This window comes from Pseudomonas sp. NPDC088368 (assembly GCF_044753445.1).
Lineage (GTDB): Bacteria > Pseudomonadota > Gammaproteobacteria > Pseudomonadales > Pseudomonadaceae > Aquipseudomonas > Aquipseudomonas bambusae.
In genome coordinates, this window is sequence record NZ_JBIVNG010000015.1 from 1 (window position 1) to 57,671 (window position 57,671).

Sequence of the window (57,671 nt, forward strand, 5' to 3'; positions counted from 1 at the left end):
GGGTTTCCCCATGTGAGAGTAGGTCATCGTCAAGATTAAATTCCAGAACCCCATTTGCGAAAGCAGATGGGGTTTTGTTTTTGCGCGCGGAAAAATGCTTGGCATAACTCAAGCCCAGTCCTGGCACGAACTGTGAGAGCCTCGCAGAGCTGCACATATCCCAACTGTCACAGCCATCGGCCAGCCAGGTTGCTAGATATGTCACCCGACAGCCCATTCCAGCGGTTAGAGTTCCCAATCAGTCCCAGTGATAACGCTGCAATCACCTGACCGTTGCTTAACAAAAGATAACGTCATGTTGATTGTCATACGTTTCCCAAGCTGGATAGGATGGGTTCGCCTCGGAAGGCTCGTACGCAGGCTAGAGCGCTTGCAGTACTGAAATGACCTTCCGGAGAACCTAATAAAAATAAAGGAAGGGGAAGCTCCATGCGTGAGCCAGTCATTCGGCGCACTCGGTCCGCGGTCATTCAACGTCATGACGATTCCCGGACGCTACACACGAGCAGGCCTCTGAACGCTGTAGTGTTGGTGCTCATCTCCATGGCTCTCTGCGGCACGGCACTGGCTGCTGAAAGCACGCCGACCGCTGCCCCCGTCGTCAGCGACACGGCCGTTTTCGCACTGGAGTCCGCCAAAGCCTCTCGCAGTCTGCTGTTGGACGTGACTCACGCCGGTAAGCGAATTGTGGTGGTGGGAGACCGCGGTCACATTCTTTATTCCGATGATCAAGGCAAGTCCTGGACTCAAGCCAAAGTCCCAACCCGGCAATTGCTCACAGCGGTGTACTTCGTCGACGACCAGCACGGCTGGGCTGTCGGTCATGATGCGCAGATTCTCGCCAGCGGCGATGGCGGTGCCACCTGGAACAAACAATTCGAAGACCTCAAGCGCGAAGCGCCGCTGTTAGACGTATGGTTCAAGGACCTCAGCACTGGAATCGCAGTAGGGGCCTACGGCGCGCTGCTGGAGACCACCGACGGCGGTCAGCACTGGACCGACATCGGCGAACGGCTGGATAACGAAGACCAGTACCATCTCAATGGCATCGCCTACGTGAAGGATGCAGGTCTATTCATCGTCGGCGAAATGGGCAGCATGTTTCGCTCATCGGATGACGGTCAAACCTGGGAAAAACTCGAAGGCCCGTATCAAGGTTCGTTGTTCGGCGCAGTGGGTACGTCCCAAGCGAACACGCTGCTGGCGTACGGTCTGCGCGGCAATCTGTTCCGCTCGACGGATTTCGGCAGCAACTGGGAGCCGGTCGCGCTGCAGGGGGAGCGTGGGCCGTTGGAATTCAGCATCGCCAACGCTTCATTATTGCCGGACAACTCCATCGTGCTGGTAGGAAACGGCGGGAGCGTCATGCGCAGCACCGATGACGGCGAGACGTTCACCGTTTCCAATCGCTCGGACCGTCTCTCACTGGCCGGTGTGGCCGAGGACGACAAAGGCAATCTCATTCTGGTAGGACAGGGCGGCGTTCACGTCACCTCGCCGACAGGCGTTGATGTCGCTCAACAATAAGAACTGACCAGGCGAGGACGCTTATCGATGACAAATCTTCAACAGCCACACGACAAACCGACCTTTCTCGAACAATTGATCTTCAACAATCGTCCGACCGTGATTGGCATTTGTCTGTTGGTCAGTATTTTCCTGTTCTGGCAAGCCACTCTGGTTCGGCCGTCTACCAGTTTCGAGAAGATGATCCCGCTGGGTCATCCTTTCATTCAGAAGATGATGGAGCACCGCAACGACTTGGCGAACCTGGGCAACACCGTGCGGATTTCGGTGGAAGCCAAACAGGGCGATATCTTCACCAAGGAGTACATGGAGACCCTGCGGCAGATCAACGATGAGGTGTTCTACATTTCGGGTGTTGACCGTTCCGGGCTCAAGTCGCTGTGGAGCCCAAGTGTGCGCTGGACCGAGGTGACAGAGGAGGGCTTCGCCGGTGGCGAGGTGATTCCCCAGAGCTATGACGGTTCCCAGGACAGCCTCGACAAGCTGCGCAATAACGTCCTCAAATCCGGTCAAGTCGGGCGATTGGTGGCGAACAACTTCAAGTCCAGCATCGTCGATGTCCCTCTTCAGGAGTTCTACCCGGACCCGGCGGATCAGGGCAAATTACTGCCGCTGGATTACCGGCTGTTCTCCCACCAGTTGGAGGAGAAGATCCGCGACAAATACGAAGCGCAGAACCCCAACGTCGATATTCACATCGTCGGGTTTGCCAAGAAAGTGGGCGACCTGATCGACGGCCTGATCATGGTGGTGATGTTCTTCGGCGTGGCCTTCCTGATCACCCTCGTGCTCTTGATGTGGTTCACACGCTGCACGCGCAGCACCATCGCCGTCTTGAGCACCACGTTGATCGCCGTGGTGTGGCAACTGGGGCTCATGCATGTGGTGGGCTTTGGTCTCGATCCTTACTCGATGCTCGTACCGTTTCTGATCTTTGCCATCGGCATTTCCCACGGCGTGCAGAAAATCAACGGCATTGCCCTGCAATCCAGCGACGCCGACAACGCCCTGACTGCCGCGCGTCGCACGTTTCGCCAGCTGTTCCTGCCGGGGATGATCGCGATTCTGGCGGACGCCGTGGGCTTCATCACGCTGTTGATCATCGATATTGGCGTGATTCGCGAGCTGGCCATTGGCGCGTCCATTGGTGTCGCTGTGATCGTGTTCACTAACCTGATCCTGCTCCCCGTTGCCATTTCCTACGCAGGGATCAGCAAAAAGGCCGTGGTGCGCAGTAAACAGCATGCCGTTCGTGAACACCCGTTCTGGCGTCTGCTGTCGAACTTCGCGGCACCCAACGTCGCTAAGGTGTCGGTCACATTGGCATTGCTGGCACTGGCGGGAGGCCTCTGGTACGGCCACAACCTGAAGATCGGCGACCTTGATCAGGGCGCGCCGGAATTGCGGCCCGACTCCCGCTATAACCAGGACAACAATTTCATTATCAGCAATTACTCCACCAGTTCTGACGTGTTGGTGGTGATGGTCAAGACGCCGCCTGAAGGCTGTTCGGCCTACCAGACGCTTTCGGCCATCAATGAGCTGTCGTGGAAGATGGAAAACACGCCGGGCGTGCAGTCGGCGATCTCGCTGGTCACTGTGTCCAAACAGGTGATCAAAGGCATGAACGAGGGCAACCTGAAGTGGGAGTCGCTGTCGCGCAACAAGGACGTGCTCAACAGCTCTATTTCCCGTGCTGACGGTCTGTACAACAACACCTGTTCACTGGCGCCGCTGCTGATCTTCCTCAACGATCACAAGGCCGAGACGCTCGATCGGGCCGTGCACGCGGTGCAGGACTTCGCCAAGGCCAACAACAAGGAAGGGCTGGAATTCCTGTTGGCGGCCGGCAATGCCGGGATCGAAGCGGCGACCAACGAGGTGATCAAACAGGCCGAGTTGACCATCCTGATTCTGGTGTACATCTGCGTCGCCGTGATGTGCATGATCACCTTCCGCTCGTGGGCCGCGACGCTGTGCATCGTGCTGCCGTTGGTGTTGACCTCGGTGCTGGGCAACGCGCTGATGGCGTTCATGGGCATCGGGGTGAAGGTCGCGACCTTGCCGGTGGTGGCATTGGGCGTCGGGATTGGCGTCGATTACGGCATTTACATCTACAGCCGTCTGGAAAGCTTCCTGCGCGCGGGTCTGCCACTCCAGGAGGCCTACTACGAAACGTTGAAGTCCACGGGCAAGGCTGTGCTGTTTACCGGTCTGTGCCTGGCGATTGGTGTGTGCACGTGGATTTTCTCGGCGATCAAGTTTCAGGCGGACATGGGCTTGATGCTGACGTTCATGCTGCTGTGGAACATGTTCGGCGCGTTGTGGCTGCTCCCTGCACTGGCGCGATTTCTGATCAAGCCGGAGAAGATGGCGGGCAAAGTGGGGAATTCGTTGTTCTCCCATTGATGGCCGCTTGAAACAAAAAAACCGCAGCCTGAGAAGGTTGCGGTTTTTTTATGAGCCTCGGGAATCCCGTGAGCAGTCAGCTGTAGACGAAGAACCCGCGCCCGCTCTTGCGACCCAGATACCCCGCCGCGACCATTTCCTTGAGCAGCGGCGCAGGGCGGTATTTGCTGTCGTTGAAGCCCTCATGGAAGGCCTCGACGATGGCCAGCAACGTATCGAGTCCGATCAGGTCGGCCAATGCCAACGGCCCGATCGGCTGGTTGCAACCCAGACGCATACCGTCGTCGATGTCTTGAGCTGTCGCCAAGCCCTCCTGAAACACCAGGATCGCTTCATTGATCATCGGCACCAGAATGCGGTTGACCACAAAGCCAGGCCGGTTGCCTGCGGTGATGGCGGTCTTGTTCAGGCGCTCGGCCAGCTTGATCGCAACGACGTGGGTTTCGTCGGCCGTTTGCAGACCACGAATCACTTCGATCAGGCCCATCATCGGCACCGGATTGAAGAAGTGCAGACCGATGAAACGCTCCGGACTGTCGACGCTGGCCGCCAGCTGGGTGATCGACAGCGACGACGTGTTGGAGGCAATGACGCAATCCGCCCCCACGTGCGCGGCGATCTGTTTCAACAGGCGCAGTTTGAGGTCGAGGTTTTCGGTGGCCGCTTCGATCACCACCTGCGGCTCATTCAACTGCGCGTAATCGGTGATGCAGCGAATGCGTCCCAGCGCCTCTTCAGCCAGCTCGACCGTCAACGTCTGTTTGTTGACCTGGCGCTCCAGGTTTTTGCGCACGGTGGCCAAGCCCCGTTCCAGCGCAGCGTCATTGATGTCTAGCAGGGTCACGTCGAACCCGGCAATCGCACAGACTTGCGCGATGCCGTTGCCCATGGTGCCTGCGCCGATCACGGCGATGTGATGCAGGGTCATGCAGCCTCTCCCTTACACGCGTTCGAAGATGACGGCGATGCCTTGACCGCCGCCGATGCACATGGTGACCAAGGCATAGCGGCCGCCGATGCGGTGCAGTTCATGAATGGCCTTGGTCGCGATGATCGCGCCGGTCGCACCCACTGGATGACCGAGTGAAATGCCGGAACCGTTCGGATTGACCTTCTCCGGGTCGAAACCCAGCTCGCGAGCCACGGCGCAGGCCTGGGCGGCGAACGCTTCGTTGGACTCAATAACGTCCAGATCGGCCACGGTCAGGCCCGCACGTTCCAGCACCTTGCGGCTGGCAGGAATGGGTCCTAGCCCCATCATCGACGGTTCGACACCCGCGTGGGCATAGGCCACCAGGCGCGCCAGCGGCTTCAGGCCGTGTTCGCGCACCGTGTCACCGTTGGCCATCACCAGCGCGGCGGCACCGTCGTTCAGGCCCGAAGCGTTGCCTGCCGTGACCGTGCCGTCCTTCTTGAACGCGGTCTTCATCTTTTCCAGTTGCTCGGCGGTCACGTCGCCGCGCACGTGTTCATCCTGTGCAAAGGTGACGGTGCCTTTGCGGGTGGCGATTTCGATCGGCACGATCTGCCCTTCGAAGCGGCCTTCAGCGATGGCACGTGCGGCGCGTTGTTGGCTGGTCAGCGCCAAGGCATCCTGATCGGCACGGGTGATGCCGTAGTTTTCGGCGATGTTCTCGGCGGTGATGCCCATGTGAATGTTGGCGAACGGGTCATGCAGCGCGCCGAGCATGTAGTCGTAAGCCTGCACGTTGCCCATCCGCGCGCCCCAGCGGGCTTGCGGCATGATGTAGGCGCCACGGCTCATGGATTCGGTGCCGCCGGCCAGCACGGCGTTGGCATCCCCCAGCAACACGGATTGCGCAGCGGAGACGATCGCTTGCAAGCCCGAGCCGCACAGGCGGTTGACGTTCATGGCCGGGGTTTCCTTGGTCAGACCGGCTTCCAGTGCGATGACGCGGGACAGATAGGCATCGCGCACTTCGGTCGGGATCACGTGGCCCATGACCACGTGCCCGATATGCTCAGCCGCCAGGCCGGAAGAGGCGAGGGCCGCTCGGCTGACCTGAGTGCCCAGTTCGATGGGCGAGACGTCTTTGAGGGAACCGCCGAATCCACCGATGGCGGTACGCAGTGCGCTGACGACGAAAACTTCGGTATTACTCATGTCGACTCCTGAAACCCGTTGAATGAAAGAGATGGCAACGACGGGCGGCATTTCGGCCACGTGCCCATTGCGGGCAAGTCTAGATCGGCATTTGGGGCGGGCCTATGCCGAAACTGTCCAGATCGGCTGGCGTTCTTTACCATCAGCGCCGTGGCTTATAACGACAAAAGGAAATACGGCTCATGCGGGAAAAGGATTCGGTGTCGATTTATTTCGTCCAACTGGTGGTGCATGCCTTGCGCGACCAGCCTCTGCGCCTGCAATCGGTGCTGGACGGAGCAGGAATCGACAGTGCGCTGCTGGACGATCCGACGGCCCGTGTGCCGGCCAGTGCGTTCGCCTCGCTGTGGCTGATTCAAATCAAGGAGCTGCGCGATGAATTCTTCGCCCTGGATTCCCACGGCATGCCGCTCGGCAGCTTCTCGCTGATTTGCCGGGGCTTGATCCAGGAGCCGAACCTGGAGAAAGCTTTGCGTCAATGTCTGGCCAACTTTGGGCTGTTCCTGCGGGACTTCAAGGGCAGCCTGATCGTGCGCGGTCAGCGGGCCGTGATTGCGCTGGACAACCTCGCCACCGACCCTGAAAAACGCCGGTTTGGCGAAGAGACGTTTCTGCTGCTGATGATCAGCCTGTTGTGCTGGCTGGGCGGTCGTCGTATCACCATCGACCGCGCGCAGTTTTGCCACACACGCGAACGGCTGAGCGACGATTCGCTGTTGTGGGGTTTCAACCTGAGCTTCGGCGAGGCGCGCACTGAGGTCGAGTTTTCCAGCCAATACTTGCGCCTACCGGTGGTGCAGACATTGCCGTCGCTCAAGTCATTCCTGCGCACGGCGCCGCAATGGCTGGTGATCCGCTTCCGCAATCAACGGGGCCTCGCCGCGCAGGTCTATCAGCGCTTGCGCGGTAGCCATTACGGCCACTGGCCGACGTTGCTGGAGATGGCCCTTGAACTGAAGCTGAGCCCCACCACGTTCCGCCGTCGGCTAGAACGCGAAGGCTGCGCGTTTCAGGGGATCAAGGACGACGTGCGGCGGGGTATCGCCCAACAGAAACTCCGCGAAACCGACATGAGCGTGGTCGAGATCGCAGCGCTGGTGGGTTTTCAAGAGCCCAGCGCCTTTCACCGGGCGTTCAAGAAATGGACGGGGGAAAGCCCTGGCGGCTACCGTCGAGGGCGGGCTGCTCAAGGCTGAACCCAGCCTCCCTTGGCGGTGTGCAGTCGCCTACGGCAACCACGCCTTGAGCAGCGCCTGCTGATAAGCAGCGTCCTGAACCCAAGCGCTCAGGACCGCGTTGCGCAGGTGTTCGCCCCGTGCGATGCGGGCGCCTTCATCGTGCACATGTTCTGCTATCGCCCCTGACCATACGGCCACTTGATTGCTCAGGCGCATCACCGGCAGTTCGCCACGAAAGCCGTCCACGTCGCTACAAATGATCGGCACGCCACAGGCGCCGTATTCCAGTAGCAGGCTGTGATCACGGCAATGATTGCTCAGGGTGTCGCGCAGCGGGATCAACGCCAGGTCCAGATTCAAACCGGTGAGCGCGTCGCGATTTCCCCAGAAATGAGCATTGCTGTGCACTTCTACGGCCAGGTGGTTGAGGCGCGGATGGCCACTGCCCAGCAGAATCCAATCGACGTCGACTTGGTGCATCAGCGCTTCGATCAAGGGGATGTCCGAGTGATGATCACCGCTCACGAAGCAGCCGATACGCGGTCGTGGGTTGGACCGACGCCACGGCAAGGGCATCGCCCATTCAGGGCTCAGGCGCGTGGGCAGAATCAATACGGGGCGAGCATCGCGATCGAATATCTCTGCCAGTACGGGGGTCGCCACCACAATGCGGTCAACCAAGTCCTGAGCGTTTTGAACGGCGCCCGCCATTTCCAGGTCGCTGGGCAGGCCATCGATGTCCAGGACCTTGAGGCATTTGGAATAGGACGCGAGCTGGCGCATTGACTCCAGACGTGGGGGATCAAGGCGCCGATGCAGGACAATAGTGTCCGGCTGATAACGCTCCACGTCGATCACCCCGGGCAACTGTACGCTGACCACGCCATCGACCAGGCCTTCGGCTTTGAGGGTTTCGAACGGTTGCCAGATGCGCCGTTGGGCCGATGCGGAGGCGATGGCCGGGACCGCCAGTGCGGTGGGTATGGGCAGCCCTTTGAGTGGCCGCCAGGTGAATTCAGTACGCCCATCGAACTTGAAGCCGGTGTCTTCGAGGGATAGGTTAGGGCTGTATGCAGGATCGTTAGCCATGATGGGCAGCCATTTACTCATCATGCCGTGCTGTTCGGAGCGGAAGCGCTTGATCTTCGCCGCAAAGGCAGTGGGATCGACATGGATCTGGCTAACGCTGCCTTCGTGCAGCAGTAATGCGTGAGGCGTCCAGACGATCAGATAGCCCTGTGCACTGACCTTCAGACACAGGTCTACGTCGTTGTAGGAAACTTTGAACAGTTCCTCGTCAAGCCCGCCGACTTCATCATAGATCGATCGACGAACCATCAGGCAAGCTGCCGTGACGGCGCTGTAGTTCTGGTCGACCAACACACGTTGCATGTAACCCGGTGTGGCGGCAGGCTGACCGATGAAGGGGTGCCCGGCGGGGCCATTAAGGCCGATGACCACACCTGCATGCTGAATATGACCGTCTGGGAATAGCAGCTTCGCACCGACGATCCCGACCTCCGGGCGCTGGGCGTGGTTGAGCAGCGCGTCCAGCCACCCCCCGTCGAGAACGGCCGTGTCGTTGTTGAGCAAGACCAGGTACTCGCCCTTGGCGTGGGTGACGGCGAAGTTATTGATCGCCGAATAGTTGAACGGATACGGATAGCGCAGTACACGGATCTTCTCGCCGCCGATGACCTCTAGCTCGTTCAGCCAGGCAATGGCTTCTTCGGTCTGGCTGTCGTTGTCGACGATGAGCAGCTCGTAATTGAAGTATCGGGTCTTTTCCAGCAACGTTTCCACGCAACGACGCAGGAAGGGCAGTTGGTCCTTGGTCGGGACAATGATGGAGACCAGCGGCTGAGTCGCGTGACCATAGTGGATGTGGTAATGGCGCAGCGGATACTCTCGCACCTGATGATTGGGATAACCCCGACTGTCGAGGTGACGACCCAAGGCCAAGACTTCATCCGGGTTAGCGCTCAGTTGTGGCGGTTCACAGCTCACCAGCGGTTCTGCGATGTGTTCGATGCAGCTCAAGCCCCGGTCGTCGATGATTCGCAGGATCAGATCGAACTCCAGCGCTTGGGGCAGTTGATCGTCCAGTCCACCCACGGCCAGAAACGTGTCGCGGCGAAACAACCAATGCGTCGCCATGATCACAGGCAAGCTGATGAGGTAATCCAGATTGGTGTCGGGTTTGAATACCAGCCCCGCGTGCCCGCTACCGAGCTGAATTTCATCGCAGTACAGCATACAAGCCTGCGAGTTCGACAACCGCTGTTCGAGCATGCAGACGCCACTGTCAATCAACTCATCCCCAGCGTTGAGCAGAAGGAGCCACTGGTGATCGACCTTGTCGATCAGTGAGTTGATCTGGTGCGCTGTGGAGTGGCCGAGGCGATCCCATCCCACGTCGAAAGGCAGCGGGCCTTCGGGTTCAAGAGGCGTGAGCACATGAACACCAATGCTCGTCGCAGAGCTGGCCTGCCAGTGCAGCACGCTTTTCAGCGTCTTTCTGAGCGCATCGACAGCTCCCGTCGAATCCAGGATCACGACGCCCACGCTTGACTGAGCGTGTGCCGCTTGGTGTCGATCCAGCAGCCGACGTTGCACGGTGGTCAGATTGCGGTCTTCCAGCCAGCGGGAAACCTGCAGGTTCATCTGGCTTTGGTGACGCTGCGCCGCTTGCAAGGTCAATGCGATAAACCGCTCCAACTCATCACGTTCCGGCGCCGTCACGTGTAGGTCATCGTTCAGCGGCAGCGTGAGGATCGTCGGCTCGGTCGCCCGGTGACTGACGTCGTGGCTGTGGTAGAACACCAAGTCGGTATCGACCGTGCCGACTTCTTTGGCAATGAGCTCGTCCGACGCGTTGAGGATGTAGCGCGCCACAACCCGGCTCGACAATGGGTTGCCTTGCAGCGAGCCGGGATAGACCGCAATCGGCAGCCTCTGCTCAATGCTGCACGCTTCCAGAATCTCTTCCGTCACCAACGGGGTGTTCAGGTTCGGACTGACCACCGTGCCTCCTGCGATGTACGCATTGAGCCCGGCGAGGTTCAACGCATGACACAACAGGTGCATCACCCGGCTGTCATTGTTGGTTTCTTGATAATCACCGGCGTAGAGGAAGTAGGGATGGGCTGTCTTTTTATCGAAAGTCACGGCGTGCTCGATGATCATCAGTAAGTACAGACGGGCTGATCGGCCTGTCAGAGAAGTGGCGATAGGCGGCAAAAAACAAAGGTGCAGCAATATTTCGGCCAGTTAGCAGGAACACCTGTGATGCTTGATATTTTGAACGACCGACGTTTATTTTGTACGCCTGCCGCACCACACCGCGCGGCCTGCCAGCCAAAAAGGATTTGAGTCATGTCGAGCGATGGCCACAATTCACTCGCGCAGCGATTGATGGGCATTGATGAAATTGAATGCGTCACCCCGGACCTCAACGGCGTGCCGCGTGGAAAAGTGATGACGGGAGAGGGCTTTCTCGAAGGGCGACGCCTGCAACTGGCCCGGGGCGTGCTGCTGCAATGCATCATGGGCGGCTACCCGGCGGCGAAGTTCTACGGCAGCGACGATGGCGATCTGGCGCTGATCGCTGACGAGCAACAGATCCATCGCCTGCCCTGGAGCGATGAGCCGCGAGCATTGGCGATTTGCGACGCCGACGAGCTGGATGGCGAGCCATCGAACCTGTCCACCCGGGGCCAGCTCAAATCGGTGATCGCACGGTATGCGCATCACGGCTGGTCACCGGTTGTGGCCACCGAACTGGAGTTTTTTGTCTTCGCGCCGAACAGCGATCCCGCTCAGCCGTTCAAGCCGCCAGTGGGGCTGGACGGTCGCCGTGAGGACGGGCAATCAGCGTTCAGCGTGACCTCCAACAACGGCCTGCGCCCGTTCTTCAGCGAAGTCTATAAATGCATGGCGGCGCTGGGGTTGCCTCGCGACACTTTCATGCACGAAATGGGCGTCAGCCAGTTCGAGATCAATCTGCTGCATGGCGATCCTTTATTGCTGGCGGACCAGACGTTCCTGTTCAAGCACATGCTCAAGGAAGTGGCGCTCAAGCACGGCCTGACCGTGGTGTGCATGGCCAAGCCGCTGGCCCATACGCCGGGCAGTTCGATGCACATCCATCAGAGCGTGGTCGACAGCGTCACCGGGCAGAACATTTTCAGCGATGAGCAGGGGGAGCCGACGGAGGCATTCCATCACTTCATTGGCGGGCAGCAGGCGGCAATGGCGGATTTCACCGCTTTATTTGCGCCGAACGTCAATTCCTACCAGCGTTTGTGTCATCCTTTCGCCTCCCCGAACAACGCTTGCTGGTCCCACGACAACCGTGCGGCCGGGCTGCGCATTCCGGCCAGTGCACCGGTCGCACGTCGGGTGGAAAATCGTCTGCCCGGTGCAGACGCCAATCCCTACCTCGCAATTGCAGCTAGTCTTTCAGCCGGGCTGTACGGGATCGAGCAACGGTTGCAGCCGTCGGCGCCGATTCAGGGGGAATTCGTCGTACCGGACAATCTCTCGCTGCCCTGTACCTTGCACGCGGCATTGGAGCGTCTGAAACGCAGCGCTCTGGCCAAGGAACTGTTCGGCGCCGAATTCATCGAAGGCTACATCGCGTCGAAGACCCTGGAGCTGACCAGTTTCTTCAACGAAATTACCCCTTGGGAGCGCCGCGTCTTAGCCTCTCAAGCTTAAGAACCGTGGTTCGAAAACCCTTCATTGGAGGAGGGTTTTCGTTTTTGGAAAGCCAATGCGCCAAATCTGGAAATCGTTTCGAGCGCTGTATTTTGCCTCACTGATGATGTTGATCGGTTCGGGCCTTCTGAGTACCTACCTTGCCTTGCGTCTCGCTGCCGATCAGGTCGATGGCCTGTGGGTCGGTGCGTTGATGGCCGCCAACTATGTCGGCCTGGCGCTGGGCGGCAAGGTCGGTCACCGGCTGATTGGCCGGGTCGGGCACATCCGCGCGTACGCAACGTGTGCGGGGATCGTCGGCGCTGCCGTTCTGGGCCACGGGCTGATCAATTACCTGCCGGCCTGGATCTTTCTGCGGATGATCGTCGGCCTCGGCATGATGTGTCAGTACATGGTCATCGAGAGTTGGCTCAACGAACAGGCCTCGCCCAAACAGCGCGGCACGGTGTTCAGCGGCTACATGATCGCGTCGTACCTGGGGCTGGTCCTCGGTCAACTGATACTCGTGGTGCACCCGCAACTGGGGCCTGAGCTGCTGATGCTGGTCGCGATGTGCTTTACGCTCTGCCTGGTGCCGGTGGCGATGACCCGCAGCATTCACCCGGCGCCGATGCGTCCTGCGCCGCTGGAGCCGCTGTTCTTCATGCGCCGCGTGCCGCAGTCGCTCACCACGGTGCTGAGCGCCGGTCTGATCATCGGTTCGTTTTACGGCCTGGCGCCGCTGTATGCCGCGCAGCAGGGGCTGAGCACCGAGCATGTTGGTCTGTTCATGGCGACGTGTATCGGCGCGGGTCTTCTTGTTCAAGGGCCCTTGGGCAAACTGTCGGACCGCTATGACCGTGCCTGGCTGATTCGCGGCGTGGCCGGTCTGTTGGTACTGGCGGCGTTGCCACTGGCGGTCTTTCCGGGCTTGCCGTTGGAAGCGGTGTTCGCGATGGGCTTCATGGCATCGTTGCTGCAATTCGCGCTGTACCCCCTCGCGGTGGCGTTTTCCAACGACCACGTCGAAGGCGAACGCAGGGTGTCGCTGACGGCCATGCTGCTGATGACCTACGGCGTGGGCGCCAGTATCGGGCCATTGGTGTCGGGCGTGCTGATGAAGCAGTTTGGCAGCAACATGCTCTATGCCTTCGTCTGTTGCATCGCTTTGATTCTGACGCTGCGGATTCGTCCGAAAGCCGTGACCAATCTGCACCAGGTCGTCGACGCGCCACTGCACCACGTCGCGATGCCGGACAGCATGTCCAGCTCGCCACTGGTGGTGGCCCTCGACCCACGGGTGGACGAACAGGTGGTTCAGGATCAGATGCAGACCACGACGGAACCGGCGCCCGACGCTGCCGAGCCTCAGACAGGACAGTCGGCGGAGCCGCAACCGGGCAGCGAAGAACAGCCGGAACGGGTAGTGGCGTCAGGCGAAGGCGTTGTGAGGCCGGTGGCTGTGGTGGACGGCGACGTCAGCACCGAGCCTCAGTCTGCCAAGCCGGATGCCGCTCATGATGCTTCGCGGGATGTGGGCGTGGATCGACCGCTGTAAGGCCCAAACCGCCTGTCCCCGGGTTTCGAACGTTGCGCTCAGTGCAGGGGACCGCTTCGTTCCCATTGCATGAGGAACAGGCTCCAGGTCGCGTCGTCCAGCGGGCATCGCGCCTTGCCCGTCACCTCGATCACGGCGCTGACATAGCGTGTCAGCGCCGTCGGCAACAAGGCCCGGTGGGTGCGATAGTTCACCACCAGCGTGATGCTGGCGTCGGCGCTCAACAGCCGCTCGATCCGTTGCGCATCTTCACGGCGGGTCAGGTCGCCCGCCAGCACTTCCACCAGACGCCCGGAAACATCGGTGATCCGTCTGGCCACCGTTTGCAGCCGATCACGATCCGCCGCGACCAGAATCAGATCGTATCCCTGAGCGGCCATGCGCCGCGCGTATGCCAGGCTTGGGCCTGACGAAACGCCGGTGATCACGGCGGTGCCTCTGTGACTGAACATCCCGCACCTGCTGTCTTGACGTTATCAGGCGTCAGGGTAAGCCTTGTTGTCACCGCGCACCGGTCATAAAAGCCACGAATAAAGACGTGTTTTCCGGCCTTGCACGAATGGCCGGAAAGGGTGTTTTTACGGCACATCGCGCCATCGCCCTCTCTCTAACATCAGTTCCCGAGATGCACACAACGCCACGGCCCCGCCTGGCGGCGTGCGCATCAACCCTTACTTTCGGAGAACCGACATGAAATTGACCCACAACACGATCTTCATTACCGGCGGCGGTTCTGGCATCGGCCGCGCCCTGGCGGAAGCCCTGCATCAACGCGGCAATAAAGTGATCATCGCCGGGCGCCGCGAGGCGCTGCTCAAGGAAGTCGCTGCGGCGAATCCGGGCATGGAAAGTGTGACTCTGGACGTCGGCGATGCAGCCGACATCGCCAAAGTGACCGCTGACGTGGTGCGCCGCTTCCCGACGCTGAACGTGCTGATCAACAACGCTGGCATCATGCAGATCGACGACGCCAGCAAGCCCATCGACGAAAAACTGTTGATCGATACCCTGACCACCAACGTCTCCGGCCCGATCCGCGTGACCTCCGGGCTGATCGAGCACCTGAAAACCCAACCCGATGCGGTCGTGATCAACGTCTCGTCTGTACTGGCCTTCGTGCCTCTGGCCCTGACTGCGGTCTACAGCGCGACCAAGGCGGCGTTGCATTCGTACTCGCTGTCGCAGCGTTTCATGCTCCGCGACACCTCGGTGCGTGTGCTGGAAATCGCGCCGCCGTGGACCCAGACCGACCTGTTGGGCAGCAACGACGAACCGCGCGCCATGCCGCTGGGCGAGTTCATCGAAGAAACCCTTGCTGCGCTGGCCACCGATGCCGATGAAATCCTGGTCGAACGTGCCAAGCCTCTGCGTGCAGCGACAGGCCCGAACGAGATGGCTTTCGTGACCGAGTTCAACAACGGCTTCCTGGCCGGTTGATCCCCTTGCGTCGCTTTGTCCCGTTGCCTCTGGCGCGGGGCAGAGCGTCTGCATTTTTGATTGAAAGTGCGCTTCAAAGAGAAGGCTTGCTTGCGAGGCGCTTGGGTCTAGAATCGAGTTCTTTGTGACGGGCACCGCCTCTATGCAAACCGTTGCGCTTATTGTCCGGCCTGATTTTCAAGTCATGAGCCTCGCCGCGTTGTCGGCGTTCGAATTTGCCAATCTGGCGGCCGAGAAAAAACTGTACGACATCCACGTCTTGTCTGAGCATGGCGGGCTGGTGGCTGCCAGCGCGTTGTACACCTCGGTGGCCACTCAACCATTGGATCGTCCGCAATTCGACACGGTGCTGATCAGTGGCGCCATGGATGCGTCGTCGGCCTCACCGGCGATCAATGCGTTTCTCGTTGATGCCTACGCGACGTCCCGTCGGGTGGGCGCGTTGTGCGTGGGCGCGTTTGCCCTGGCCGAAGCGGGGTTGCTTGATGGGCGTCGCGCCACCGTGCATTGGGCGCGAGCGCGTGAAATGCGTGAGCGCTTTCCCGCCATCAAGGTCGAGGAAGACCGGATTTACATCATCGACGGCAAAATCTGGACCTCGGCCGGCATGACGGCGGCACTGGACCTGACCCTCGGCATGGTGGAAAAGGACCACGGCGCCGAACTGGCGCGCAAAGTGTCGCAGCACTTGGTGCTCTACCATCGTCGCGCTGGCGGACAGTCGCAGCATTCGGCGATGTTGGAGATGAGCCCCAGCTCCGACCGCATCCAAATGTCGCTGGAGTACGCCCGCAAGCACCTGCGTCGGGAGCTGTCGGTGGAAGAGTTGGCCGACGCCGCTTGCCTGAGCCCGCGCCAGTTCAGCCGGTCATTTCGGGCGGAAACCGGCATGTCGCCCGCAAAGGCCGTGGAGAACCTGCGGCTGGAAACGGCCCGCCTGATGATGGAGCAGGGGCGTCACTCGCTGGAAGCGGTGGCCACAGAAACGGGATTCGGGGATCGGGAACGCATGCGTCGGGCGTTCATCCGCGTCTACGGGCAGTCACCCCAATCGCTGCGACGCAGTTTTGGCCCCGTGGTGGACGCGTTCTAACGTGCTACACGGCGCGTACCTGTGCACGGCCTCACCCTGTGGGGGCCGCCAGACGTCCCGGCGACACTGCATTCTGTAGGAGCGAATTCATTCGCGAAGATTGACCAGGCGCTGGAAATGCATCGGCTGTACCGCCCCCTTCGCGAATGAATTCGCTCCCACAGGTTGAGGTCGCGCCCGGCCTTGGATTCGGAGGCGACGCAGGACTTCTGTAGGAGCGAATTCATTCGCGAAGATTGACCAGGCGCTGGAAATGCATCGGCTGTACCGGCCCTTCGCGAATGAATTCGCTCCCACAGGTTGAGATCGCGTCCGGCCATGGCTTTGGAGGCGACGCTGGACTTCTGTAGGAGCGAATTCATTCGCGAAGATTGACCAGACGCTGGAAATGCAGCGGCTGTACCGGTCCTTCGCGAATGAATTCGCTCCCGCAGTTGAACCAGCGCCAGCCGCCAAACTTCGAGGCGAAACCGGCTTGTGTGGGATGCCGCCAAAAGGGATGGGTAAAAGATGAAACGGCCCCGAAGGGCCGTTATCAGAAGTCGTCGTCTTTGTCGAAGCGACGGGCTTCGCGCTGCAATTGGTACACGAACCGTTCGACTTGGCGTTGCACCAACCCACTGATGTTGTGGAAGCGAACACCGGCGAAGGTGGTGTTGATCTTTTCTTCGAAGTGCAGGTATCGCAGCTCTACCGAGGTGCTCATGCTGCCGAAGGGCAGGGAGGCGATAAAGCGTTCGTAGACCTGGCCCAGTTGCATGCGTTCGGAGACGTCGCCTTCGAAGCGCAATTTGCAGCCGGTGGCCGAGACGTCCAGCAGCTTGCCGCGCAACGGCGCCTTGAGCTTGTCCCCGCCAATTTCGATGTCCACCAGCGAGGCCAGCTTCAATGCAGCACGGAAGGCATTGCGGCGTTGGTGGTAAACGACTTCTTCAGGCAGAGGGCCACGGTAGCTGTGCGGCTCCTCGATGATGGTCATCTGTGCCTTCACTTCCCAGGCGATTCGCACGCCGTCGTGGAAGCCTTCGACGCGAAACGGCTCGCCATTGGCCAGATACCGTTCACCGTCGCGGGGAATCATTTCGTCGAGCGCGATCTCGTTGCTGTCGCGATCAACGTCGATGACATAGCTCTGGAAGCGCTGACTGCGCTCGTGAAAAGTGATGATCAGCGGATCATGACTTTCCATCAGCAACCGCATGTTGGCGGCAATTTCCAAAGGCGTGGTAAGTACCTTCGGGGGCTGCGGAACATCTTCCGCGCTTGAGGCATTCACGGTTCATCCATCTCCAGGCAAAAAACGACAGCGTGCGGCCGAGGCATTTTGCCATCATGTTGCACGCCTTGATACAAGAACTTACGCCTGGCTGAGCGGACGTGGTCTGGCCCTGCCTGATGTCGAACCCCGGCTGTCATAGAGCGTTGGAGTGTCGCCACCGTTGAGGATTCTGAGTTGCTGTGCCGTGGTCAGTTGCTGTAACTGAATCAGGCCGCCGTTCTGTTCATTGGCCGCTTGGCACTCGGCTATCAGTGCACTCAGTTCATCGCCCGCTGTCAATAACGCTTCACCCACTGACGAGTGTTTAGCCACTTCCTCAAGTCCCGCTCGACTGGCGGGCAGGCCAAGACTCGACAACAGTTGCGAGCGTCTGCGTCCGTGCTGTTCGAGCACGATCACCAACGCCTGTTTCTGCGCCAGGATGTGTTCCATTTCGACCATATTGCGACCATGCAGCGCCAATGACTCGGCCTTCAGGATCTCCAGCAGATGCTGGGCTGGCGCAATATCGTCCGTGATCAGTTGAAGCAAAGTAGTGTCTTGCATCGCATGCCCTGGGATTTAAGCGTCCAGAAGCCCCTGCGCGGACCGGGGGCTAGCGCTGGGCTTCAAAATTAAGCATTTTGCTCGCAACACGGTTGCTGTCGACCTTGTAGCTGCCGTCGGCGATAGCCTGCTTCAACTCAGCGACACGGCTGCTGTTGACGACGGGCTGATCACGCAACGAATCAGTGATCTTCTGCAACTGTTGAGCTTCGCTGCTCAAATGTACTGTCTCGCCACTGCCACTGCCGCTGACGCTTTCGGAAGTGCTGACCGTCGCCGCGGCGTCGGTTTTGCTGGATTCCTTGGCGTTAGGAGTACGTGTCGTACCTCCAACGGTGGTGGAACTATTCAAACGACTGAAGTCGATGACCATGATTGAAAACCTCTGGGTTCTAGGACGCTTGCCTTGGTTTCGGCCAAACCCGGAATAACTTTAGGGCCTATACGAAAACAGTCTCAAATGGACTGCGTATCAGGCGTATGGGTTCCGAGTGTAGGAAAAGCGCAAGCGTAGCGCCAGAGGACATCAGCGTTTACATAGGCACCTCGACCTGACCGGGGGCCACAATATTGGCCTTGATCACGCGTTTCGAATTCAGGTTTTTCACCCGTATCTGTTCGTTGAAACCGCCATCCGAGAGGGCCTCGCCGGGCATGCGCACACTCATCGAGCCGCTGCGCGCACTGATGACCACCTGATCGCCTTTGTGCACCATTTGCGGCTGCTCCAGGTGGACGGGCGTCAGAATCTGATCGATGACCGTTGGTCGGACCGCTTTCTGCCCGACCGCCTGATCGAGGGAATCAAGAAAGCCTTGCCCCAGCTGCCCTACGTCGCGTTCACGCAGCGCCACATCGCCTTCAGAAACGATGGCATCCCGCTTCATTGGGCGGACCACCGTCACGACATTGCGAAACAGATGTACCTGGGCGGGCACGAACACCGTCCATGGAGCACTGCCTTCGCAGCGTACTTTGACGGTGACCCGGCCAATGGGTTGGGCGGGGCTTTCCAGTGACGCTGTCAAATCCTTGTCGCAATGCGCCATGCGCAAGCGAGGGTCGAGCTGCTTGACCTCGATCTCGTAGCGACCGGCGGTCTGACTGGTGGCCAAATAGTCTTCCACGGTGAATTCAAGAAAGCCCTGGGTGACGCCGATAAGTTGTTCAGGCAAGGTCACATTGTCCGCACGGCTGATCCCGGCGGCACAGAGCAGACACGCCGCCATGAGCAGGCTGAAAAGACTGCGAAGGGCGGAGGCCGGGTGTCGGGATACTGTCGTTTGTGTGTTCATGACAGGTAAATAGCAAGGCCCGTGCCGCTTGCCGATGGGGCAGTGCGCAATTGGTCGTTTTGGGAAGGAGTGGGGCATGGCTGGTGTTTTGGATTCAGTGAACCAGCGCACTCAACTGGTAGGGCAGAACCGCCTTGAACTGCTGCTGTTCCGTCTGGATGGCAAGCAGTTGTATGGGATCAACGTGTTCAAGGTAAAAGAGGTGCTTCAGTGCCCAAAACTTACCCATATGCCCAAATCCAGTCCGATTGTGCGCGGAGTGGCAAATATTCGTGGCGGGACCATTCCGATCCTCGATCTGGCAATGGCAACGGGTGCGGCCCCGTTGGGCAGCGTTGATAATGCGTTCGTCATCATTACCGAATACAACACCAAGATTCAGGGCTTCCTGGTGCATTCGGTCGAACGCATCGTGAACATGAACTGGGAAGACATTCATCCGCCACCCAAGGGCACCGGTCGCGATCACTACCTCACGGCCGTGACGCGTCTGGACAACCAGTTGGTGGAAATCATCGACGTGGAGAAAATCCTCGCCGAAGTGGCGCCCGTGTCGGAAAACATTTCGGCGGGTGTGGTCAGTGCGGAAGTGCAGCACAAGGCCGTGTCGTTGCGGGTGTTGACCGTCGATGACTCATCGGTGGCGCGCAAGCAGGTCACGCGTTGCCTGCAGACCGTTGGCGTTGAAGTCACGGCGTTGAATGACGGTCGTCAGGCGCTGGAGTTCCTGCGCAACCTGGTGAACGAGGGCAAGAAACCCGAAGAAGAATTTCTGATGATGATCTCCGACATTGAAATGCCGGAGATGGACGGCTACACCTTGACTGCCGAGATCCGCAACGATCCGCGCATGCAGAAGCTGCACATCATCTTGCATACTTCGCTGTCTGGCGTCTTCAACCAGGCGATGGTGAAGAAGGTGGGCGCTGATGATTTCCTGGCCAAGTTCCGGCCGGACGATCTGGCAGCTAGAGTGGTAGAGCGTATCAAAGCGGCAGATATCAGTTGAGGAGGGGCGTTCCCTCCTGGCTGTTCACATGATTTGAGAGGCGGCATGTCTACAGGTAATTTGGATTTTGAACAGTTCCGGGTCTTCCTGGAAAAAGCCTGTGGCATTTTGCTGGGTGAAAATAAGCAGTATCTGGTGTCCAGCCGCCTGAACAAGCTGATGGAGCAGCAGGGCATCAAGTCGTTGGGTGAGTTGATTCAGCGTATCCAGAGCCAGCCCCGCAGCGGTTTGCGTGAGCAGGTGGTGGACGCGATGACCACTAACGAAACGTTGTGGTTTCGCGACACCTATCCGTTCGAGGTGCTCAAGAGCAAGGTCTTGCCGGAGCAGATCAAGGCCAGCCCTGGCTTGCGTCCGCGCATCTGGTCAGCGGCCTGTTCGTCGGGGCAGGAGCCGTATTCGCTGTCGATGTCGATCGATGAGTTCGAGCGCAGCAATCCGGGGCAGTTGAAGGCCGGTGCGCAGATCGTCGCGACGGACCTGTCGGGCAGCATGTTGAACAATTGCAAGACGGGCGAGTACGACAGCCTGGCGATTGGCCGCGGGCTTTCGCCCGATCGCCTGCAACGCTATTTCGATCAGAAAACCCCCGGCCGCTGGACGGTCAAGACGCCGATCAAGAGCCGGGTCGAGTTCCGTTCGTTCAACCTGCTGGACAGTTATGCAGCACTGGGCAAGTTCGACATCGTGTTTTGCCGGAACGTGTTGATCTACTTTTCCGCCGAGGTGAAGAAGGACATCCTGCTGCGCATTCATGCGACGTTGAAGCCGGGCGGGTATCTGTTCCTCGGTGCGTCGGAGGCATTGAACGGTTTGCCGGATCATTACCAGATGGTGCAGTGCAGCCCGGGGATCATTTACCAGGCCAAGTGATGGTGGGTTGGGCGATGGTCTTGAAACCCTGCTTCGGCGGGGTTTTTCTTTTTTGGGGCCTGTCGCCATTTCCCTGTAGGAGCGAATTCATTCGCGAAAAGTTGAAGGGCGACAGAGATGTGTCGCCTGCGCGGGCCTTTCGCGAATGAATTCGCTCCTACAGTTGAACTCACGGTGCGCCCCACCGGCAAAAAAACGACACCTCGCTTGCCGCTTTCCTCCCCGACAGCGGAAATCACTTGCCGCTTTTCTGGCATTGCCACGGTTCAAGTCCTTTGAAACCCCATGAATACGGGTGTTTTGGAAAGTGGCACGCCGCTTGCTATCTCTCTGTCACGAACATCTGGTCAACCGATAAAGGTTCCCGACATGAGCATCAGCTTCGAAAACGCACTGGGCATTCACGAGAAAGCGCTGAACTTCCGCGCCCAACGTGCCGAAGTGCTGGCGAACAACATCACCAACGCCGACACGCCTAACTACAAGGCGCGCGACCTTGATTTTTCCAAGGTGCTGGCGGCCGAGAGTGACAAGGCCAAGAACGGCACGTTCGCCTTGAACACCACGAACAGCCACCACATCGAAGCCAGTGGCATGGACACCGGCGAAGCGAGCCTGCTGTACCGCACGCCGTCGCAGCCGTCGCTTGACCAGAACACCGTCGACACTCAGGTCGAGAACGCCAATTACGCGGAAAACGCCATTGGCTTCCAGGCCAGCTTCACCCTGCTTAACAGCAAGTTCAAAGGGCTGGTTTCAGCCCTGCGCGGAGAGTAATTCATGTCTCTATCCAGTGTTTTCAATATTGCCGGTAGCGGCATGAGTGCCCAGAACACTCGCCTGAACACCGTGGCCAGTAACATCGCCAACGCCGAAACCGTCTCGTCCAGCATGGACAAGACCTACCGTGCCCGTCACCCGGTGTTTGCCACCGTGTTTCAGGGGCAGGAATCGGGAGGCAGCGCTTCGTTGTTCGAAGATCAGGGGCAGGCGGGCACTGGCGTGCAGGTTTCCGGCATCGTCGAAGACGCGTCCAACCTGGAAGCGCGTTACGAGCCCAACCACCCGGCTGCCGACAAGAACGGTTACGTGTATTACCCGAACGTCAACGTCGTCAACGAGATGGCAGACATGATCTCGGCCAGCCGTTCGTTCCAGACCAACGCGGAAGTGATGAACACCGCAAAAACAATGATGCAAAAGGTCCTGACCCTCGGTCAGTGATAAGGGGCGAACGCCATGACGGCTGTAAATAACGACACATCGAGCGACTACCTCAAGTCGCTGCAGACGGCGACCTCGGGCAAGGTTGGCGACTCCACCACCGGTGCGAGCACCCTCGGCAAAGATTCCTTCTTGAAATTGCTGGTCACGCAACTGCAGAACCAGAACCCGCTGGACCCGCAGGACAACAGCCAGTTCGTGGCTCAGTTGGCGCAGTTCAGCAGCGTGGAAAGCCTGCAAAACCTGAGCACCTCCGTCGATGCCATCGGTGGCATGTATCAGTCGTCGCAAGCGTTGCAGGCGTCTTCCCTGGTCGGTCGCTCGGTGATCATCGATGGCACCTCGACCTCCGTCGACACCACCAAAGGCATGACCGGTCAGGCGGTGTTGCCTTCGACCAGTACCCTCACCTCCGTCAAGATCAAGGACAGCACCGGCACCGTCGTGCGCACCCTGGATCTGGGCGAACAGAAGGCCGGCACCACCAACTTCACGTGGGACGGCAAGAACGACGCGGGCGAAACCGTGCCTTCCGGCAACTTCAGCTTCGAGGCGACCGGTTCGCTGGATGGCAAGAACACCGGTCTGACCACCTACCTGCCCGCGACCGTCAATAGCGTGACCATGGGCACGGCAGGCAGCCCGCTGACTCTCAATCTGGCCAACGGCACCAACATTGCCTTGACCAAAGTTCAACAAATCGGAATCTAGAGCCGACTCGACGGCGCAGGAGTGATACATGTCTTTCAATATCGGTCTGAGTGGGCTCTACGCAGCGAACAAAAGTCTGGACGTGGCGGGTAACAACATCGCCAACGTCGCCACGGTCGGCTTCAAGGCCTCCCGTGCCGAATTCGCTGACCAATACGCGCAATCCATCCGTGGCACCTCCGGTGGCACCGACGTGGGCAGCGGCGTGCGTACCGCAGCGGTGACCCAGCAGTTCACCCAGGGTTCGCTGACCACCGGCACCGGCCGTGACCTGGACCTTGCCATCAACGGCAACGGTTTCTTCATGATGAGCAACAACGGCGAGAAGCTGTACACCCGTGCAGGCAACTTCCACACCGATACGTCCGGCAACATCATCGACAACAACGGCAATAAGCTGCAAGGGTATGCCACTGACGGCAACGGCAACGTCATGACCGGCGTGCTGACCGACCTGAAGATCGACAACTCGAACATGGCGCCGAAGGCCACCTCGGCGATTTCCATCGCGTCCAACCTTGATTCGTCCAAGCCTATCAACACCGGCGCGGCGTTCGACCCGGCTGACACCAGCACCTACACGTCGACGTTCAGCACGCCGATTTACGACGACCAGGGTAACGAGCACACCCTGTCCCAGTATTTCCGCAAAGACGCTGCGAACGAATGGACCATGTACAGCCTGATCGATGGTCGAAGCATCAATGACCCGGCGGCGACTCCGCCCGTTGCGGACGTCACCAAACTGTCGTTCGACGGCAGCGGCAACCTTCAGCCGATCACCACGTCCGGCCCGAACGTGACAGTGAACGCGACCGACAACACCTTGGTCATCAACGGCTGGAAACCAGGCCAGAGCACGCTCGACAGCACCGGCAAGACGGTGTGGGTAGAGAGCAAGGCCACCGGCAATGCCACGATGAAGCTGAACATGCTGGCCACTACCCAGACCAACGCTGTGGGCGGTCCGATCTCCAAGACGCAGGACGGCAACTACACTGGCCAGATCAGCGCCATGAGCGTCGACTCCACCGGCAACCTGTTCGCCAGCTACACCAACGGCCAGTCCAAAGTGATCGGCCAAGTGGCGCTGACCACCTTCGCCAACGTTCAGGGCCTGGCCCCGGCGGGCGGCACCATGTGGCGTGAAACCTACGCGTCGGGCATCCCGGTCACCGGCGCGCCGGAATCGGGTACGCTGGGCAACATTACCGGTTCTGCGCTGGAAGAATCCAACGTCGACCTGACCGGCGAACTGGTCCAGTTGATCAAGGCGCAGAGCAACTACCAGGCGAACGCGAAGACCATCTCGACTGAGAGCACCATCCTGCAAACCACGATTCAAATGGTTAACTGATTCGGCGAGAGTCGAATCCTTAAACAGCCCCTCTTCGGAGGGGCTTTTTTTTTCCGTCGCATTCCGAAAACATCAAGAGCTGTCCCACTCCATAACTGGAAATTTCCTACGTTCGTCAATGGGAGAATCGAATTCGCCCGCAAATCAATGCCATTGAACCGGAGCCGTTCGATTGCATTCATTTGCCCGCGAAACCCAATGCATTGACGAACGTGTCGTGAAAACGACTCAGGGAGAGTTCATGTCATTCAACATCGCGATCTCCGGATTGAACGCCGCGCACAAACGAATGGAAGTCGCCGGCAACAACATCGCCAACGTCGGCACCACTGGCTTCAAATCATCCCGAGCGGAATTTTCCGCGCTCTACTCATCCTCTGCATTTGGCGGCAGCCGTACCGCGGTTGGCGACGGTGTGCAGTTGGCCAACGTCAGCCAGGACTTCGCCGAAGGCGGCGCGCTTTCCGGCACAGGCAAGCCGCTGGACATGCGCATCCAGGGCAAGGGTTTTTTCGTCATGAGCGACAACGGTGCCGTCAGCTACACCCGCTCCGGCGCCTTCCATGCCGATGCCGAAAACTACGTCATCGATGCCCATGGCAGCCGCTTGCAGGGTTATGCGGTGAACGCCGATGGCACCGTCATCAGCGGTGTGCGCAGCGATCTGAGGATCGAGGGCGGCAGCATTGCGCCCAAGGCGACGAGCCGTATTGAGCGCACGTTGAATCTGGACGCTGCCGAAGCGTCCCTGGCCGCAATCCGCACGTTCGATGCCAATGATCCGACGACCTACACGCGCATGACCACGCGAACGATTCAGGATGCTGGCGTGCCCGAGGTCAAGGAGGTGAAGGGCAAGGACGCGAATGGCAACGACCTCATCATCACCCACGCGCAGCCAGCGATCCCGCCGCAGGACCATGCGCTGAACCAGTATTTCGTGAAGCTCGACGACAACACCTGGACCTCGTATCTGCTCATCGATGGCGTGAATCCTCTCGACCCGTCCAGCTTCGCGCCGCTGGAGGTGGGGTTGCATCAGTCGTCCCTCGGCCGGTTGTCGATGACCGGCACCAGCGCGGCGGTGAGCGTGACCAGCGACACCGAGTTGTCGTTGCAGGGCTGGCGGCCGGCGATTCAGGTCAACGGCAGTTGGGTGGCGAGTCAGGCAGCCAACGGTGGGCCGGTCGCCTTGCCGCTGACGGACGCCACTGGCCCGATGCTCAACCCGGCCGATGGGGCGATGGCGCGTCCGGTGCCGACGTTCGACCCTGCGGACCCCACGACCTACAACAAGGCCTGGACGGCGGGCATTTTCGACAGCCTCGGCAATCAGCACCTCTTGACTCAATACTTCGTCAAAGACGGCAACAACAGCTGGAAAACCCACCTGCTCATCGACGGTCGCAATCCGCAGGACCCGGCACGAACCGATCCCCTGACGGCCAGCGTGCTGTTCGGCAGTAACGGTGAGATGCGTTCGTTGGTGGCCGGAAATGGCCTGACGGTCGCCGACCATAAACTGACCCTCAGCAGCTGGGTGCCAGGCAGGCCGCTGGACGCCGGAAAACCGGGAGGGCGCTGGGGTGCAAACGGGGCGACGGCCGATGCAAGTGGCATCGTGATCGACCTGGGCAAACTGACCCAGCATCAGACCGCGTCGGCCAGCGCCAATCTGGTGGTGAACGGTTATGCGGCGGGAGAGGCGAACCAATTGTCCGTCGATAAGAGCGGGGTCATCAGCATGAATTTCAGCAACGGCCAACACCGCAAGATCGGTCAGATGATGCTCGCCAGCTTCGCGAACGTTCAAGGCCTGACCCCGATCAGCAACACGCGATGGACGGAAAGCCATGCGTCCGGCGTCGCCAATTACGACGCGCCGGGCGCGGGGAATCTGGGGGGGCATCGTCAATCAGTCGCTGGAAGGGTCAAACGTCAATCTCACCGATCAACTCGTGGAATTGATACAGGCGCAGACGGCGTATCAAGCCAACTCCAAGACCCTGTCCACCGAGGCGGAATTGATGCAGACGTTGATCAGGGCGACGTGATTTTTCTCTAATGCGAACCGTGATTGGGCTGGCCGCAGGCGTGGGAGCGCCACACCGGCATTCCAACGGCCTGCTGCCGGACTGCGCCGCTATCACGCTTCTGCCGAAGGCGTTGGAGTTGGCTTGCCTACGATCTGCCGGGAACCGGCAGTAAAACCTGAAAAATGCGATTTGCCAGGCACACCGCGTGCACAGGTTTTGCTGTCGCTTCGCAACAGATCGTAGGCAAGCCAACTCCTACGGCCTGCGGCCAGAACCAAAACCCTTATCCGCGCTATCTCGCATTTCCACGGCCTGCGGCCAGAACCAAAACCCTTATCCGCGCTATCTCGCATTTCCACGGCCTGCGGCCAGAACCAAAACCCTCATCAGCGCTATCTCGCACTCCCACGGCCTGCGGCCAGAATCAACTTCAACTATGTCACTCCGGTGGCTCTTACCGGCTTCCACCCGAATCAAACCCCCTTATCAAATCGAACAATCCGCCTTCACAAACGCGCCACTGATCCGGACCCAGCCCTTGCCGGGGCTGGTCTGGGCGCAGATTGTCGTGTGTTTCCCCTGCCACCAGTAATAAGACGCCGGGGCCGCAATGGCCGCGGCCGAAAGGAAGGCGAGGGTGAGGAGGAGGGCGAAGCGCAGGCGCATGACAGATTCCTGTGGGCAAAAGGCCGATGGGGCAAGTCGCTGCAATTATCGCTCCGGTCGCGAAATTTTTTTGGCGGCGTCCAGGCAGGTTTGCGTGGAAAGTGGCGGTCCACCGTCGCGGTAGAAACCTGAGCCTTGGCCAAAGTCCGATTGCGCCCAATAACCATTGGTGAATCAGCACTTTGTATCACGCCTGAAAAACTGGTTCGATTATTGCTATTACCTCATCAGTACAGCTACAGGCGGCAAGCGTCTGTCGGAGGAGGAAGACTGTGGACAAGTTGCTTTACGTGGCCATGAGCGGAGCGTCTGAAAACGCCATCGCGCAAAAGGCCCATGCCAACAACCTGGCGAACGTTTCGACCAACGGGTTTCAGCGCGACCTCGAACAGGCGCGCTCGATGCCGGTGTTTGGCGAGGTGAACCCGTCGCGCGCCTATGCTATGAGCGAACGTCCGGGCACCGACTTCAGTCAGGGTTCGATGATCGACACCGGTCGCGAACTCGACGTTGCCGTCAAAGGCAATGGCTGGATGGCTGTTCAGACCGCCGATGGCGGCGAAGCCTACACCCGCACTTCCAGCATGAACATCGACGCCCTCGGCGTGCTGCGTGATGGCAATGGTTTGCCGGTCATGGGCAACAGCGGGCCGATTGCCGTGCCGCCTCAGCAACAGATCGAAATCGGCGCCGACGGCACGATCAGCGTCCGCTCGCTGGGTGAAAGCCCGCAAGTCATGGCGCAGATCGACCGCATCAAGCTGGTGAAGCCGGACCTGGCCAACATGGAAAAAGGCCCCGATGGCCTGATGCACACCAAAGACGGCAAACCGGCGCAGGTCGATGCCGATGTGCAAGTGGAATCCGGATTTCTGCAGTCGAGCAACGTCAACGCCGTCGAGGAAATGACCTCGGTCCTGGCGCTGTCCCGTCAGTTCGAACTGCACGTCAAAATGATGAAGACCGCCGAGCAGGACGACGAGTCGATGGCTCGCGTCTTGCAAATGGGCTAATGACTGACAGCTTGCGCCGACAATCAGGCGCTTGAGGAGATTAACGAATGCTTCCGGCACTCTACGTAGCGAAAACCGGTCTGGCCGCCCAGGACACCAACCTGACGACCATTTCGAACAACCTGGCCAACGTCTCGACCACGGGCTTCAAAAGTGATCGCGCCGAATTCCAGGACCTGCTGTATCAGATCAAGCGTCAGCCAGGCGCGCAGTCCACTCAGGACAGCGAACTGCCCTCGGGCCTGCAATTGGGTACGGGTGTGCGCATCGTCGGTACGCAGAAGAATTTCACCGCCGGTAGCTTGCAAACCACCGACCAGCCGCTGGACATGGCGGTCAATGGCCGTGGTTTCTTCCAGATTCGCCAGCCCGACGGCACCGTGGCGTACACCCGCGACGGTACTTTCCACCTGGACCAGAACGGCCAGATCGTGACCTCTAACGGCTACGCCCTTGAGCCTGCGATCGTCGTTCCACAGGATTCGCAGACCTTTACCGTCGGCGAAGACGGCACCGTGTCGATCACGACCTCGGCCAACACGGCGACGCCGCAGATCATCGGCAACATCCAGACCGCCGACTTCATCAACCCGGCTGGCTTGCAGTCCCAGGGCGGCAACCTGTACCTGGAAACCGCTTCCAGCGGCGCGCCACAAGTCGGTACGCCGGGCCTGAACGGTCTGGGCGTGGTCAAGCAGAACACCCTGGAAAACTCCAACGTCAGCACCGTTGAAGAGCTGGTGAACATGATCACCACTCAGCGCGCCTACGAGATGAACTCCAAAGTGATCTCGACCGCCGACTCGATGCTGCAGTACGTGACGCAGAACCTGTAATTGGCTTTTTGAGCGGAATCTGAACCACCTGATGTCCTGCGACGAAACACCTGATCAATCCGATGGGGCGCCTGAAAAACGCCTGCTACACCGCGAGGTTTTAAGTGTCATGAAACGGCTTTTTGTATTGCGGCTTTCCCTGTTGGCAGCACCGCTTTGCGGTATCGCGCTGTTGACCGGTTGCGTTGCGCCTTCGGCCAAACCCAATGACCCTTATTACGCGCCGGTGTTGCCACGAACGCCGCTGCCTTCGGCGGCGAACAACGGCTCGATCTACCAGGCCGGTTTCGAGCAAAACATGTACGGCGACCGCAAGGCTTACCGGGTCGGTGACATCATCACCATCACCCTGTCCGAGCGCACGGCAGCCAGCAAGGCGGCCAGTTCCGGCATCAGCAAGACCAGCAAGACCAGCCTGGGCCTGACCTCCCTGTTTGGCGCCGGTGTCAGCACCAACAACCCGGTGGGTGGGGGCAGCCTGAGCCTGGACGCCGGTTATGAAGGTGACCGTGCCACCAAGGGCGACGGCAAGGCCGCACAGAGCAACAGCCTGACCGGTTCGATTACCGTGACTGTGGCCGACGTGCTGCCCAACGGCATCCTGTCGGTGCGCGGCGAGAAGTGGATGACGCTCAACACCGGCGACGAGCTGGTGCGCATTGCGGGCCTGATCCGGGCCGACGACATCGCCACTGACAACACCGTTTCGTCCACACGCGTGGCCGATGCACGGATCACATATGCCGGTACAGGTGCGTTCGCCGATTCCAGTCAGCCAGGCTGGTTCGACCGATTCTTCCTCAGCCCGTTGTTCCCTTTCTGATAGCGGGATAGCCATGATCACGTTCAAGCAACTGATAGCGGCCGCGTTACTCTCCGTCACGGCGGTGGGTGCAGTACAGGCCGAGCGTCTGAAGGACATCGCCAGTATTTCTGGCGTGCGGACCAACCAATTGATCGGTTACGGCCTGGTGGTGGGGTTGAACGGTACGGGTGACCAGACCACCCAGACGCCGTTCACCTTGCAGACCTTCAACAACATGCTGTCCCAGTTCGGCATCAAGGTGCCGCCGGGATCGGGCACCGTGCAACTCAAAAACGTCGCGGCCGTGGCGGTGTATGCCGACCTGCCGCCGTTTGCCAAGCCCGGTCAGCAAATCGACATCACCGTGTCCTCTATCGGTAACTCGAAAAGCCTGCGTGGCGGCAGCCTGTTGATGACCCCGCTCAAGGGTATCGACGGCAACGTGTATGGCATCGCCCAAGGCAACCTGGTGGTGGGCGGTTTTGACGCCGAAGGCCGCGACGGTTCGAAGATCACCGTCAACGTTCCGTCCTCGGGTCGTATTCCTGGCGGTGCGTCGGTGGAACGTGCGGTGCCGAGCGGTTTCAATCAGGGCAATTCCTTGACCCTGAACCTGAACCGCAACGACTTCACCACGGCCAAGCGCATCGTCGACAAGATCAACGACATGCTCGGCCCTGGCGTCGCTCAGGCAGTGGACGGCGGTTCCGTGCGCGTTACCGCGCCGCTGGACCCCAACCAGCGCGTCGATTACCTGTCGGTGCTGGAAAACCTGGAAATCGATCCGGGCCAGACCTCGGCCAAAGTCATCATCAACTCGCGGACCGGCACCATTGTCATTGGCCAGAACGTGAAAGTGTCGCCTGCCGCCGTGACCCACGGCAGCCTGACCGTGACCATCACCGAAGACCCGGTGGTCAGCCAGCCGGGTGCGTTCTCCAACGGCCAGACCGCTGTGGTCCCGCGCTCGAAGATCAACGCGCAGCAAGAGCTGCACCCGATGTTCAAGTTTGGTCCTGGCACCACGCTTGACGAGATCGTACGCGCGGTCAACCAGGTGGGCGCGGCCCCCGGCGACTTGATGGCGATTCTCGAAGCCCTGAAACAGGCTGGCGCTCTGCAAGCCGACCTGATCGTGATTTAAGGGAGCAGGCATGAGTATTCCCAGCGGCGGTACGAGCAATGTCGATTCCGGGGCGTATACCGACCTCAATCGTCTGACCGCCATGAAACACGGCGACCGTGACAGCGAAGCGAACCTCAAGAAGGTGGCGCAGGAGTTCGAGTCGCTGTTCGTCAGCCAGATGCTCAAAGCCATGCGGTCGGCCAACGAAGTGTTGGCCAAGGACAATCCGATGAACACCGCGGCGACGCGGCAGTACCAGGACATGTACGACCAGCAGTTGGCCGTGAGCATGTCGCGGGAGGGCGGCGGTATCGGTCTGCAAGACGTGCTGATGCGTCAGCTGTCGAAAATCAAGTCCGGCACCGTACCGCCTGCAGGCACCGACGCGACCGCCGCCAAGACAGACGCGACGCCTGCGCAGACCGGCCTGGCAACCCACATTGCCCAGCGCCCGCTGTGGGCGACCCGCTCGGTGGCCAAGGCAGACACGTCTGCCGATGGCACGCCGCACAATGACGTGGCCGCGCTGAATGCCCGTCGTCTGGCCTTGCCGAGCAAACTGTCCGACCGGATTCTGGCGGGCATCGTCCCGAACACCGCCGGGACCCAGGATGCCGCCGCCAGCGCGACCACCCTGAAAAACCGTATTGCCGTGTCCAATGCCGTCGCGGCCGCCAAAAAGGCTGGCAGCAATGGCGACTGGACCATCGGCCCGGAATACACCGCTCAATCCGACGCCTACGTACGCAGCCGGGTGCAGACCCCGCTGGCGCCGGCCAAGGCCGCGTTCGCCAACGCCGACGATTTCGTCAACACCATGTTGCCGCTGGCCAAGGATGCCGCCGCCCGCATTGGCGTCGATCCGACCGTGCTGGTGGCGCAGGCCGCGCTGGAAACCGGCTGGGGCAAATCGATCATGCGCCAGTCCGATGGCAGCAGCAGTCACAACCTGTTTGGCATCAAGGCGCAAAGCGGTTGGCAAGGGCCTGAAGCCCGCGCCATCACCAGCGAGTTCCGTGACGGCAAGATGGTCAAGGAAACGGCGGACTTCCGTTCCTACGATTCGTACGCAGACAGCTTCCACGACTTGGTGAGCTTCCTGCAGAACAACAATCGCTATCAAGCCACGCTGAAATCGGCCGATAACCCGGAACAGTTTGTGAAAGAGCTGCAAAAGGCCGGTTACGCCACGGACCCGGGCTACGCCAGCAAGATTTCTCAAATCGCGAAACAAATGAAGAGTTACCAGAATTACGCAGCCGCATCGGGCTCTTCCACGACTTTATAAGGTTTGAACCATGTCACTGATCTCAATCGGGCTTTCAGGGCTGAACGCCAGCAGTGCAGCGATGACCACCATCGGCAACAACACTGCCAACGTCGATACGCTGGGCTATTCGCGCCAGCAAGTGATGACCACGGCCAGCGCGCAGCAGAATATCGGGGTCGGTTTCATCGGCACCGGTACCACGCTGTCCGACGTGCGTCGGATCTACAACAGCTACCTCGACACCCAATTGCAGACCAGTACGTCGCTCGACTCCGATGCGCAGGCGTACCTTGGCCAGGCCAGCAAGCTGGACTCGCTGTTGTCGAGCAGCTCCACCGGCATCAGCTCGGTGTTGAGCACCTTCTTCAATAACCTGCAGGCGCTGTCGAACAAACCGACCGACTCGGCGGCGCGCACCAATTTCCTGACCAGCGCCTCGGCGTTGTCTGCGCAGTTCAATTCGATCTCGTCCCAGATGAAGGACCAGAACGCGAACATCAACACCCAGATGTCCGCCGTGGCCGGTCAGGTGAACTCGCTGGCGGCCTCGATCGCCGACATGAACAAGCAGATCACTCAGACACAAGCCTTGGGCGGTCAGCCGAATACGCTGCTGGATGCCCGTAACGAAGCGGTGCGTCAGCTCAACGGTCTGGTGGGCGCCAAGGTCGTCGAGACCAACGGCAACTACGACGTTTACATCGGCACCGGTCAGCCTCTGGTCACCGGCACCCAAGCCAACACCCTGAGTGCGGTGCCCAGCGACACCGATCCGACCGCGTTCGCGCTCAAGCTGAACTACCAGAACAGCAACGTCGATGTCTCCAGCGTCGTGAGCGGCGGTACGCTCGGTGGCTTGCTCCGCTATCGCAGTGATGTGCTGCAACCGGCAGCCAGCGAGCTGGGTCGCATGGCCGTGGTGGTGACCGATCAGGTCAACCAGCAACTGAATCAGGGTGTGGACGCCAACGGCCAATTCGGCGCCAACCTGTTCAAGGACATCAACGATCCGAGCCTGACCATCCAGCGCTCGATTGGTAACAAAAATAACGACCAGAGCTCCGGCATCCTGGCCGTTAACATCACCAACACGGGTGTGCTCAGTACCGGCAATTATTCGGTCACTTTTGGTCCCGGCGCTGCGGGCACTGCCGCTTCGACGTACACCGTGAGGGCGGCCGACGGCTCTAGCCTGGGTCCCTACAACATTGCTGATCCGGCGCCGACCACGTTGACCGACAAATTGGGCTTTTCCCTGTCGTTCAATAATTCGAGCAATGGCACGACCCCGCCGGGCACGTTCAAGGTGGGCGACAGCTTCCAGGTCAGCCCGACCAAGACCGGTGCCGATGGCATCAAGACCGTTCTCACGGACCCGAAAGCCATCGCGGTCGCCGCCCCCCTGACGGGTACTGCAGGCGCGAGCAACGATCAGTCCGCCAGTTTCACCCAACCGACGCTGGTCAATCACGCGGACATCTACAACCCGACCGCGACCGCCGATCTGCGTAATGCGATTACCGGTGCCACACCGATGCGGCTGTTGATGGGGGCCGTCACCAATGGCGCCCAGGGCTACTCGCTGGTGGATGCAAACGGGAACGCAGTCAAGGACAAAAACGGCGTCGCCATCACCGGTAATATTGTGCCGGGTACGAAAAACGACATCACCCTGAACGTGGGCTACACCGACAGCGCTCCAAGTGCGCAGTCGTTCACGATCGGCCTGTCGATTTCGGGCTCGCCAAAGGCAGGCGACACCTTCAGCATCGCGCTGACCGGCGCTGGCTCTTCGGACAACCGTAACGCCGAGTCCACCCTCGGCCTGCAAACCAAGCAGACCATTGGCAACAGTGCGAACAACGGCACCGGCACCAGCATCAGTGGCGCCAACAGCAACATGATCACCGCCGTCGGCTCCAAGGCCAGCCAGGCCAAGGACGACGCCACGGCGACCACTGCCGTGCTGACCCAGGCCAAGAGTGCTCGCGACAGCGTGTCTGGCGTGTCCCTCGATGAAGAAGCGGCCAACCTGGTCAAGTACCAGCAGTACTACACCGCGTCGTCGCAGATCATCAAAGCGGCTCAAGCCATCTTCAGCACGCTGATCAACAGTCTTTAAGGAGTCGTAATTCATGCGTATCTCAACGACCCAGTTTTACGAAACCAGCGCGTCGAACTACTCGCGTACTTACGCCAACGTCGTCAAGACCGGCGACGAAGTGGCCAGCCAGGTCAAGCTCAACACCGCAGGCGATGACCCGGTGGGCGCGGCCCGTGTGCTGCAATTGCAGCAAATGGGCACGATGCTGAACCAGTACAAATCCAACATCGACAACATCAACACCGGTGTGGTCCAGACCGAGACGGCATTGACGTCGATCACGTCGGCCATCCAGCGTGCCCAAGACCTGGTGCTTCAGGCGGGCAGCGCCACCTTCACCGACAAGGACCGTCAGGCCAACGCCGCGGAGCTCACGTCCCTGCAGAGCCAGATTCTGGGCCTGATGAACAGCAAGGACGCCAACGGCTCGTACCTGTTCTCCGGCTCGAAATCCACCACCCCGCCGTATGTGGTCAATCCTGATGGCACCTACAGTTATCAAGGCGACCAGACTCGTAACATGCTGGCGATCGGCAGCGGCATTTCCATGGCCAGCAATACCACTGGCTGGGATGCGTTCGAGCAGGCGGTCAATACGACCCGTACCTCGTCAACCCTGACTGCGGGTGCCGATGACGGTGTGATTTCCCTGTCCGGCGGCGTTGTCGCCAACGACGCCACCTATGACAGCAAGTTCACGGCGGGTCAGCCGTACAAGATCAGCTTCACCAGCAGCACCCAGTACCAGATCCTGGACAAGAACAATACAGATGTCACCGCCGAAGCGACCTCGGTCGGCAAATTCGACTCGTCCTCCGCCGCAGGGCAGACCATTGGTTTCCGCGGGCTGGAACTGACGCTGAACATCAATCTGACCGACGCTCAGAAAGCCACGACCACAGCGGCAGACGCCGCTGTGAGCAATCACACCTTCACCTTGGGCGTGACCCCAAGCTCGGTCAGCACCGCGCGCCTGCCGACCAACTCGTCGGCCAGCACGGTGATCACCTCGTCGCAGGTCACCGATCAGGCGACTTTCGACAAGATTTTCCCGAATGGCGGTGCGATTCTGCGCTTCACCGGGACCAACACCTTCGATTTGTACGCCGCACCGTATGACCCGGCCAGCACCCCAGTGGTCACCGGTGGCTCGTTGACCGGCACGCCCGTGGCCAACCAGGCCGTTGCGGCGGGTGTGACATTCACCTTCAGCGGCTCCCCGCCTGCGTTGGCGAATGGCGACCAGTTCACGGCTAACTCGTCGACCCAACAGACCGAGAACCTCCTCAACACCCTGTCGACCGTGATCACGGCCCTCAACGGCAAAGTGGACGGCGACCCGGTGGCCACGCAGAAACTGCAAGCCACCCTGAACTCGACCATCGGCAACCTCAAAAGCCAGGCCAACCAGATCAGTGACGCGGTCAGCGACGGCGGCGCCCGTTCAGCCACCGCGACCGATCAACGCGTCACCAACCAGAACCTTCTGGACAACGGCACCACCGAAGCCGGGACCATCACGGCCTCCGACCCGGTCGACGCCATTTCGCGGCTGACCCTGCAAAAAACCATGTTGCAGGCCTCGCAACTGGTGTTCACCCAGCTTTCCTCGCTGAACCTGTTCAGCAAGCTGTAATCGCCTGACCTCTGGCAGGGCCGACGATCAATCGGCCCTGCCAGCGCAGGCCGTCAACCGTTATTGTCAGCGGTTCAGCAGGACAGACCCATTCTGCTTGCCGCCTGTGAGTCTTTCCCGTGAATTCAGCGCCTCTCGTCAGCATCGTCATTCCCGCCTACCACACACGTTTCTTCCAGCGGGCGCTGCAGGGGGCGCTGATTCAGCACTATGGCGCTGTGGAAGTCATTGTCTGCGACGACTCCCGGGGGGACGAGATCCGCACCGTGTTCGACGCCCTGACGCAGGATTCGGCGGTGTCGGCGCGTTACGTGCGCAACCCCCAACGCCTGGGCTTCATTGGCAACCTGCACGCGTGCCTTGCCGAAGCCAAGGGTGAATTCATCAAGTTCCTGTGCGACGACGACCAGATATTCCCGCAATCAGTGGGGATGCAGGTCGAGCAACTGGTCAAGCATGCCGACGTGAGCCTGGTGCTGTCGCAACGGTTGTTCTGGGACGCCGACGACATCCAGTTGCCGTCGCGTCTGGAGAACTCCCCGTTGTCGCCCACCAGCGCGATCTTCAAGGGCGAAGACCTGCTGAACATCGTCGAAATCTACCCGCTGAATTTCCTGGGTGGCCTGAGCAGTGCGCTGTTCCGCCGCGAAGACGTGTTGAATTATCTGCCAGGCCTGACCGTGCCGGGTCAGAGCTTCGCCGGGCTGCTGGACCTGGCGCTGTATGTCTGCATGATGCACCACGGCAACGTGGCGGTCCTGAACAACGTGCTCGGCGTCGAGCGCCTGCATGCGGAACGCCTCAGTCGCCAGCAGGCCATGCAGTCTTCGATTGAAACCGAGCAATCGTGGCTCCTTGAGATGATCAAGGCCCGCACCGGTGAGCCCTACCTGGGCAAAGGCTGGGTGCGGTATATGCCCTTCACCGACGACATGGGCGCCGAGCGCGATTGGCAGGAGCACGCGTTGTCTCGCTCACTGGGCACGCTGCAGACAACCCAGGGTTTGCGGGTGGGCACCAGCAGCGAAAGCTTCGCCGAACTGTACGAACAGTGGCTCGCCTGCCGGACCTTGCGCGACGTGCAGCGCCAGCAACTGCCGAACCTCCTGATGCATTGGCCGTCGCGGCCGAAGATCGTTCCGGTGATCCTCGATGACACCGGCAGCCGCGCCAGCCTGGACACGACCCTGGAGAGCCTGGACGAGCAGCTTTATGCGCCTGAGCTGACATTGGTGTTGTCCAGGGACAGCACGTCTTCGTCGCTTGAGGGCCGCATCTTCACGATGCCGTTGCAGGATGATCCCTGGACTCAGCTCAACACGCTGTTGCCGCAACTGGACGGCGCGCAGTGGGTTTACCTGCTGCGGGCGGGCGACCGTTTGGTCAAGCCGGCATTGCTGATGCTGGCCGAGCGCATTGCCATGAACGATCGCCTTCGCTGTCTCTATTGCGATGAGGGCGCGTTGATTGATGGTGAGTCGGCGGAGCCGGTGTTCAAGCCTGCTTTCAACCTTGATCTGTTGCGCAGTTACCCCTATGTGGGCCGGTGCCTGGCGTTTCAGCGCGACGCGCTGCTCCAGCATGGCGGCCTGGATGCCCGCTTCGGCGAACTGGCGCCCCACGACCTGCTCTGGCGTCTGGTCGAGGAGGGCGGGGCCGATGCCATCGGGCACCTGAGTGAACTGACCGTGGAATCCCGCTTCCCGCTGTCCAGGTGGCTGGCGCTGCCCGAGGTGGGGGAACACAACCTCGGCGTGGTTGAGGCCCATCTTCAACGCTGCGCGATTGCCAGCACCGTCGAACGGGACGTCAACCTGCCGCTGCTCAACCGTATTCGCTACCTGCATGACGACGAGCCGCTGGTGTCGATCATGATTGTCATCAAGGATCAGCTCGCGCCGTTGCAGCGCTGCGTGGAAAACCTGCTGAACCTGACCGCTTATGGCCGCTATGAACTGCTCATCCTCGACAACGGCAGCGTGCAGTCCAACACCCTTGACTGGCTGGGAGAAATGGGCCAACTGGACCCGTCTCGCCTGCAAGTGCTGACGTTCGCGGGCGACACTGATCATGCAGCGCTGTACAACGCTGCCGCCGTGGAGGCACGGGGCGACTACCTGCTGCTGCTCAGTCCGTATTCGGTGGTGACTCACGGCAACTGGCTCAACGAAATGCTCGATCAGGCCCGTCGTCCCGACGTGGGCGTGGTGGGGCCGAAACTGTTCGGTCCGGATGGCAGTGTGGTGCACGCCGGGATGATCCTCGGGTTGCACGGCCCGGCTGGTATGCCGTTTCGCGGCGAGACGCTGCAGGCGGGCGGCTACATGCAGCGTCTGCAAGTGGTGCATGACTTGAGCGCGGTCGGCGCGGATTGCCTGATGGTGCGCAGGTCGCTGTTCGAGGGGCTGGAGGGGCTGAATGCGGCTGACTTCGGGTGCAGCCTGAGTCATGTGGATTTCTGTCTTCGGGTGCGTGAGTCCGGTCATCTGGTGGTGTGGACACCGCAAGCGCTGCTGGCGCGTGGCGCCCAGCCTGACGTCCCTCATGATGCCGAGCGGGCCAGGCGGCAGCAGGAGGAAAACCAGCGGTTTTACCTGCGCTGGCTGCCGTGGGTCGCTCGTGATCCCGCCTACAATCCGAACCTGTCGCTGAAGAGCCTGGGGGCCGCAAGCTTTGGCCTGGACCCCGGCTTGAACAGCGGCTGGACGCCTTTTTCCGCGGCTCACCTGCCGAAAGTGCTGGCGTTGCCGATCAACGCCTCGGCCATCGGTCACTACCGCGTCACCGAGCCTCTGATTGCCCTTGAGTCGGCAGGCCGGGCGACGGGGGTGATCAGCTATGCGCAACCCGACCTGATCGAGGTCGAGCGTCATTCCCCGGACATCATGGTCCTGCAAGGCCGTTACAGCCAGACACGGGTGGATGAGATCGCCGAACTGAAAACCTACTCCAACGCGCGACGCATCTTCGAACTCGACGATTACGTGATCCACGTGCCGAAGAAAAACGAACACGTGCGGGGCATGCCGGACAAGCAGGAGATGGAGCGTCTGGTGCGCCAGGGTATTTCGTTGTGCGACCGGGTCGTGGTGTCCACGCAACCGCTGGCGGACGCGCTGTCGTCGATGCACCACGACATACGCGTGGTGCCAAACATGCTGACCCCGGCCCTGTGGGACAGTTTGCGCAGCCAGCGGCGCACCAGCCGCAAACCGCGAGTGGGCTGGGGCGGAGGCACCAGCCACACCGGTGACCTGGAGATCATTGCCGAGGTGGTGCGCACCTTGGCGGATGAGGTCAACTGGGTGTTCTTCGGCATGTGCCCGCCTGGGCTGCGGCCTTACGTTCACGAGTTTCACCCGGTCATTCCGCTGGACATGTACCCGGCGAAACTGGCCAGCCTGAACCTGGACCTGGCATTGGCGCCGCTGGAGAAGCACATCTTCAACGACTGCAAGAGCAACCTGCGCCTCTTGGAATACGGCGCATGTGGCTACCCGGTCATCTGCACGGAAACGGCGGCGTATCAGGGCTACCTGCCTCGCACCCGGATTTTGACCAACAGCACCGAAGAATGGCTGGACGCGATTCGCGGCCACCTGTCCGACCCGGATGCCAGCTACCGCCAGGGCGATGCACTGCGCGAAGTGGTCAAGCGCGACTTCATGCTGCGCGAAGACAACCTGCAGCATTGGGTGCATGGGTGGTTGGCGGATTAATCTCCGCCAGCGGAGGCCTGTAGGCACGCATGCATTTGCGCGAGGGCGGCACAGCCGACAAACCCCTCGCGCCCGACCCCTTTTTCGCGAACGAATTCGCTCCTGCCATTGATCCTGTCTCCCCGCCGAGATCCCGAGAGACGCCGTCGAACCGTGCCTGCGATGGCGTCAAACCGGGCACGTCTTCCCCCGCCCAAAACTGGCGCGGTTCATGCAAGTCCTCCTGATATCGCCATAAATCGTGCGTTGCGTGTGTCGTTTTTGCGAATCAACGCGAAGGTCGGATCAGTCGTTTGACGTTCGGGGCACACCCTTCGCGCGAGCGCGGCGGCGCGCTGTCGGGACAGGAGGAGTAGGCAGGTGAAGGCAATTATTCTGGCGGGTGGACTGGGAACTCGGATCAGCGAGGAATCCCATCTCAAGCCGAAACCGATGATCGAGATCGGCGGAAAGCCAATTCTCTGGCACATCATGAAGCAGTACTCCGCTCACGGTATCCACGACTTCGTGATTTGCCTGGGCTACAAGGGTTACGCGATCAAGGATTTCTTCGCCAACTACTTCCTGCACACCTCCGACGTGACGTTCGACATGCGCAATAACCGCATGGACGTCCACGAAAACTACAGCGAGCCCTGGCGCGTGACGCTGGTCGACACCGGCGAAGACACCCTCACCGGTGGCCGCCTCAAGCGCGTACGAAAGTACGTGGAAGACGACGAAGCGTTCTGTTTCACCTATGGCGACGGCGTTTCCGACCTGAACATCGGCGCGTTGGTCGATTTCCATCTGCAGCATGGCAAGCTGGCCACGGTCACCGCCGTGCAACCCCCTGGCCGCTACGGTGCGCTCAATTGCGTGGGCGACAGCGTCACCGGTTTCACGGAGAAACCACCGGGAGATGGCGGCTGGATCAACGGCGGCTTTTTCGTGCTGTCGCCCAAGGTCATCCCGTACATCGAACACGATCAGACCCCGTGGGAGTCCGAGCCCTTGGCGCGCCTGGCCACCGAAGGGCAGCTCAAGGCGTTCGAACACGCAGGCTTCTGGCACCCGATGGACACCTTGCGCGACAAGAATCACCTCGAAGACCTGTGGCAGCGCGGGGAGGCTCCATGGAAAAGCTGGGCGTGAACGCCGGCTTCTGGCAAGGCAAGCGCGTGCTGCTGACCGGCCACACCGGGTTCAAGGGCAGTTGGCTGTCGCTGTGGCTGGCGCGCATGGGCGCGCAGGTGACCGGCTTTGCGCTGGACCCCGGCACCGAGCAGAGCCTGTTCGAACTGGCCCGCGTCGATCAGGGCCTGAGCGACCAGCGCGGCGACCTGCGTGACCTGGGCGCCTTGCTCGATCTGATCGCCCGCACCCAGCCGGAAATCGTCCTGCATCTGGCGGCGCAGCCGTTGGTGCGTGAAGGCTACCGTGATCCGCTGGGCACCTATTCCACCAACGTCATGGGCACGCTCAACTTGCTGGACGCGATTCGCCAGGTGGGCGGCGTGCGCGCCTGCGTGCTGGTCACCACCGACAAGGTGTACGCGAATCAGGAGTGGCTGTGGCCGTACCGGGAAAACGAACCCCTCGGCGGTCACGACCCTTACAGCAGCAGCAAGGCGTGCTGCGAACTGCTGGCGCAATCCTACGCCGCGTCATTCTTTCCGGCCGAAGGCTACGCCGAACATGGCCTGGCGCTGGCGACGGCGCGGGCGGGCAATGTGCTGGGCGGTGGCGATTTCGCCCCGGAGCGCCTGATCCCCGACGTGCTCAGAGCCTGGTCGGCCCACGACCCCGTGACCCTGCGCTACCCCCACGCTGTGCGCCCGTGGCAACATGCGCTGGAGCCGTTGGCGGGGTATCTGCTGTTGGCTGAGCGGCTGTATCAACACGGCCCGGAATACGGCGGTGCCTGGAATTTCGGACCGAGCGACGACGACATGTGTTCCGTCGGCGATGTGGTCGCGACCCTCGCCAGACACTGGCCGCAGGCGCCAGGCTTGCGCGTCGAGCCGAGCGACATGCATGAGGCCGGTTTGCTGCGACTGGACAGCGCCCGCGCCCGGCAGCGCCTGCAATGGAAACCCCGCTGGTCCCTCGAACAGTGCCTCAAGCACACCGTGGACTGGCACCTGGCCTGGAAACGCGGCGACGACATGCACGACTTCACCCAACGCCAGCTGGCGTTGTACACGGAGGCGGCGTGAGCGAAATGCAGTTAATCGCGTTGCCGCTGGCGGGCCTGTTCAGCCTTGAGCATCGCCGTCATGCCGACGCCCGTGGGCAGTTCAGTCGTTTGTTTTGCGAAGGCAGCCTGAGTGCGTTTGGCCGTCCGTTTCATGTTCGTCAGATCAACCATTCCTGCACGGCGGAGCGGGGCAGCGTGCGCGGGCTCCACTACCAGACCGCTGCGCAGTTGGAGGCCAAGCTGATCACCTGCCTGCGCGGTGAAGTGTGGGACGTGGCCGTCGACCTCAACCCTGAGTCGGCCACTTTCCTGCACTGGCACGCCGAACACCTGGTCGCCGGTGACGGGCGTAGCCTGTTGATTCCCGCCGGGTTCGCCCACGGTTTTCAGGCGCTGAGCGATGACGCGCAGCTGCTGTATCTGCACAGCGCCGACTACACCCCCGAGCATGAAGCCGGGTTGTCGGTGCACGACCCAAGGCTGGCTATCCAATGGCCGTTGCCTGTCAAGAATCTGTCAGCCCGCGACGAATCCCATTCTTTTCTGACCCCATCCTTTGCCGGAGTGCGTGTATGAACTGCCGTGGCTGCGGCGCTCATTTGAGCCTGCCACTGATCGACCTGGGCACGTCGCCCCCGTCCAACGCCTACCTGCGTGCCGAGCAATTGACCCAGGCCGAGCAGTGGGTGCCGTTGAAAGTGGAAGTCTGCGAAGCCTGCTGGCTGGTGCAGACCAATGATTACACCAGTGCGCACAGCCTCTTCGACGCCGACTATGCCTATTTCAGTTCGTATTCCAGTTCTTGGCTGAACCACGCGCAGCAATACGTTGCGCAGATGGTCGAGCGCTTTGGTTTGAACGCCGACAGCCGCGTGGTGGAAATCGCCGCCAACGATGGCTACCTGTTGCAGTACGTCAAAGCGCGCGGTATCGCCTGCCTGGGTGTCGAGCCGACCCGCAGCACCGCCGAGGCCGCGCGGGCAAAAGGGCTGGAGATTCGCGAGGTGTTTTTCGGCAAGGGCAGCGCCACGGCGTTGCGCGACGAAGGCTGGGCGGCCGACCTTATGGCCGCCAACAACGTGTTAGCCCACGTACCGGACATCAACGATTTCCTGGCGGGCTTCGCGACCCTGCTCAAGCCGTCAGGCGTTGCCACGTTCGAATTCCCGCAACTGCTAACGCTGATGGCGGGCGGTCAATTCGACACCCTGTACCACGAACACTATTCGTACCTGTCGCTGACCGCCGTCGACACTCTGTGCGCGCGCAACGGCTTGCAGGTGTTCGACGTCTCCGAGCTGCCGACCCACGGCGGTTCGCTGCGGGTGTTCGTGCAGCGTATCAACGGCACGCAACCCCGTTCGCCTGCGGTCGCGCAACAACTGGAAAAAGAGCTGAGCGCGGGAGTCAAGACGCGTGATTACTACGCCACGCTGGCGCCTGCCGCCGAACGCATCAAATTGCAGCTCCTGGACTTTTTGCTCAAAGCGAAAACCGAAGGCAAACGTGTCGTCGGTTACGGCGCGGCGGCCAAGGGCAACACTTTGCTCAACTACGCCGGGGTCAAGGCCGACCTGCTCGCCTGGGTCGCCGACGCCAACCCCCACAAGCAGGGCAAATTCCTGCCGGGCAGCCGCATCCCTGTGGCGTCACCGGATCGCCTGATCGTAGAGCAACCCGATTACGTGCTGGTGCTGCCGTGGAACCTGATCAATGAGGTCAGCGAACAACTCGCTGTCGTGAAAGGCTGGGGCGGACGTTTCGTCATCGCTGTGCCTGAGCTGCGCATCCTGTGAGCGGCGCCAAAGTATTGCTGACCGGCGCGACGGGCTTCGTCGGGCGCCACCTGGCCAGCGCGTTGCTCGAACGCGGTTTTCAGGTCCGAGCGGTGGCGCGCAACGTCGACGTGGTCCGGCGCATGCCGTGGTTTGCCGACGTCGAATGGGTAGCGGCCGACCTGCATGGCGAAGGCCTGGATATCGCGGCGCTGACCGACGGCATCAGCGCCCTGGCGCACCTGGCCTGGCCGGGTTTGCCGAATTACGGCGGGCTGTTCCACTTCGAACGCAATCTGCCCGCGGATTACGCCTTCATTCGCCAGGTGGTCGAGGCGGGCGTCAAGCACGTGATGGTCACCGGCACCTGTTTCGAATACGGCTTGCAGAGCGGCGCCCTCGATGAAGACCTCGTCGCGCAACCGGCCAACCCCTATGGCCTTGCGAAAAACACCCTGAGGCTGTTTCTCGAATCGTTGGCGCGCCAACACCCGTTCACGCTGCAGTGGGCGCGGCTGTTTTACCTGCACGGCGAAGGGCAGAACCCCAACAGCCTGCTGGCCAGCCTTGAGCGCGCCATCGACGAAAACGCAGTGTCGTTCGACATGTCCGCCGGCGAGCAACTGCGCGACTACCTGCCCATCACCACTGCAGCGAGGCACTTGGCGGCCTTGCTGCAACACCCCGAATTCAGCGGCGTGGTCAACATCAGCAGCGGCCAGCCGGTCTCGGTGCGCCGTCTGGTGGAACAACGCCTCAAGGATAGCGGCGCATCCCTGTCCCTGAACCTGGGGGCATTCGGCTATTCGGCCCACGAGCCAATGGCGTTCTGGGGAAATTGCGAACGTTTGCAACAGATACTGGGAGCTCACTATGTGGCATGAGTTATACCGCGCGACCGATCTGCCGGTGCTGCAGAACCGCACGTTCGCCGATGCCGAAGCGGCACAGCGGTCGGCAAGTGCCGACGTGGTGCTGGTGCAGGACCGCCGTACCGGGCTCATCTACAACCAGGCGTTCGACCCGGACAAGCTGGTCTACGACAGCAACTACCAGAACGAACAGGCTCATTCCGGCCTGTTCAAGCAGCACCTGGACGACGTGGAAGGCGTCATCGGCCAACATTTCGGCGGCCTGAGCCTCATCGAAGTCGGTTGCGGCAAGGGCTATTTTCTGGAATTGCTGCGCGAACGCGGCTATCCCGTCATCGGTATCGATCCTGCCTACGAGGGCACCAACCCCGACGTGGTGAAGGCGCCGTTCACCGCTGAGCTGGGGTTACGCGCCGATGCCGTGGTCTTGCGCCATGTCCTGGAGCATATTCCGGACCCGCTGGCATTCCTTCAGGAAATCGCCAAGGCCAACCAGGGCGGCCAGATTTACATCGAAGTGCCGTGTTTCGACTGGATTCTGGAGCACCGCGCCTGGTTCGACCTGTTCTACGAACACGTCAATTATTTCCGCCTCGACGATCTGCGTGGCCTGTTCGGCACCGTTCACGAAGCGGGGCACCTGTTCGGCGGCCAGTACCTGTACGTGGTGGCGGACCTTGCGACCGTGCGCGAGCCGGTCGCCGAGTCCGTGCCCGGTTCGATCCTGGAACACATGCCCGACGGCTTCACTGCCAGCCTCGAACGGGCGGTGCAGATCGTCCGCTCGACACCCGGCCAGGGCGCGGCGATCTGGGGGGCGTCCTCCAAGGGCGTGATCTATTCACTGTTTCTCCAGCGGGCCGGGGTAGCTGTCGATCATGTGGTCGACATCAATCCGGGCAAGCAGGGCCGATACCTGCCACTGAGCGGTCTACGCGTGTCGTCGCCGCAAGAGGCGCTGGACAGCCTGCCCGAAGGGGCAAACCTGTTCGTGATGAACTCCAATTACCTGGAAGAAATTCAACGGATGACCTCCGGCCGCTATGTCTACCACGCCGTCGACAGCGCGCAATTCCAACTTTGAACGAGGCACTACCCATGGCAAAGACTCCCGCGCAAATTTTCGAAGAAGAAGGCCAGGCCGAGATCGCGGCACAGGGCAAAGACCCGGAACTGGCTCGCCTGTCCCGCGACTTTTTCGACGTGTCGGCCCGGCACCGCTACAGCTATCACTTTTCGTGGATGGGCCGTCCGGTCATTCAGTACCCGCAAGACATGATGGCCATGCAGGAAATCATCTGGAGCGTGCGCCCGGACGTGATCGTCGAGACCGGCATCGCCCACGGCGGCTCGATCCTGTTCTACGCTTCGATGCTCGAACTGATCGGCCACGGTGAAGTGATCGGCATCGACATCGACATCCGCGCCCACAACCGTGAAGCCATCGAAGCCCATCCGATGAGCCGCCGCGTCAGCCTGATCCAAGGCTCGAGCATCGACAGCGCTATCGTCAATCAGGTGCGCGAGCGCGTCGCCGGCAAGAAAGTGCTGGTGGTGCTGGACTCCAACCACACCCATGAACACGTACTCGAAGAGCTTCGGCTGTATGCACCGATGGTGGCGGTGGGCAGCTACTGCGTGGTGATGGACACCGTGGTCGAAGACATGCCGGAAGATGCGTTTCCGGATCGTCCGTGGGGCAAGGGCGACAACCCGAAGACCGCCGTGTGGGCCTACCTGAAGGAAAACGACGATTTCCAGATCGACTCTGCCGTCGATCACAAGCTGTTGATCACCGTGGCACCTGACGGCTACCTGCGTCGCGTACGCTGAACCGCACCCGATCCATCACGCCATTTGAGCCGCCGGTAGTAGGAAAGAGACATGAAAGGCGATAAACATTTCGAAGCAGCAGCACCGCTTGACGCCCTGCTGACCATGGTCTTGATGACCCACGAGCGCCCGGCGTTCCTGCGCCGTGCCTTGCACTATTACGGCAGTCTGCCGTGCAAGATTCTGGTCCTGGATTCGTCGGCGCAGGCGCTCGATGCCGAGGACACCCGCTTCCCCCACGTCGACTACCGGCACCTGCCCGAATACAGCTATTGGGGCGTTCAGGCCAAGCTCGATTTCGGCGTGAAGCAGGTGACGACGCCGTACATGGTGTTCGCTGCGGACGATGATTTCGTCGTGCATGAAGCGCTGTCCGACAGCGTGAACTTTCTCGAAGCCCACGCCGATTACGGCATGTGCCATGGCTACTGCCTGATGTATTCGTCTCACGGCAACAAGGTGCATTACTTGCGTCGGGACAAGAAAGTCCAAGAGGATTACGACAGCGAGCAGGCCCAGGACCGTATCCACGATTACTTCAGCCAGTACCTGCCGCCGTTCTACGCCGTGACCCGCACCTCGGTGATCCGCGACTGGTACGACACCATGCCCGCCGGTACGGCGTTCGAGTGGCAGGAAGTCGGCCACGTGTATTACCTGCTGGCCCGGGGCAAGGCGCGGGTGCTGCCGATCCCTTATGTTGTGCGCGAAATCAACATCGGCCGCTCCGAACACAACACCGAGATCTACACCAAGCTGGCCGGAGTGGACGCGGCCACCGTCGCCGAGCGGGAAGCCTTCGCCGGGTTCCTGGCCGACGTCGCGGCGCCGCTGTTCGGCGTGCCTGCCCAGGCGGCAAGAGCGCTTACGCTGGACAGCTTCGACACCTTGGCCGAAAGCCTGCGCAGCCGGAACTCACTGACGGCGGAGCATATTTTCAATTCCACGTGGACCGACTTCCAAGGCCAGCCAACCCGTCTGTTCGGCCTGCATCAATACGTGGAAATGCCGTTCTACAACCAGGCCTTTTTCGATCAGCTGACGGCTCAGGAATTCCTGTTGCACGCCATGCCTGCCGGGTATGCGCAACTGGACGAACTCGAAGGCATCTGGGTGCGTCAGGAAGCGCTTTTGGCGACCCACGCCAACGATGTGCCGGACACCGTGATCAACCGCCTGTGGGCGGCGATGGACCTGAACGCGTTCAACAGGCGTGTGGTCAAGCGCCTGGCGCAACTGCTGACCGAGCAGGACGCCGAGGAGGCACCGCTGATGACTGCCTGGGCCGAACGGCTCGCGGCAGCCCCCGACTACGACAGCCTTCGCCGGCTTGAGGCCATGCCCTCGGGCAAGCTTCTGAACTGGCTCCCTGCCCGTAACCCTGACGCCGCTGAAGCGTCGGCGATTGGCCGGTACCTGGCCGGGAAAGATGGCGGGCCCGTGTTCGGTCTGCTGTTGCTGGACCTGGAAGGCGACATGGACAAGCTGCAAGTGACGCTCGACAGCTTGGTCGAAGGGCACAACAAGGCCTTTCGCGTGGTCGTGTTCACCACCGCCGAGCCGCCCACGTCGACGACCTTCAGCAACACGCTGCATTTCGTCAAGGTCAGCGCCAGCAACTACGTCGACAAACTCAATCAGGCCGTGCGCCAGATGACCAGCGACTGGGTCATGCTTGCTGAAGTCGGCGATCAGTTCACCGCGTCCGGCCTGTTGCGGGCGGGCCTGGAATTGCTCGGCGCCGACGGCATTCGTGCGGTGTGCGCCGATGAAATCCTGCGTCAGTCCAACGGCGCGCTGATCCATCAGTTCCGACCGGGCGTCAACCTGGACTTGCTGCAAGGCTCGCCGACCGGGATGGCCCGGCACTGGCTGATCCGGCGTGAGGTGTTCATCGAAGCGGGCGGCTATTCCGCCGACTTCAAGAACGCGCTGGAATTCGACCTGCTGCTCAAAGTCATCGAGCAGGGCGGCCTGGGCGGTCTGGCCCATCTGGATGAGCCGCTGCTGATCAGCGACGCGCCGCAGCTGGCAGATAACCCCCATGAGCGCATGGCGCTGGTCCGTCATCTGGGCGCGCGCGGCTACAAGGCGCTGGTCACCTTCGGTGAGGGCGGCACGCTGCAGATCGATTATCAGCACAGCGCACGTCCGCAGGTGTCGATCATCCTGCATGGCGCTGACGACCTGGACGCCTTGCAACGCTCGGTCACGAGTATCCTGCAGCGCACGCGCTACAGCGCGTATGAAGTGTTGGTGCCGGTGCATCAAGGCACCAGCGCCGCGATGCTGGACTGGCTTGCCAGCCGCGAGAAAGCGTCGAGCCGCCTGCGCGTCATCCGTGACGACGGCGACCGCACAGGGCCTGCGCAACTCAACGCGGCGGCCCGTCAGGCCCAGGGCGAGTACCTGGTGCTGCTGGCCGCCAACGCCGAAATCGTTAACCCGAACTGGCTGGGCACTTTGCTCAACGGCGGCCTGCGGCCCGAGGTGGGCATCGTCGGCGCCAAATCGATCGACAGCGTCGGCAAGCTGACTCAGGCGGGCCTGATTCTGGGCATGAACGGCGGCGTGGGTTCACCCTTCGTTGGCGAGGAGAAAGATGCCCACGGCTACTTGCAGCGCTTGCTGGTGGAACAGAACTACAGCGCCGTTTCAGCGACGTGCCTGATGGTGCGCAAAGAACTGTTCGACGCTGTCGGTGGTCTGGATGAAGAGCAGTTCGCGCAAGGCTTTGCCGATGTCGACCTGTGCCTGAAGGTGGGGCAGGCGGGCTACCTGACCGTATGGACCCCTCACGTGCAGATCGTTCATCCGGGCACCGTGCTTGATGCGCCCGGCGCATTGGCGGCGCTCAAAGACAAATGGGCCGCTTCGTTCGCCCATGACCTTGCCTACAACCGCAACCTGTCCCTGACGGGTAAAGGGTTTACCCTGGCAGCGCCGGCCCCGGTGAATTGGGCGCAGTTGCTCGCTTAGGGCATCACGTAAAGGACATCGTCATGTTCAACGGCAAATCAGTGTTTATCTCGGGCGCGACCGGTTCGTTCGGTCGCGTATTCATCCGCACGCTGCTGGAGCGCTATCAGCCCCGGCGCGTGGTGGTGTTTTCCCGCGATGAGCTCAAGCAATACGAAATGCAGCAGGAATTCAATGCGCCCTGCATGCGCTATTTCCTGGGCGACGTGCGCGATGCCGAGCGCTTGCACCAGGGCATGCGCGGCATCGACTACGTGGTTCATGCGGCGGCGCTCAAGCATGTGCCCGCAGCGGAATACAACCCCACCGAGTTCATTCGCACTAACGTCAATGGCGCGGAAAACATCATCTCGGCGGCCATCGCCAACGGGGTGAAAAAAGTCATCGCGCTGTCCACCGACAAGGCGGCCAGCCCTATCAACCTGTACGGCGCCACCAAGCTGCTCTCGGACAAACTGTTCGTCGCCGCCAACAACATCGGCGGTGAAGAGCAGACGCGTTTTTCCGTGGTGCGCTATGGCAACGTTGCCGGGTCCCGAGGCTCGATCGTGCCGTTCTTCAAGAAGCTGATCGCCGAGGGCGCCACGGAACTGCCGATCACCGATCCGCGCATGACCCGCTTCTGGATCACCCTGGATCACGGTGTGGATTTCGTGATGCAGAGCTTCGCGCGCATGCACGGCGGCGAAGTGTTCGTGCCGAAGATCCCGTCGGTGCACATCGTCGATCTCGCGAAGGCCATGGCCGTCGATCTGCCGCACAAGCTGGTGGGCATTCGTCCCGGTGAAAAACTGCACGAACTGATGGTGCCCCAGGACGACGCTCGCATGACACTGGAGTTCAAGGATCACTACACCATCGTGCCGTCGATTCGCTTCAACAGCATGGACACCGATTTCACCACCGACGCCACCGGTGAAAAGGGCCGCCCTGTGGCCGATGAGTTCGAATACCGCTCCGACACCAACCCGGACTTCATGTCGGTGGCGCAGATCAGCCAACTGCACGCCGACATCCAGCCATGATTCCGTACGGCCGTCAGAGCCTCGATCAGGCGGACATTGACGCCGTGGTCGAGGTGCTCAAATCGGACTGGCTGACCCAGGGTCCGACCATCGAACGCTTCGAAGCGGCGATGGCGGTGCGCTGCGAGGCAGGTTTTGGCGTGGCGGTGTGCAATGCCACGGCGGCCCTGCACATCGCCTGTCTGGCGGCGGGATTGGGGGAGGGCGACTGGCTCTGGACCAGCCCCAACACCTTTCTGGCGTCGGCCAACTGCGGTCGTTATTGCGGGGCTAATGTGGACTTCGTCGACATCGACCCGTTGACCTGGAACCTCGATGCCGACGCGCTGGCGCAGAAACTGAAGATCGCCGAAGGCGAGGGCACGCTGCCGAAGGTGCTGGTGGCGGTGGCGTTTTCGGGACAGAGCTGTGACATGCGGGCGATCCGCGAGCTGTCGCGACGCTATGGGTTCGTGGTCATCGAAGACGCGTCTCACGCCGTAGGTGCCCGCTACGCCGGTCGCCCGGTGGGTTGCGGCGAATACGCCGACATGACCGTGTTCAGCTTCCATCCGGTCAAAATCGTCACCACCGGGGAGGGCGGACTGGTGCTGACCAACCGCCCCGAGCTGGCCGAGCGCTTGCGGCGTCTGCGCAGCCACGGCATGACCCGCGACCCGGCGCAGATGGACGAACCGAGCCACGGCCCTTGGTATTACCAGCAGGTCGAACTGGGGTTCAACTACCGCATCACTGACATGCAGGCGGCGCTGGGCCTTTCGCAACTGGACAAACTGGAGGGTTTTCTGGCGCGCCGTCGTGCGCTGGTGGCCCAGTATCAAACTCTGCTCGGCGATCTGCCGCTGACCTTGCCGACCCTTCAGCCCGACGCCGAATCGGCGTGGCATCTGTATGTCGTGCGGGTGCAGACCGAGGGCTTGAGCGTCAGCCATCGCGACGTGTTCGAAGGCCTGCGCGCAGCGGGCATCGGCGTCAATGTGCATTACATCCCGGTCCACTTGCAGCCGTATTACCGCGACCTCGGCTTCAAGCCTGGTGATTTCCCCGAAGCCGAGGCTTATTACGCCCAGGCCATCAGCCTGCCGATGTACCCGGCCATGACCGACGAGCAGCAGGACTACGTGGTCGATCACTTGCGGCGTTTGCTCGCTGACGGTCAAGGTCCGCAACGATGACCGCGCTCGCTGTGATTCCTGCCCGGGGCGGCAGTCAGCGCATCCCGCGCAAGAACCTGAAGTTGTTCAACGGCGAACCGATGATCGTCGGCTCGATTCGCGCTGCGTTGAAAAGCGGCCTGTTCGACCGCGTGATTGTCAGCACCGACGACGAAGAAATCGCCGACATAGTGCGTCAACACGGCGCTGACGTGCCGTTCCTGCGTCCGGCGGAGCTGTCCGATGCCTTCACCGGGACCGGACCGGTGGTGCAACACGCGATCCGCACGCTGGACCGGCGCTACGATTACACCTGCTGCGTTTATGCCACAGCGCCGCTGTTGCAGCCGCGTTTTTTGCGCAAAGGGTTCGAGGCGTTGCAGGCGGCGCCGGACAAGGCCTTTGCATTTTCGGTGTGCAGTTTCGGATTCCCCGTTCAACGCGCCCTTAAGCTCAACGATGACGGCAGCGTCGACGCCATGCACCCCGAGTTCCGCCACGTACGCTCCCAGGATTTGCCAGCGGCGTATCAAGATGCCGGTCAGTTTTACTGGGGACGCAGTGAGGCGTGGCTGCGAGGCGACGTGATGTTTTCGCCCCGGAGCCTGCCGGTGATCCTGCCTCGGCATCTGGTCCAGGACATCGACGACGAAGAAGACTGGCTGCGCGCTGAATACCTCTATGCGGCGCTCAAGGCGGGCGGGGAAATCGAGCCGTGAGAGTGCTGATTCGCGCCGACGCGTCCATCGCCATCGGCAGCGGCCACATCGCCCGCTGCCTGACGCTGGCCAATGTCCTGCGCAAAGGCGGCGCCGAGGTGGTGTTTGCCTGCCGGGCGTTGCCCGGCCATTTGCTGCAACGACTGCGCGACCAAGGCTACGTCGCCCACGGCTTACCCGAGCGTTATCCGCACGAGCAGAGCGGCGCGGACATCGAGGCGCGTTTGCCGTGGCAGGCCGACGTCAATGCCCTTGCCGATGCCGTTGCGCAGGCGCCGCGCTTCGATTGGCTGATTGTCGATCACTACGGGCTGGATGCGCAGTGGGAGCGTGCGGCGCGGCGTTTCGCCCGGCGCTTGATGGCCATCGACGACCTGGCCAATCGGCCTCACGCCGTGGACCTCTTGCTCGACCAGAATTTTTCCGCTCACGCCGTGCAGGGGGCTTACGCCCAGTGGGTGGACCGCGATTGCCAGACGTTTCTCGGCCCCCGGTTCGCCCTGTTGCGTGACGAATTCCAGTGCCAGCCCATCGTGATCAAGCCGAAGGTGAAGCGGGTGCTGGTCAACTTTGGCGGGTTCGATGCGGCGCGTCAGGTGTACGCCACGTTGTTGGCATTACAGGGCTTCGATGATCTGCACGTGGATGTCGTCGCCGGGCTGCATAACCCCGAGTGGGCTGCGATGAGCGCGCTGGCGGAGGCGCACCCGAACTGGCGTTTGCACACGCTGGTCGTCGATTTTTTCGAGCGAATGCAGCAGGCGGACCTGTTCATTGGCGCAGGCGGCGGCACCACTTGGGAACGCGCCGCGCTGGGGTTGCCGACGATCTGTATTTCGGTGGCGAACAATCAACAGCTCAATGCACAGCTGCTGGCTGAGGCGGGCATACACCTCTACCTCGGCCCCCATGAACAGTTGGAACCGCAGCGATTGGTCGAGGCGATTGCCCGACTGATCGACGACGCGCCGCAACGTCGGGCGTTCGCTGAACGCTCACGGGCGCTGGTGGACGGCTGCGGCGCGCAACGGCTGGCGGACGCGCTTTTCGGCGCAGTCGGGCCATGACCCCTTTTCAGTGAGTGAACGACCCATGAAGGCTTTCAAGATTGGCCCCAGAACCCTTGGTCACGACGCGCCGCCGTTCATCATCGCGGAGATGAGCGGCAACCATAACCAGTCGCTGGAGCAGGCGTTGCGCATTGTCGAGGCCGCCGCGAAGGCTGGCGCCCATGCGCTGAAGTTGCAGACCTACACCGCCGACACCATGACGCTCGACATCGCCGAGGGCGAGTTTTTCATCAAGGACCCCAACAGCCTGTGGGCGGGAACCTCGTTGTATGCGTTGTATGAACAGGCCCACACGCCGTGGGAATGGCACGCGCCGATCTTCGCTCGGGCGAAGGAATTGGGGCTGTTGGCATTCTCCACGCCGTTCGATGAAACCGCTGTGGACTTTCTGGAAAGCCTTGACGTCCCGTCGTACAAAATCGCCAGCTTCGAAAACACCGACATTCCGCTGATCCGCAAAGTGGCGGCTACCGGCAAACCGATGATCATTTCCACGGGCATGGCCAGCATCGCCGAGCTCGACGAAACCGTGCGCGCCGCCCGGGAGGCCGGGTGTCAGGACCTGGTGCTGCTCAAATGCACCAGCACCTACCCGGCGTCGCCCGAAAACAGCCACATTCGCACCATTCCCCATTTGGCGGGGCTGTTCGGCTGTCAGGTCGGACTGTCCGATCACACCCTGGGCGTCGGCGTGTCGGTGGCGGCGGTGGCCATGGGCGCGACGGTCATCGAAAAACACTTCACCCTCGACCGGGCAGCCGGGGGCGTGGACGCCAGTTTTTCGCTGGAACCTGCCGAGATGGCCAGTCTGGTGACGGAGACCGAGCGCGCCTGGCAAGGGCTCGGCCATGTGCAATACGGCGCGACCCAGGCCGAGCAAAAATCGCTGGTCTACCGCCGGTCGCTTTACGTGGTCAAGGACATGGCCGAAGGGGAGGCGTTCAGCAAAGACAACGTCCGCGCGATCCGCCCGGGCCTGGGCCTCGCACCCAAACACATCGACCGCATCCTCGGCCGCACCGCCCGCCAGGCCGTCAAACGCGGCACGCCGTTGCGCTGGGATGTGGTGGGCTGACTTATCGATGGCAACTGTCCCTTCGCTTTCGCTGCCGTCGTAACCTCCGGCGTCTCCCACCGCTATCAGGCACGACGCAGGCCCTGTGGGGGCTTCCCGAGGTTACGACGGTGGCGAATAGGTTCTGACTGACACACCGCGCCCACACCGCCGTGACATCTTCATGTCAATTGCCTGTCTGAACCCTAATCCACCCTTGCGCAGCACTCATCGGTCAGCTAAAAGCTTGTAAAACTTTTGGTGACCTGTGAGTCATAACGGACATCTTCACTGTATCGTGCTCGCAGAAGAGGATGGCATCAGGCTGATTTCACAGACTTTCTCTGGTCGCCCGAGCCATTGCGTCGCCGGTTTTCCGGCTGCGAGCCCCGGATTTCAATGCCCCGCCTTCGAGCGATGGGTGATGTTCAGCAGATTTTGATTGGGAAGCCATGATGATTGGCATTAAAAGCATAGCGAGTTACGTGCCTAAGGCTGGCGTCGACAATTACGCGCAGGGCGCCAAATTCGGCAAGGATGAAACCTTCATCCTCGGCAAGATCGGTTCTGCTTTTCTGCCCCGCAAGGAAGACGCCCAGGAAACCTCCGACCTCTGCGTCGAAGCCGCCAACCAGTTGTTCGCCAACAACCCCGACTTGTCCCGCGACGCCATCGACGTGCTGATCGTCGTGACTCAGAACGGCGACGAAGAAGGCTTGCCGCACACCTCCGCCATCGTCCAGCACAAGCTGGGTCTGTCGACCAACGTGGCGACGTTCGACATCTCGCTGGGCTGCTCGGGCTACGTTTACGGCATCTATGCGATCAAGGGCTTCATGGAAGCCACGGGCTTGAAGAACGGCCTGCTGATCACCGCTGACCCGTATTCGAAGATCGTCGATCCCGAAGACCGCAACACCACCATGCTGTTCGGCGACGCTGCCACTGCGACCTGGATGGGCGAAGACGCGCCGTGGCACCTGGGCAAGTCAAAATTCGGCAGCGACGGCGGTGGCGCGGAGTTCCTCAAGACCATCAACGGCGATTTCTATATGAACGGCCGTCAGGTGTTCAATTTCGCACTGGTCAAAGTGCCCGCACACCTCAACGAATTGCTCACCGACTCCGAGCTCCAGGCGTCGGACATCGACGCGTTCTGCATCCACCAGGGCAGCGCCGCCATCGTTGACGCGGTGGCCCGCCGTTTTGAAGAGGGCGCGTCCGCTGACAAGTTCATCAAGGACATGCTCGAAACCGGCAACACCGTGTCGTCGAGCATCCCGCTGCTGCTGGAAAAGCACATGCTCACCGGGCCCTGGAAGCGCGTGGCCATCAGTGGTTTCGGCGTGGGCTTGTCGTGGGGTTCGGCGATCCTTTATCGTCCCTGACCTGTAGTCACGTACAAAACGGCGACGCTGACCCTCACGTCGCCGTTTTGCATTCTGTTCTTCTCGTGGGATAGGGACGTTGTCATGAGCGAGATTCTCCAGCGCAATCTGGCGGCGATCGAACGGCGGTGGCCCGACGTCGCCCGGCGCCTGCTGGCTGAAAACACCGATGCGGTGCCTGCGCAACTGCTCGAAGGCCAAGGCTCGACGCTCAGCGTAAACGGCGTCCAGCTCACCAGCCGGCACGACCGCGTCGCCGAAGCGCGGGTGCAGGCCGACAGTCTGCCCGCCAACAGCCCTCATGTTCATGTCTACGGCACTGGCCTGGGCGATTTGCCGCGTGTGCTGCTGGCCGCCGACACCCTGCAAACGTTGCACGTCCACATCCTCAACGGCGCGCTGTTCGCGCTGGTCCTGCAACTGCTGGAGCACGACGACTGGCTGGCCGACCCACGCGTGGCCCTGCTCTATGCCGACGCCGCTGCGGAAATTCGCCTGCCGTTCTTTGCGTTGCCCGCCGAACTGGTGCTGGCCGACGACAGCAGCGCGCGCATTCGTGACCGGCTGGTGAGTGAAGTGCACGTGCGCTTCACCAATCAGGATTTCGCTCCGGACAACCCCGAGAACGCTCAGCGACTGGAACAGGGCAGGGCCCTCCTGCTGAACGACGCAGACGTGGCCGACCTCTTCGGCAGCCAGCGCGGGCGTGATGTGTTTGTCATTGCGACCGGCCCTAGCCTGCAACAGCACCTGCCGCGACTGACGCAAGTGTTTCACGCCGCTGAGCGACCCGTGTTCATTTGCGTGGACACCGCCTACGTGTCATTGCGCCAACTCGGCATCAAGCCGGACCTGGTGGTCAGCATCGACCATCGCATCGCCCCCCGTCACCTGCCGCCCGACGATTCCGACGGCATCGCGCTGGTCTACCTCCCCGGTCAGGACGCCGACGTCCTCAAGGCTTGGCAGGGACCGCGCTACGGAGGCTACTCCAGCAGCCCGATCTATTCGGTGATCCGCGAAGCGATTCCCCGTGGCAGCCTGCACATGGGCGGCAGCGTGATTCACCCGGCCGTCGACCTCGCGGTGAAAATGGGCGCGCCGCGCATCACTCTGTTCGGCGCCGACTTCGCCTTCCCCGGCGGCAAGACCCACACCGGCTGGGGCGACGGCCATTTGGGCCCGAACGTCGACATCGCACGCCACTGGGTGCTCGACGGCAGAGGTGACAAGGTCAAGACCCAGCTCAACTTCCGCAGCTACCTCATCGAACTGGAACGCTACATCGCGCTGCACCCTGAAGTGATGTTCCTCAACACCAGCCGCGACGGCGCACTCATCGCCGGCACCGACTTCGACCCGAACTGGACCCCGGCATGAACGACGCCTCCCCAGCCCTCATCGACACCGCCCGTCACTGCGCGCGCCTGTTCCGCCTGGGGCGCGACATCGAAGCGTCGCTGAAGATGGTCGACCTCATCGACAACGCGATGCCGTTGATGGCCTCGCGGGCGGCTGCGGAGCAGGCTGAATGGACGCGGGTGTTGAGTGCGATTCTGACGTGTCAGGAACGGCAGGACTGGTTGGGGGTGGCGGATTGGTTGGAGGTGGAGTTTGTGGGGTTGATCGGCCAAGCCCTTCCGCCGAGCCTTTAGCCATTAATGGGCTTGGTTGGCCGACAGAGAAACTCTGGTCGGCCAACGCATTCATTTGATCTGTTCTTGTCCGGTCAATCCGTCATTTGGAACGTTAGGACATAGTCATACGGAGATGACCAGCGATATACCGATTGCAGCGCGTAGCAGTTATTTCTTCCGTCGTTGGAGGTAGCGCTCTTCTCAAATTCGACCCTCGTGTCCGACCAGACTCGATGCGAACCTGCGAAATGGCAAGTCTTACTGCCTGTTGAGTAGCTAACATTCACATAGCTTGTATCGTGGAAAAAATTAAGCTTTACGGTGGCTGTTTCACCTGGTGCCAGGCGGGTAGGAAAGTCCGAAGATGATCCTGTCATCATTTCACTTGAGAGATTGCGAATTGTGACCGTGACATCCGTCGCGTTGGCTGCTTGAGCCACCAAGAAAATTGCGCTT

Annotated in this window: 47 protein-coding genes and 1 pseudogene (1 of these 48 running past the window's edge); 38 read left to right on the forward strand and 10 right to left on the reverse strand. The window is 61.0% G+C overall.

Annotated features, from left to right (window positions below; genetic code table 11):
* Window positions 1–429: 429 nt before the first annotated feature.
* Complete coding sequence (locus ACIQAL_RS27655; protein ID WP_401151047.1) at window positions 430–1,527, forward strand: WD40/YVTN/BNR-like repeat-containing protein; 1,098 nt, start codon at window positions 430–432, stop codon at window positions 1,525–1,527.
* Between the two features lie 27 nt (window positions 1,528–1,554).
* Entirely contained in the window at window positions 1,555–3,936 is a 2,382-nt protein-coding gene (locus tag ACIQAL_RS27660) for an RND family transporter (protein WP_401151050.1), read from the forward strand.
* 76 nt (window positions 3,937–4,012) lie between these two features.
* Here the strand turns inward: ACIQAL_RS27660 and ACIQAL_RS27665 are convergent, their stop codons facing one another.
* Window positions 4,013–4,864, reverse strand: a complete 852-nt coding sequence (locus ACIQAL_RS27665; RefSeq protein ID WP_401151052.1) for a 3-hydroxybutyryl-CoA dehydrogenase — start codon at window positions 4,862–4,864, stop codon at window positions 4,013–4,015.
* 12 nt (window positions 4,865–4,876) lie between these two features.
* Window positions 4,877–6,061 (reverse strand): acetyl-CoA C-acyltransferase family protein, encoded by a 1,185-nt coding sequence (locus tag ACIQAL_RS27670; protein ID WP_401151054.1) that lies wholly within the window; start codon window positions 6,059–6,061, stop codon window positions 4,877–4,879.
* Between the two features lie 182 nt (window positions 6,062–6,243).
* Here ACIQAL_RS27670 and ACIQAL_RS27675 point away from each other — a divergent pair, with 182 nt between their 5' ends.
* Window positions 6,244–7,257, forward strand: coding sequence for an AraC family transcriptional regulator ligand-binding domain-containing protein (locus ACIQAL_RS27675; protein ID WP_401151057.1), 1,014 nt, complete (start codon window positions 6,244–6,246; stop codon window positions 7,255–7,257).
* 30 nt (window positions 7,258–7,287) lie between these two features.
* Here ACIQAL_RS27675 and ACIQAL_RS27680 read toward each other — a convergent pair whose 3' ends face one another.
* The gene (locus ACIQAL_RS27680; RefSeq protein WP_401151059.1) at window positions 7,288–10,407 is read right to left on the reverse strand and encodes a glycosyltransferase; all 3,120 of its coding nucleotides are present in this window, start codon (window positions 10,405–10,407) and stop codon (window positions 7,288–7,290) included.
* Window positions 10,408–10,716: 309 nt separating this feature from the next.
* Between ACIQAL_RS27680 and ACIQAL_RS27685 the strand changes: the two genes are divergently transcribed.
* Both ACIQAL_RS27685 and ACIQAL_RS27690 read left to right on the forward strand, forming a co-directional pair.
* On the forward strand, window positions 10,717–11,958 hold the full coding sequence (locus ACIQAL_RS27685; RefSeq protein WP_401151382.1) for a glutamine synthetase family protein: 1,242 nt from the start codon (window positions 10,717–10,719) through the stop codon (window positions 11,956–11,958).
* Window positions 11,959–12,013: 55 nt separating this feature from the next.
* Window positions 12,014–13,495, forward strand: coding sequence for an MFS transporter (locus tag ACIQAL_RS27690; RefSeq protein ID WP_341958999.1), 1,482 nt, complete (start codon window positions 12,014–12,016; stop codon window positions 13,493–13,495).
* 38 nt (window positions 13,496–13,533) lie between these two features.
* Here ACIQAL_RS27690 and ACIQAL_RS27695 read toward each other — a convergent pair whose 3' ends face one another.
* Window positions 13,534–13,947 carry an SDR family NAD(P)-dependent oxidoreductase gene (locus ACIQAL_RS27695; protein ID WP_401151062.1) on the reverse strand — a complete coding sequence of 138 codons (414 nt, stop codon included), beginning with the start codon at window positions 13,945–13,947 and terminating at the stop codon, window positions 13,534–13,536.
* Window positions 13,948–14,185: 238 nt separating this feature from the next.
* On the opposite strand from ACIQAL_RS27695, the gene ACIQAL_RS27700 reads away from it, so the two are divergent.
* The gene (locus ACIQAL_RS27700; protein WP_401151064.1) at window positions 14,186–14,932 is read left to right on the forward strand and encodes an SDR family oxidoreductase; all 747 of its coding nucleotides are present in this window, start codon (window positions 14,186–14,188) and stop codon (window positions 14,930–14,932) included.
* Between the two features lie 142 nt (window positions 14,933–15,074).
* Window positions 15,075–16,025 carry a GlxA family transcriptional regulator gene (locus ACIQAL_RS27705; protein ID WP_401151066.1) on the forward strand — a complete coding sequence of 317 codons (951 nt, stop codon included), beginning with the start codon at window positions 15,075–15,077 and terminating at the stop codon, window positions 16,023–16,025.
* Between the two features lie 535 nt (window positions 16,026–16,560).
* Here the strand turns inward: ACIQAL_RS27705 and ACIQAL_RS27710 are convergent.
* From ACIQAL_RS27710 to flgA, 4 genes are all read right to left on the reverse strand, one after another.
* The gene (locus ACIQAL_RS27710) at window positions 16,561–17,301 is read right to left on the reverse strand and encodes a flagellar brake protein (RefSeq protein ID WP_401151069.1); all 741 of its coding nucleotides are present in this window, start codon (window positions 17,299–17,301) and stop codon (window positions 16,561–16,563) included.
* Between the two features lie 81 nt (window positions 17,302–17,382).
* The gene (locus ACIQAL_RS27715) at window positions 17,383–17,850 is read right to left on the reverse strand and encodes a flagella synthesis protein FlgN (RefSeq protein ID WP_166598040.1); all 468 of its coding nucleotides are present in this window, start codon (window positions 17,848–17,850) and stop codon (window positions 17,383–17,385) included.
* 49 nt (window positions 17,851–17,899) lie between these two features.
* Entirely contained in the window at window positions 17,900–18,223 is a 324-nt protein-coding gene (gene flgM, locus ACIQAL_RS27720) for a flagellar biosynthesis anti-sigma factor FlgM (RefSeq protein WP_401151072.1), read from the reverse strand.
* Window positions 18,224–18,383: 160 nt separating this feature from the next.
* On the reverse strand, window positions 18,384–19,145 hold the full coding sequence (flgA, locus tag ACIQAL_RS27725) for a flagellar basal body P-ring formation chaperone FlgA (RefSeq protein ID WP_401151074.1): 762 nt from the start codon (window positions 19,143–19,145) through the stop codon (window positions 18,384–18,386).
* A gap of 76 nt (window positions 19,146–19,221) precedes the next feature.
* On the opposite strand from flgA, the gene ACIQAL_RS27730 reads away from it, so the two are divergent.
* The 7 genes and pseudogenes from ACIQAL_RS27730 to ACIQAL_RS27760 all read left to right on the forward strand — a co-directional run bounded on the left by ACIQAL_RS27730 (window position 19,222) and on the right by ACIQAL_RS27760 (window position 26,373).
* Complete coding sequence (locus ACIQAL_RS27730; protein ID WP_341958994.1) at window positions 19,222–20,154, forward strand: chemotaxis protein CheV; 933 nt, start codon at window positions 19,222–19,224, stop codon at window positions 20,152–20,154.
* A 45-nt stretch (window positions 20,155–20,199) separates the two neighbouring features.
* On the forward strand, window positions 20,200–21,027 hold the full coding sequence (cheR, locus tag ACIQAL_RS27735; RefSeq protein WP_166598036.1) for a protein-glutamate O-methyltransferase CheR: 828 nt from the start codon (window positions 20,200–20,202) through the stop codon (window positions 21,025–21,027).
* Between the two features lie 369 nt (window positions 21,028–21,396).
* Entirely contained in the window at window positions 21,397–21,804 is a 408-nt protein-coding gene (flgB, locus tag ACIQAL_RS27740) for a flagellar basal body rod protein FlgB (RefSeq protein ID WP_401151078.1), read from the forward strand.
* 3 nt (window positions 21,805–21,807) lie between these two features.
* Window positions 21,808–22,251, forward strand: a complete 444-nt coding sequence (flgC, locus tag ACIQAL_RS27745) for a flagellar basal body rod protein FlgC (RefSeq protein WP_166598034.1) — start codon at window positions 21,808–21,810, stop codon at window positions 22,249–22,251.
* A 15-nt stretch (window positions 22,252–22,266) separates the two neighbouring features.
* Window positions 22,267–22,962 (forward strand): flagellar hook assembly protein FlgD, encoded by a 696-nt coding sequence (gene flgD / locus ACIQAL_RS27750; protein ID WP_401151082.1) that lies wholly within the window; start codon window positions 22,267–22,269, stop codon window positions 22,960–22,962.
* Window positions 22,963–22,990: 28 nt separating this feature from the next.
* Window positions 22,991–24,319 carry a flagellar hook protein FlgE gene (gene flgE / locus ACIQAL_RS27755; RefSeq protein WP_401151085.1) on the forward strand — a complete coding sequence of 443 codons (1,329 nt, stop codon included), beginning with the start codon at window positions 22,991–22,993 and terminating at the stop codon, window positions 24,317–24,319.
* 241 nt (window positions 24,320–24,560) lie between these two features.
* Window positions 24,561–26,373, forward strand: a pseudogene (locus ACIQAL_RS27760) (flagellar hook protein FlgE).
* A 468-nt stretch (window positions 26,374–26,841) separates the two neighbouring features.
* On the opposite strand, the gene ACIQAL_RS27765 reads toward ACIQAL_RS27760, so the two are convergent.
* The gene (locus ACIQAL_RS27765) at window positions 26,842–27,021 is read right to left on the reverse strand and encodes a hypothetical protein (RefSeq protein ID WP_401151087.1); all 180 of its coding nucleotides are present in this window, start codon (window positions 27,019–27,021) and stop codon (window positions 26,842–26,844) included.
* Between the two features lie 272 nt (window positions 27,022–27,293).
* Here ACIQAL_RS27765 and ACIQAL_RS27770 point away from each other — a divergent pair, with 272 nt between their 5' ends.
* The 24 genes from ACIQAL_RS27770 to ACIQAL_RS27885 all read left to right on the forward strand — a co-directional run bounded on the left by ACIQAL_RS27770 (window position 27,294) and on the right by ACIQAL_RS27885 (window position 57,233).
* Window positions 27,294–28,034 (forward strand): flagellar basal body rod protein FlgF, encoded by a 741-nt coding sequence (locus ACIQAL_RS27770; RefSeq protein WP_341958989.1) that lies wholly within the window; start codon window positions 27,294–27,296, stop codon window positions 28,032–28,034.
* Between the two features lie 47 nt (window positions 28,035–28,081).
* On the forward strand, window positions 28,082–28,870 hold the full coding sequence (gene flgG / locus ACIQAL_RS27775; protein WP_166598028.1) for a flagellar basal-body rod protein FlgG: 789 nt from the start codon (window positions 28,082–28,084) through the stop codon (window positions 28,868–28,870).
* A 109-nt stretch (window positions 28,871–28,979) separates the two neighbouring features.
* On the forward strand, window positions 28,980–29,693 hold the full coding sequence (gene flgH, locus ACIQAL_RS27780; protein ID WP_166598027.1) for a flagellar basal body L-ring protein FlgH: 714 nt from the start codon (window positions 28,980–28,982) through the stop codon (window positions 29,691–29,693).
* A 13-nt stretch (window positions 29,694–29,706) separates the two neighbouring features.
* Window positions 29,707–30,819: a flagellar basal body P-ring protein FlgI gene (locus ACIQAL_RS27785; RefSeq protein WP_166598026.1), complete on the forward strand. Its 1,113-nt coding sequence runs from the start codon at window positions 29,707–29,709 to the stop codon at window positions 30,817–30,819.
* A 10-nt stretch (window positions 30,820–30,829) separates the two neighbouring features.
* Window positions 30,830–32,089 carry a flagellar assembly peptidoglycan hydrolase FlgJ gene (gene flgJ / locus ACIQAL_RS27790; protein WP_401151091.1) on the forward strand — a complete coding sequence of 420 codons (1,260 nt, stop codon included), beginning with the start codon at window positions 30,830–30,832 and terminating at the stop codon, window positions 32,087–32,089.
* A gap of 10 nt (window positions 32,090–32,099) precedes the next feature.
* Window positions 32,100–34,193, forward strand: coding sequence for a flagellar hook-associated protein FlgK (gene flgK, locus ACIQAL_RS27795; protein WP_401151094.1), 2,094 nt, complete (start codon window positions 32,100–32,102; stop codon window positions 34,191–34,193).
* Between the two features lie 13 nt (window positions 34,194–34,206).
* Window positions 34,207–35,811 (forward strand): flagellar hook-associated protein 3, encoded by a 1,605-nt coding sequence (locus ACIQAL_RS27800; protein WP_401151096.1) that lies wholly within the window; start codon window positions 34,207–34,209, stop codon window positions 35,809–35,811.
* A gap of 119 nt (window positions 35,812–35,930) precedes the next feature.
* Window positions 35,931–39,530, forward strand: a complete 3,600-nt coding sequence (locus ACIQAL_RS27805; protein WP_401151098.1) for a glycosyltransferase — start codon at window positions 35,931–35,933, stop codon at window positions 39,528–39,530.
* 360 nt (window positions 39,531–39,890) lie between these two features.
* Window positions 39,891–40,664: a glucose-1-phosphate cytidylyltransferase gene (gene rfbF, locus ACIQAL_RS27810; RefSeq protein WP_401151101.1), complete on the forward strand. Its 774-nt coding sequence runs from the start codon at window positions 39,891–39,893 to the stop codon at window positions 40,662–40,664.
* Entirely contained in the window at window positions 40,646–41,728 is a 1,083-nt protein-coding gene (rfbG, locus tag ACIQAL_RS27815) for a CDP-glucose 4,6-dehydratase (RefSeq protein WP_401151103.1), read from the forward strand. The genes rfbF and rfbG overlap by 19 nt, the downstream gene beginning before the upstream one ends.
* Window positions 41,725–42,285 (forward strand): dTDP-4-dehydrorhamnose 3,5-epimerase family protein, encoded by a 561-nt coding sequence (locus tag ACIQAL_RS27820; protein WP_401151106.1) that lies wholly within the window; start codon window positions 41,725–41,727, stop codon window positions 42,283–42,285. The genes rfbG and ACIQAL_RS27820 overlap by 4 nt, the downstream gene beginning before the upstream one ends.
* The gene (locus ACIQAL_RS27825; protein WP_401151108.1) at window positions 42,282–43,505 is read left to right on the forward strand and encodes a methyltransferase domain-containing protein; all 1,224 of its coding nucleotides are present in this window, start codon (window positions 42,282–42,284) and stop codon (window positions 43,503–43,505) included. The genes ACIQAL_RS27820 and ACIQAL_RS27825 overlap by 4 nt, the downstream gene beginning before the upstream one ends.
* Window positions 43,502–44,368: an NAD-dependent epimerase/dehydratase family protein gene (locus ACIQAL_RS27830; RefSeq protein WP_401151110.1), complete on the forward strand. Its 867-nt coding sequence runs from the start codon at window positions 43,502–43,504 to the stop codon at window positions 44,366–44,368. The genes ACIQAL_RS27825 and ACIQAL_RS27830 overlap by 4 nt, the downstream gene beginning before the upstream one ends.
* Window positions 44,358–45,440: a class I SAM-dependent methyltransferase gene (locus ACIQAL_RS27835; RefSeq protein WP_401151112.1), complete on the forward strand. Its 1,083-nt coding sequence runs from the start codon at window positions 44,358–44,360 to the stop codon at window positions 45,438–45,440. The genes ACIQAL_RS27830 and ACIQAL_RS27835 overlap by 11 nt, the downstream gene beginning before the upstream one ends.
* Window positions 45,441–45,454: 14 nt before the next feature.
* Entirely contained in the window at window positions 45,455–46,189 is a 735-nt protein-coding gene (locus ACIQAL_RS27840; protein ID WP_401151115.1) for a cephalosporin hydroxylase family protein, read from the forward strand.
* A 51-nt stretch (window positions 46,190–46,240) separates the two neighbouring features.
* Window positions 46,241–49,168 carry a TIGR00180 family glycosyltransferase gene (locus tag ACIQAL_RS27845; RefSeq protein WP_401151117.1) on the forward strand — a complete coding sequence of 976 codons (2,928 nt, stop codon included), beginning with the start codon at window positions 46,241–46,243 and terminating at the stop codon, window positions 49,166–49,168.
* A 23-nt stretch (window positions 49,169–49,191) separates the two neighbouring features.
* The gene (pseB, locus tag ACIQAL_RS27850) at window positions 49,192–50,193 is read left to right on the forward strand and encodes a UDP-N-acetylglucosamine 4,6-dehydratase (inverting) (protein WP_401151120.1); all 1,002 of its coding nucleotides are present in this window, start codon (window positions 49,192–49,194) and stop codon (window positions 50,191–50,193) included.
* On the forward strand, window positions 50,190–51,368 hold the full coding sequence (gene pseC, locus ACIQAL_RS27855) for a UDP-4-amino-4,6-dideoxy-N-acetyl-beta-L-altrosamine transaminase (protein ID WP_401151123.1): 1,179 nt from the start codon (window positions 50,190–50,192) through the stop codon (window positions 51,366–51,368). Before pseB ends, pseC begins: the two co-directional genes overlap by 4 nt.
* On the forward strand, window positions 51,365–52,066 hold the full coding sequence (pseF, locus tag ACIQAL_RS27860; RefSeq protein ID WP_401151125.1) for a pseudaminic acid cytidylyltransferase: 702 nt from the start codon (window positions 51,365–51,367) through the stop codon (window positions 52,064–52,066). Before pseC ends, pseF begins: the two co-directional genes overlap by 4 nt.
* Entirely contained in the window at window positions 52,063–53,133 is a 1,071-nt protein-coding gene (gene pseG / locus ACIQAL_RS27865) for a UDP-2,4-diacetamido-2,4,6-trideoxy-beta-L-altropyranose hydrolase (protein ID WP_401151127.1), read from the forward strand. The genes pseF and pseG overlap by 4 nt, the downstream gene beginning before the upstream one ends.
* Window positions 53,134–53,158: 25 nt before the next feature.
* Window positions 53,159–54,211: a pseudaminic acid synthase gene (gene pseI / locus ACIQAL_RS27870; protein ID WP_401151130.1), complete on the forward strand. Its 1,053-nt coding sequence runs from the start codon at window positions 53,159–53,161 to the stop codon at window positions 54,209–54,211.
* A gap of 434 nt (window positions 54,212–54,645) precedes the next feature.
* Complete coding sequence (locus ACIQAL_RS27875; RefSeq protein ID WP_401151133.1) at window positions 54,646–55,578, forward strand: ketoacyl-ACP synthase III; 933 nt, start codon at window positions 54,646–54,648, stop codon at window positions 55,576–55,578.
* Between the two features lie 84 nt (window positions 55,579–55,662).
* Window positions 55,663–56,958 carry a motility associated factor glycosyltransferase family protein gene (locus ACIQAL_RS27880; protein ID WP_401151135.1) on the forward strand — a complete coding sequence of 432 codons (1,296 nt, stop codon included), beginning with the start codon at window positions 55,663–55,665 and terminating at the stop codon, window positions 56,956–56,958.
* Entirely contained in the window at window positions 56,955–57,233 is a 279-nt protein-coding gene (locus ACIQAL_RS27885) for a hypothetical protein (protein ID WP_401151138.1), read from the forward strand. Before ACIQAL_RS27880 ends, ACIQAL_RS27885 begins: the two co-directional genes overlap by 4 nt.
* Window positions 57,234–57,307: 74 nt before the next feature.
* On the opposite strand, the gene ACIQAL_RS27890 is transcribed toward ACIQAL_RS27885, so the two are convergent.
* Window positions 57,308–57,671, reverse strand: partial view of a hypothetical protein gene (locus ACIQAL_RS27890; RefSeq protein WP_166598006.1) — the 3' portion only. 35 nt of this gene lie beyond the right edge of the window; the window shows 364 of its 399 coding nt (coding positions 36–399); its start codon lies beyond the right edge, outside the window; it ends in the stop codon at window positions 57,308–57,310.

Coding starts and splice junctions, on each gene's coding strand:
- ACIQAL_RS27655 (WP_401151047.1), top strand. CDS start 430: ATGCGTGAGCCAGTCATTCGGCGCACTCGGTCCGCGGTCATTCAACGT.
- ACIQAL_RS27660 (WP_401151050.1), top strand. CDS start 1,555: ATGACAAATCTTCAACAGCCACACGACAAACCGACCTTTCTCGAACAA.
- ACIQAL_RS27665 (WP_401151052.1), bottom strand. CDS start 4,864: ATGACCCTGCATCACATCGCCGTGATCGGCGCAGGCACCATGGGCAAC.
- ACIQAL_RS27670 (WP_401151054.1), bottom strand. CDS start 6,061: ATGAGTAATACCGAAGTTTTCGTCGTCAGCGCACTGCGTACCGCCATC.
- ACIQAL_RS27675 (WP_401151057.1), top strand. CDS start 6,244: ATGCGGGAAAAGGATTCGGTGTCGATTTATTTCGTCCAACTGGTGGTG.
- ACIQAL_RS27685 (WP_401151382.1), top strand. CDS start 10,717: ATGACGGGAGAGGGCTTTCTCGAAGGGCGACGCCTGCAACTGGCCCGG.
- ACIQAL_RS27690 (WP_341958999.1), top strand. CDS start 12,014: ATGCGCCAAATCTGGAAATCGTTTCGAGCGCTGTATTTTGCCTCACTG.
- ACIQAL_RS27695 (WP_401151062.1), bottom strand. CDS start 13,947: ATGTTCAGTCACAGAGGCACCGCCGTGATCACCGGCGTTTCGTCAGGC.
- ACIQAL_RS27700 (WP_401151064.1), top strand. CDS start 14,186: ATGAAATTGACCCACAACACGATCTTCATTACCGGCGGCGGTTCTGGC.
- ACIQAL_RS27705 (WP_401151066.1), top strand. CDS start 15,075: ATGCAAACCGTTGCGCTTATTGTCCGGCCTGATTTTCAAGTCATGAGC.
- ACIQAL_RS27715 (WP_166598040.1), bottom strand. CDS start 17,850: ATGCAAGACACTACTTTGCTTCAACTGATCACGGACGATATTGCGCCA.
- flgM (WP_401151072.1), bottom strand. CDS start 18,223: ATGGTCATCGACTTCAGTCGTTTGAATAGTTCCACCACCGTTGGAGGT.
- flgA (WP_401151074.1), bottom strand. CDS start 19,145: ATGAACACACAAACGACAGTATCCCGACACCCGGCCTCCGCCCTTCGC.
- ACIQAL_RS27730 (WP_341958994.1), top strand. CDS start 19,222: ATGGCTGGTGTTTTGGATTCAGTGAACCAGCGCACTCAACTGGTAGGG.
- cheR (WP_166598036.1), top strand. CDS start 20,200: ATGTCTACAGGTAATTTGGATTTTGAACAGTTCCGGGTCTTCCTGGAA.
- flgB (WP_401151078.1), top strand. CDS start 21,397: ATGAGCATCAGCTTCGAAAACGCACTGGGCATTCACGAGAAAGCGCTG.
- flgC (WP_166598034.1), top strand. CDS start 21,808: ATGTCTCTATCCAGTGTTTTCAATATTGCCGGTAGCGGCATGAGTGCC.
- flgD (WP_401151082.1), top strand. CDS start 22,267: ATGACGGCTGTAAATAACGACACATCGAGCGACTACCTCAAGTCGCTG.
- flgE (WP_401151085.1), top strand. CDS start 22,991: ATGTCTTTCAATATCGGTCTGAGTGGGCTCTACGCAGCGAACAAAAGT.
- ACIQAL_RS27765 (WP_401151087.1), bottom strand. CDS start 27,021: ATGCGCCTGCGCTTCGCCCTCCTCCTCACCCTCGCCTTCCTTTCGGCC.
- flgG (WP_166598028.1), top strand. CDS start 28,082: ATGCTTCCGGCACTCTACGTAGCGAAAACCGGTCTGGCCGCCCAGGAC.
- flgH (WP_166598027.1), top strand. CDS start 28,980: ATGAAACGGCTTTTTGTATTGCGGCTTTCCCTGTTGGCAGCACCGCTT.
- ACIQAL_RS27785 (WP_166598026.1), top strand. CDS start 29,707: ATGATCACGTTCAAGCAACTGATAGCGGCCGCGTTACTCTCCGTCACG.
- flgJ (WP_401151091.1), top strand. CDS start 30,830: ATGAGTATTCCCAGCGGCGGTACGAGCAATGTCGATTCCGGGGCGTAT.
- flgK (WP_401151094.1), top strand. CDS start 32,100: ATGTCACTGATCTCAATCGGGCTTTCAGGGCTGAACGCCAGCAGTGCA.
- ACIQAL_RS27800 (WP_401151096.1), top strand. CDS start 34,207: ATGCGTATCTCAACGACCCAGTTTTACGAAACCAGCGCGTCGAACTAC.
- rfbG (WP_401151103.1), top strand. CDS start 40,646: ATGGAAAAGCTGGGCGTGAACGCCGGCTTCTGGCAAGGCAAGCGCGTG.
- ACIQAL_RS27825 (WP_401151108.1), top strand. CDS start 42,282: ATGAACTGCCGTGGCTGCGGCGCTCATTTGAGCCTGCCACTGATCGAC.
- ACIQAL_RS27835 (WP_401151112.1), top strand. CDS start 44,358: ATGTGGCATGAGTTATACCGCGCGACCGATCTGCCGGTGCTGCAGAAC.
- ACIQAL_RS27840 (WP_401151115.1), top strand. CDS start 45,455: ATGGCAAAGACTCCCGCGCAAATTTTCGAAGAAGAAGGCCAGGCCGAG.
- ACIQAL_RS27845 (WP_401151117.1), top strand. CDS start 46,241: ATGAAAGGCGATAAACATTTCGAAGCAGCAGCACCGCTTGACGCCCTG.
- pseB (WP_401151120.1), top strand. CDS start 49,192: ATGTTCAACGGCAAATCAGTGTTTATCTCGGGCGCGACCGGTTCGTTC.
- pseC (WP_401151123.1), top strand. CDS start 50,190: ATGATTCCGTACGGCCGTCAGAGCCTCGATCAGGCGGACATTGACGCC.
- pseF (WP_401151125.1), top strand. CDS start 51,365: ATGACCGCGCTCGCTGTGATTCCTGCCCGGGGCGGCAGTCAGCGCATC.
- pseI (WP_401151130.1), top strand. CDS start 53,159: ATGAAGGCTTTCAAGATTGGCCCCAGAACCCTTGGTCACGACGCGCCG.
- ACIQAL_RS27875 (WP_401151133.1), top strand. CDS start 54,646: ATGATTGGCATTAAAAGCATAGCGAGTTACGTGCCTAAGGCTGGCGTC.
- ACIQAL_RS27880 (WP_401151135.1), top strand. CDS start 55,663: ATGAGCGAGATTCTCCAGCGCAATCTGGCGGCGATCGAACGGCGGTGG.
- ACIQAL_RS27885 (WP_401151138.1), top strand. CDS start 56,955: ATGAACGACGCCTCCCCAGCCCTCATCGACACCGCCCGTCACTGCGCG.